The sequence below is a fragment of the Terriglobia bacterium genome (assembly GCA_020073205.1).
Classification (GTDB): Bacteria; Acidobacteriota; Polarisedimenticolia; order Polarisedimenticolales; family JAIQFR01; genus JAIQFR01.
Genome location: JAIQFR010000002.1, coordinates 1 through 55,653, shown reverse-complemented (window position 1 = coordinate 55,653; position 55,653 = coordinate 1). Strand labels below are relative to the sequence as shown.

At 70.6% G+C, this 55,653-nt stretch carries 59 protein-coding genes (1 of these 59 only partly in view); 51 read left to right on the top strand and 8 right to left on the bottom strand.

The features are described from left to right. On the bottom strand, positions 1-80 hold the 5' portion of the coding sequence (locus tag LAO51_00780; protein ID MBZ5637269.1) for a sigma-54 dependent transcriptional regulator. 1,348 nt of this gene lie to the left of the window's left edge; the window shows 80 of its 1,428 coding nt (coding positions 1-80); the start codon lies at positions 78-80; the stop codon falls past the left edge of the window. Positions 81-598: 518 nt separating this feature from the next. Between LAO51_00780 and LAO51_00775 the strand changes: the two genes are divergently transcribed. The 4 genes from LAO51_00775 to LAO51_00760 all read left to right on the top strand — a co-directional run bounded on the left by LAO51_00775 (position 599) and on the right by LAO51_00760 (position 4,837). Next, positions 599-1,189, top strand: a complete 591-nt coding sequence (locus LAO51_00775; GenBank protein ID MBZ5637268.1) for a hypothetical protein — start codon at positions 599-601, stop codon at positions 1,187-1,189. A 107-nt stretch (positions 1,190-1,296) separates the two neighbouring features. Then, a complete protein-coding gene (locus tag LAO51_00770) occupies positions 1,297-1,887 on the top strand; it encodes a hypothetical protein (GenBank protein MBZ5637267.1) in 591 nt (196 codons plus the stop codon). Beyond that, positions 1,854-2,705, top strand: coding sequence for a hypothetical protein (locus LAO51_00765; protein MBZ5637266.1), 852 nt, complete (start codon positions 1,854-1,856; stop codon positions 2,703-2,705). The genes LAO51_00770 and LAO51_00765 overlap by 34 nt, the downstream gene beginning before the upstream one ends. Further along, positions 2,681-4,837, top strand: coding sequence for a carboxypeptidase-like regulatory domain-containing protein (locus LAO51_00760; GenBank protein ID MBZ5637265.1), 2,157 nt, complete (start codon positions 2,681-2,683; stop codon positions 4,835-4,837). Before LAO51_00765 ends, LAO51_00760 begins: the two co-directional genes overlap by 25 nt. A 27-nt stretch (positions 4,838-4,864) precedes the next feature. Here the strand turns inward: LAO51_00760 and LAO51_00755 are convergent, their stop codons facing one another. Then, complete coding sequence (locus tag LAO51_00755) at positions 4,865-5,362, bottom strand: hypothetical protein (protein MBZ5637264.1); 498 nt, start codon at positions 5,360-5,362, stop codon at positions 4,865-4,867. Positions 5,363-5,648: 286 nt separating this feature from the next. Between LAO51_00755 and LAO51_00750 the strand changes: the two genes are divergently transcribed. The 11 genes from LAO51_00750 to LAO51_00700 all read left to right on the top strand — a co-directional run bounded on the left by LAO51_00750 (position 5,649) and on the right by LAO51_00700 (position 15,145). Further along, complete coding sequence (locus tag LAO51_00750) at positions 5,649-6,812, top strand: hypothetical protein (protein MBZ5637263.1); 1,164 nt, start codon at positions 5,649-5,651, stop codon at positions 6,810-6,812. After that, entirely contained in the window at positions 6,805-8,127 is a 1,323-nt protein-coding gene (locus LAO51_00745) for a sigma-54 dependent transcriptional regulator (protein MBZ5637262.1), read from the top strand. The genes LAO51_00750 and LAO51_00745 overlap by 8 nt, the downstream gene beginning before the upstream one ends. A 184-nt stretch (positions 8,128-8,311) precedes the next feature. Next, complete coding sequence (gene flgB, locus LAO51_00740) at positions 8,312-8,716, top strand: flagellar basal body rod protein FlgB (protein MBZ5637261.1); 405 nt, start codon at positions 8,312-8,314, stop codon at positions 8,714-8,716. Continuing rightward, positions 8,713-9,138, top strand: a complete 426-nt coding sequence (gene flgC / locus LAO51_00735; GenBank protein MBZ5637260.1) for a flagellar basal body rod protein FlgC — start codon at positions 8,713-8,715, stop codon at positions 9,136-9,138. Before flgB ends, flgC begins: the two co-directional genes overlap by 4 nt. Before the next feature lie 2 nt (positions 9,139-9,140). Continuing rightward, the gene (fliE, locus tag LAO51_00730; protein ID MBZ5637259.1) at positions 9,141-9,455 is read left to right on the top strand and encodes a flagellar hook-basal body complex protein FliE; all 315 of its coding nucleotides are present in this window, start codon (positions 9,141-9,143) and stop codon (positions 9,453-9,455) included. A 37-nt stretch (positions 9,456-9,492) separates the two neighbouring features. Then, complete coding sequence (gene fliF, locus LAO51_00725) at positions 9,493-11,082, top strand: flagellar M-ring protein FliF (protein ID MBZ5637258.1); 1,590 nt, start codon at positions 9,493-9,495, stop codon at positions 11,080-11,082. A 3-nt stretch (positions 11,083-11,085) separates the two neighbouring features. Beyond that, positions 11,086-12,120, top strand: a complete 1,035-nt coding sequence (locus LAO51_00720) for a hypothetical protein (GenBank protein ID MBZ5637257.1) — start codon at positions 11,086-11,088, stop codon at positions 12,118-12,120. After that, positions 12,113-12,709: a hypothetical protein gene (locus LAO51_00715; GenBank protein MBZ5637256.1), complete on the top strand. Its 597-nt coding sequence runs from the start codon at positions 12,113-12,115 to the stop codon at positions 12,707-12,709. Before LAO51_00720 ends, LAO51_00715 begins: the two co-directional genes overlap by 8 nt. Continuing rightward, positions 12,706-14,049, top strand: a complete 1,344-nt coding sequence (locus LAO51_00710; protein MBZ5637255.1) for a FliI/YscN family ATPase — start codon at positions 12,706-12,708, stop codon at positions 14,047-14,049. The genes LAO51_00715 and LAO51_00710 overlap by 4 nt, the downstream gene beginning before the upstream one ends. Continuing rightward, positions 14,046-14,507: a hypothetical protein gene (locus LAO51_00705; GenBank protein ID MBZ5637254.1), complete on the top strand. Its 462-nt coding sequence runs from the start codon at positions 14,046-14,048 to the stop codon at positions 14,505-14,507. Before LAO51_00710 ends, LAO51_00705 begins: the two co-directional genes overlap by 4 nt. Continuing rightward, complete coding sequence (locus tag LAO51_00700) at positions 14,504-15,145, top strand: hypothetical protein (GenBank protein ID MBZ5637253.1); 642 nt, start codon at positions 14,504-14,506, stop codon at positions 15,143-15,145. Before LAO51_00705 ends, LAO51_00700 begins: the two co-directional genes overlap by 4 nt. Before the next feature lie 417 nt (positions 15,146-15,562). Here LAO51_00700 and LAO51_00695 read toward each other — a convergent pair whose 3' ends face one another. Continuing rightward, complete coding sequence (locus LAO51_00695; protein MBZ5637252.1) at positions 15,563-15,937, bottom strand: hypothetical protein; 375 nt, start codon at positions 15,935-15,937, stop codon at positions 15,563-15,565. Between the two features lie 523 nt (positions 15,938-16,460). On the opposite strand from LAO51_00695, the gene LAO51_00690 reads away from it, so the two are divergent. The 4 genes from LAO51_00690 to LAO51_00675 all read left to right on the top strand — a co-directional run bounded on the left by LAO51_00690 (position 16,461) and on the right by LAO51_00675 (position 24,281). After that, on the top strand, positions 16,461-17,399 hold the full coding sequence (locus LAO51_00690) for a flagellar hook-length control protein FliK (GenBank protein ID MBZ5637251.1): 939 nt from the start codon (positions 16,461-16,463) through the stop codon (positions 17,397-17,399). Between the two features lie 154 nt (positions 17,400-17,553). Continuing rightward, the gene (locus LAO51_00685) at positions 17,554-18,246 is read left to right on the top strand and encodes a hypothetical protein (protein MBZ5637250.1); all 693 of its coding nucleotides are present in this window, start codon (positions 17,554-17,556) and stop codon (positions 18,244-18,246) included. 20 nt (positions 18,247-18,266) lie between these two features. Beyond that, a complete protein-coding gene (locus tag LAO51_00680; protein MBZ5637249.1) occupies positions 18,267-19,577 on the top strand; it encodes a flagellar hook protein FlgE in 1,311 nt (436 codons plus the stop codon). 489 nt (positions 19,578-20,066) lie between these two features. Next, positions 20,067-24,281, top strand: coding sequence for a carboxypeptidase regulatory-like domain-containing protein (locus LAO51_00675; protein MBZ5637248.1), 4,215 nt, complete (start codon positions 20,067-20,069; stop codon positions 24,279-24,281). 86 nt (positions 24,282-24,367) lie between these two features. Here the strand turns inward: LAO51_00675 and LAO51_00670 are convergent, their stop codons facing one another. Further along, positions 24,368-25,513, bottom strand: coding sequence for a hypothetical protein (locus LAO51_00670; GenBank protein ID MBZ5637247.1), 1,146 nt, complete (start codon positions 25,511-25,513; stop codon positions 24,368-24,370). Positions 25,514-26,100: 587 nt separating this feature from the next. On the opposite strand from LAO51_00670, the gene LAO51_00665 reads away from it, so the two are divergent. The 31 genes from LAO51_00665 to LAO51_00515 all read left to right on the top strand — a co-directional run bounded on the left by LAO51_00665 (position 26,101) and on the right by LAO51_00515 (position 48,856). Beyond that, positions 26,101-26,382, top strand: coding sequence for a FliM/FliN family flagellar motor C-terminal domain-containing protein (locus tag LAO51_00665; protein ID MBZ5637246.1), 282 nt, complete (start codon positions 26,101-26,103; stop codon positions 26,380-26,382). After that, a complete protein-coding gene (locus LAO51_00660) occupies positions 26,366-26,731 on the top strand; it encodes a flagellar biosynthetic protein FliO (protein ID MBZ5637245.1) in 366 nt (121 codons plus the stop codon). The genes LAO51_00665 and LAO51_00660 overlap by 17 nt, the downstream gene beginning before the upstream one ends. Further along, on the top strand, positions 26,728-27,432 hold the full coding sequence (gene fliP, locus LAO51_00655) for a flagellar type III secretion system pore protein FliP (GenBank protein MBZ5637244.1): 705 nt from the start codon (positions 26,728-26,730) through the stop codon (positions 27,430-27,432). The genes LAO51_00660 and fliP overlap by 4 nt, the downstream gene beginning before the upstream one ends. Before the next feature lie 4 nt (positions 27,433-27,436). Further along, complete coding sequence (fliQ, locus tag LAO51_00650; protein MBZ5637243.1) at positions 27,437-27,706, top strand: flagellar biosynthesis protein FliQ; 270 nt, start codon at positions 27,437-27,439, stop codon at positions 27,704-27,706. Next, positions 27,703-28,497, top strand: coding sequence for a flagellar biosynthetic protein FliR (locus tag LAO51_00645; GenBank protein MBZ5637242.1), 795 nt, complete (start codon positions 27,703-27,705; stop codon positions 28,495-28,497). The genes fliQ and LAO51_00645 overlap by 4 nt, the downstream gene beginning before the upstream one ends. Before the next feature lie 9 nt (positions 28,498-28,506). Then, a complete protein-coding gene (locus LAO51_00640; protein ID MBZ5637241.1) occupies positions 28,507-29,604 on the top strand; it encodes an EscU/YscU/HrcU family type III secretion system export apparatus switch protein in 1,098 nt (365 codons plus the stop codon). Further along, positions 29,601-31,664: a flagellar biosynthesis protein FlhA gene (gene flhA / locus LAO51_00635; protein MBZ5637240.1), complete on the top strand. Its 2,064-nt coding sequence runs from the start codon at positions 29,601-29,603 to the stop codon at positions 31,662-31,664. The genes LAO51_00640 and flhA overlap by 4 nt, the downstream gene beginning before the upstream one ends. A 12-nt stretch (positions 31,665-31,676) precedes the next feature. After that, the gene (locus LAO51_00630) at positions 31,677-32,810 is read left to right on the top strand and encodes a hypothetical protein (GenBank protein ID MBZ5637239.1); all 1,134 of its coding nucleotides are present in this window, start codon (positions 31,677-31,679) and stop codon (positions 32,808-32,810) included. Next, on the top strand, positions 32,807-33,652 hold the full coding sequence (locus LAO51_00625) for a MinD/ParA family protein (GenBank protein MBZ5637238.1): 846 nt from the start codon (positions 32,807-32,809) through the stop codon (positions 33,650-33,652). The genes LAO51_00630 and LAO51_00625 overlap by 4 nt, the downstream gene beginning before the upstream one ends. Before the next feature lie 8 nt (positions 33,653-33,660). Then, the gene (fliA, locus tag LAO51_00620) at positions 33,661-34,443 is read left to right on the top strand and encodes an RNA polymerase sigma factor FliA (GenBank protein MBZ5637237.1); all 783 of its coding nucleotides are present in this window, start codon (positions 33,661-33,663) and stop codon (positions 34,441-34,443) included. Continuing rightward, complete coding sequence (locus LAO51_00615) at positions 34,440-35,399, top strand: FliM/FliN family flagellar motor switch protein (protein ID MBZ5637236.1); 960 nt, start codon at positions 34,440-34,442, stop codon at positions 35,397-35,399. Before fliA ends, LAO51_00615 begins: the two co-directional genes overlap by 4 nt. Further along, positions 35,396-35,686 carry a FliM/FliN family flagellar motor switch protein gene (locus LAO51_00610; GenBank protein MBZ5637235.1) on the top strand — a complete coding sequence of 97 codons (291 nt, stop codon included), beginning with the start codon at positions 35,396-35,398 and terminating at the stop codon, positions 35,684-35,686. The genes LAO51_00615 and LAO51_00610 overlap by 4 nt, the downstream gene beginning before the upstream one ends. After that, positions 35,683-36,030, top strand: a complete 348-nt coding sequence (locus LAO51_00605) for a hypothetical protein (protein ID MBZ5637234.1) — start codon at positions 35,683-35,685, stop codon at positions 36,028-36,030. Before LAO51_00610 ends, LAO51_00605 begins: the two co-directional genes overlap by 4 nt. A gap of 103 nt (positions 36,031-36,133) precedes the next feature. Beyond that, positions 36,134-36,865 carry a flagellar hook basal-body protein gene (locus LAO51_00600; GenBank protein ID MBZ5637233.1) on the top strand — a complete coding sequence of 244 codons (732 nt, stop codon included), beginning with the start codon at positions 36,134-36,136 and terminating at the stop codon, positions 36,863-36,865. Between the two features lie 29 nt (positions 36,866-36,894). Next, on the top strand, positions 36,895-37,683 hold the full coding sequence (flgG, locus tag LAO51_00595; protein MBZ5637232.1) for a flagellar basal-body rod protein FlgG: 789 nt from the start codon (positions 36,895-36,897) through the stop codon (positions 37,681-37,683). A gap of 11 nt (positions 37,684-37,694) precedes the next feature. Next, positions 37,695-38,459 (top strand): flagellar basal body P-ring formation chaperone FlgA, encoded by a 765-nt coding sequence (flgA, locus tag LAO51_00590; protein ID MBZ5637231.1) that lies wholly within the window; start codon positions 37,695-37,697, stop codon positions 38,457-38,459. Further along, entirely contained in the window at positions 38,456-39,166 is a 711-nt protein-coding gene (locus LAO51_00585; GenBank protein MBZ5637230.1) for a flagellar basal body L-ring protein FlgH, read from the top strand. Before flgA ends, LAO51_00585 begins: the two co-directional genes overlap by 4 nt. Positions 39,167-39,181: 15 nt before the next feature. Next, positions 39,182-40,288, top strand: coding sequence for a flagellar basal body P-ring protein FlgI (locus tag LAO51_00580; protein MBZ5637229.1), 1,107 nt, complete (start codon positions 39,182-39,184; stop codon positions 40,286-40,288). After that, a complete protein-coding gene (locus LAO51_00575; protein MBZ5637228.1) occupies positions 40,285-41,169 on the top strand; it encodes a peptidoglycan DD-metalloendopeptidase family protein in 885 nt (294 codons plus the stop codon). Before LAO51_00580 ends, LAO51_00575 begins: the two co-directional genes overlap by 4 nt. A 57-nt stretch (positions 41,170-41,226) precedes the next feature. Further along, positions 41,227-41,526: a flagellar biosynthesis anti-sigma factor FlgM gene (gene flgM, locus LAO51_00570; GenBank protein MBZ5637227.1), complete on the top strand. Its 300-nt coding sequence runs from the start codon at positions 41,227-41,229 to the stop codon at positions 41,524-41,526. Beyond that, positions 41,504-41,959: a hypothetical protein gene (locus LAO51_00565; GenBank protein MBZ5637226.1), complete on the top strand. Its 456-nt coding sequence runs from the start codon at positions 41,504-41,506 to the stop codon at positions 41,957-41,959. Before flgM ends, LAO51_00565 begins: the two co-directional genes overlap by 23 nt. Beyond that, complete coding sequence (gene flgK / locus LAO51_00560) at positions 41,956-43,350, top strand: flagellar hook-associated protein FlgK (protein MBZ5637225.1); 1,395 nt, start codon at positions 41,956-41,958, stop codon at positions 43,348-43,350. Before LAO51_00565 ends, flgK begins: the two co-directional genes overlap by 4 nt. A 10-nt stretch (positions 43,351-43,360) precedes the next feature. Continuing rightward, positions 43,361-44,233: a hypothetical protein gene (locus LAO51_00555; protein MBZ5637224.1), complete on the top strand. Its 873-nt coding sequence runs from the start codon at positions 43,361-43,363 to the stop codon at positions 44,231-44,233. 5 nt (positions 44,234-44,238) lie between these two features. Beyond that, a complete protein-coding gene (locus tag LAO51_00550) occupies positions 44,239-44,643 on the top strand; it encodes a flagellar assembly protein FliW (GenBank protein MBZ5637223.1) in 405 nt (134 codons plus the stop codon). Between the two features lie 72 nt (positions 44,644-44,715). Further along, complete coding sequence (locus LAO51_00545; GenBank protein ID MBZ5637222.1) at positions 44,716-44,922, top strand: carbon storage regulator; 207 nt, start codon at positions 44,716-44,718, stop codon at positions 44,920-44,922. A gap of 65 nt (positions 44,923-44,987) precedes the next feature. Further along, positions 44,988-45,266 (top strand): hypothetical protein, encoded by a 279-nt coding sequence (locus LAO51_00540; GenBank protein ID MBZ5637221.1) that lies wholly within the window; start codon positions 44,988-44,990, stop codon positions 45,264-45,266. 71 nt (positions 45,267-45,337) lie between these two features. Further along, positions 45,338-46,012 (top strand): hypothetical protein, encoded by a 675-nt coding sequence (locus tag LAO51_00535; GenBank protein MBZ5637220.1) that lies wholly within the window; start codon positions 45,338-45,340, stop codon positions 46,010-46,012. Then, positions 46,009-47,526 (top strand): 4-alpha-glucanotransferase, encoded by a 1,518-nt coding sequence (malQ, locus tag LAO51_00530; GenBank protein ID MBZ5637219.1) that lies wholly within the window; start codon positions 46,009-46,011, stop codon positions 47,524-47,526. The genes LAO51_00535 and malQ overlap by 4 nt, the downstream gene beginning before the upstream one ends. 97 nt (positions 47,527-47,623) lie before the next feature. Continuing rightward, positions 47,624-47,851, top strand: a complete 228-nt coding sequence (locus LAO51_00525) for a hypothetical protein (protein ID MBZ5637218.1) — start codon at positions 47,624-47,626, stop codon at positions 47,849-47,851. A gap of 496 nt (positions 47,852-48,347) precedes the next feature. Further along, on the top strand, positions 48,348-48,608 hold the full coding sequence (locus LAO51_00520) for a DUF4258 domain-containing protein (GenBank protein MBZ5637217.1): 261 nt from the start codon (positions 48,348-48,350) through the stop codon (positions 48,606-48,608). Positions 48,609-48,613: 5 nt separating this feature from the next. Then, entirely contained in the window at positions 48,614-48,856 is a 243-nt protein-coding gene (locus tag LAO51_00515) for a type II toxin-antitoxin system MqsA family antitoxin (protein MBZ5637216.1), read from the top strand. Between the two features lie 187 nt (positions 48,857-49,043). On the opposite strand, the gene LAO51_00510 is transcribed toward LAO51_00515, so the two are convergent. Continuing rightward, positions 49,044-49,928 carry a hypothetical protein gene (locus LAO51_00510; GenBank protein MBZ5637215.1) on the bottom strand — a complete coding sequence of 295 codons (885 nt, stop codon included), beginning with the start codon at positions 49,926-49,928 and terminating at the stop codon, positions 49,044-49,046. Positions 49,929-49,992: 64 nt separating this feature from the next. Here LAO51_00510 and LAO51_00505 point away from each other — a divergent pair, with 64 nt between their 5' ends. Continuing rightward, positions 49,993-51,687 (top strand): alpha-amylase, encoded by a 1,695-nt coding sequence (locus LAO51_00505; GenBank protein MBZ5637214.1) that lies wholly within the window; start codon positions 49,993-49,995, stop codon positions 51,685-51,687. Between the two features lie 24 nt (positions 51,688-51,711). Here LAO51_00505 and LAO51_00500 read toward each other — a convergent pair whose 3' ends face one another. The 3 genes from LAO51_00500 to LAO51_00490 form a co-directional block, all read right to left on the bottom strand. Then, complete coding sequence (locus LAO51_00500) at positions 51,712-52,707, bottom strand: hypothetical protein (protein ID MBZ5637213.1); 996 nt, start codon at positions 52,705-52,707, stop codon at positions 51,712-51,714. Positions 52,708-52,781: 74 nt separating this feature from the next. Continuing rightward, positions 52,782-55,061 (bottom strand): hypothetical protein, encoded by a 2,280-nt coding sequence (locus LAO51_00495; GenBank protein MBZ5637212.1) that lies wholly within the window; start codon positions 55,059-55,061, stop codon positions 52,782-52,784. A 39-nt stretch (positions 55,062-55,100) separates the two neighbouring features. Further along, a partial coding sequence (locus LAO51_00490; GenBank protein MBZ5637211.1) for a hypothetical protein occupies positions 55,101-55,653 on the bottom strand: 553 nt, incomplete at its 5' end.

Here is a 55,653-nt window from a genome sequence, read left to right as displayed (position 1 = left end):
AGGAAACCGAGGGTCGTCACCGCGTCCGGGGCGCCCGGCGAGGCTGCGCGAACATTTTGAACTATGAGCGCCTTGCGCATCCCCTGGTCTCCAACTCGGCCTTTTTTCGGAGTCCCCCCAGTTCAAGATTCCCAATAATTCAGCGTTCTCGTTGATAACATATTCAAACTTTCGTGTTAAACAAGTTAAATTCGTATCTATATATATAAGTGTTTCCAGGAGCCGGCTTCCCTCGCGGGGAGCATGTCCCGAACAGGGGCGCAGGGCCAAATGGCCCTGCCTGTCAGCGATTTCGGCCGTTCCTCGCACGCCCGCTGCCTGGACAACGCACCTACCCGAATCAATATTGAGAAACGTCCGATTCGGGCGCGGGGCGGCTTGCTTCTCAACTCCAAAGCTCGAGCGAATCGCGACTCCGGGGCCTCGCGTCGAGGTCGCGGAACGGCGGAAAGGGTCGTGACCGGTGAGCTTCGATCTGTGGACACGTGGACCGTCGCGACCCGGCTTCGCCGAGCCCGTCGCCCACAGCCTCCCATCCTTCGATCGGCACGAGCGCCGGAAACTTGAGATCTCTTCGAAATTAATCTCGCGACGAGGCGTGAGGATCGCGCTCGGGCTCCCGGCGACCGCCCTCGCTCTCCTGATCCTCGTCCAGCCGATCGCCGCGAAAGGGCGGGACGCTCACGGGCGAGACGCCGAGGCGGCGCGACCGGGATCCCTCCGCCCGTCCGGGGAGGGGAGCCCTGCGTGGCAGATCGGCGGTGGACGGCGACCTTCCCCGGCGACCTCCCTGCCGTCGGGAGAGCAGGGCGACCACCGCTCATACGTTCTCGAGTCGGGTCCCGTTTCCTTCGGGGACGTCGTCCCCGGCGTCGCCAGCGAGCTGCCGGCCGCGATCAGGGTGCGGGTCTTCAGCGACCGCCGCTGGTCCCTCAATCTCGTTGCGGCATCGCCTCTCGTCCTTTCCGATCGGTCCGAGGCGGTGTCACCTGCGCGCCTCGCCTGGAGGACGCATCTGTCCGGTGGCTTCGTGAACCTGGCCGAGAACCGATCCGCGACGATCGCGAGGGGAGCTCGGACCGGAGGCGCGGGTGAGCTCGTTGTGGTCGACCTCAGGCTGCGTCTCGCGCCGGAGGACGAGATCGGCCGCTACAACTGCGAGGTCCGACTGTTCCTGGACGACCCATGACGGCTCCGAGACGTCCGGCGGGGTCCCCCGCCGGCGGTTCCCCGTGTCGGGGATGGCTTCGCGAACGGGGTTGATTCGCCGGTGTACGGCGAAAGGAGGAAAGCAGGATGAGAAGGGGATGGGTTCTCACGGCCTTCGCTGCGGTGGTGATCGTTGCGGCAACGAGCGGGGCGTCCGCGCAGTCGGCGGGCGACTCGGTCAACGTGACCGCGGCCAACAACGGCATCTTCCTGTTCAACATCGTGGGGACGTCGTTCGACTTCGGAAACGTCGACGCCGACGGTAACACCTCGTCCACCGGGGTTTCCGGCGCCCGGAACGGGTCCAACACGGGCGCGGTCTACACCGCGGCCGCCGCGACGACCTGGACCTGCAACAGCGCGCCGCAGCGCACGGTGAGGGTCTTCAACGCGTCGACCACCGCGACGGTCAACTGGGGCACGGCCGACCGGCTGAGCTTGCAGATCCCGGCCACCGGGCTCCCCGGGGGCTCGACATCGTGTGGCTACAAGACCTTCTCCACCGCCGGCGACGGCGGGGCCGGCAACTGCGGCGCCGGCAATCTCGTCCACGGCGTCGTCACGGGGAACGGGGCCAACTCGAGGACGGGGAATCTCGACTTCCGGCTCGATGTCCTGGACACCGACGCGACCGGAGCGAACTCGTGGACGGTCGTTCTGACGGCGAGCGGCGCCTAGTGCGCCGGTTCTTCTTCGGGAGCGGAGCCCCCCTCGGGGCTCTGCTCCTCCTTTCGCTGTCCCCTCGGGTCGCGGCGGCTCCCCCCGCGGTCTCGATCGGCATCGTCCCGCCGTACGTCGAGAAGGTCGTGGCGGGGGCCTCCAGCGTTTCCGACAGCATCGCGTTCCTCAACCGGGGCACCGATCCCGTGGTCGTGTCCGTGGACCTGGCCGACTTCGGGGTGGACCCGGCGGGAGCGGTCTCGGAGCAGCCTCCGGGGAGCCAGCCCGCGAGCCTCGTCCCGTACCTTCGGATCACGCCGGCGAGCGTCAGGGTTGCGCCCAGCCAGGAGGTGTTCTTCAGGTATGCCGTCGAGACTCCGCCGGCATTCAAGCAGCTGCGCGCGATGATCTACTTCTCATCCCGCCCGGAGGTCCCCGCGCGACCCAACCAGGTCGTGGTCGTGGCGCGCATGGGCGTGCCCATGTACGTCGAGAGCCGCGACGCCAAGCCTGCCTCTCTCCTCGTCGAGGACGTGAGGTGGGCACGGACCGGCGAGGCGGGGGACTCCTTGACGCTCGAGATGAGGGCGAGCAACGAAGGGGAGCGGAACATCCGCCCCACGGGATACGTGCTCGTGCGCTCCTCGGACGGGAAGTTCGATCGATCCTACGCCTTCAACGAGGGGAGGGAGCCGGTGCTACCCGGCCAGAAGCGGCAGTGGGGAATGAGCTTCGGGCCGGTGCCGGCGGGGGACGTCACGGTGCGATTGCGTTTCGCTACCTCGCCCCGCACCTCGTACGAGACGAAGACTTGGATCCCCGCAACTGGCGGTTGATCTGGGTCCTGCCGGCACTCGCGGTCGGAGGGGTCGTGGGCGCCGATGCCCGTCCCACGCCGTCGGCGGTCGATTCGACGCCCGGCTACTACGATCTCGGGGCATCCGCGAGAGCGTTCGACGCGCCCCTCTTCGGCAACGACTCGCTGACCACCTATCACCTCTTCGGCAACCAGCGCCTCCCCGGCGCGGGAACGTACTCCGTGTGGCTGATCGGAGGAATCCCGGGCTATACCCCGCAGTTCGGCATCGAAGGCGCCGAGATCCCGGTGGCCGGCCGCCTGGCGCGGATCAACGCCGGAGACTTCGCGCTCGGGCCCTTGCTGCCGGATGCGCTATCCGGGAGTGCCGACGCGCTTCCTCTCGACGGCGCGAGGGCCCGGCTCGACGGCGATCGCGCGAGCTTCAGCGTGTTCGGGGGGACCGCCAAGTACGATCTCGCATTGCCGGGCGAGCCCGGGAAGCGCCCTAGCCTCTATGGCGGCGAGGTCCTCGTCCGGCGCGACGGGGACTTCTACGGGGCGGGCTTGACGCTGGTGGAGCGACCGGTCTTCGGCGGCCCCGAGGCGGCCACGTCTCGTAGCGTCGTGCTGAGCGGGCGGTACGTCCGCGAGGTCTCGCCTTGGGCGTACCTGTTCAGCGAAGCGTCGTCCGCCGACGGCCGGGCTCTCGGCGTCAGGGCGGGAGTGCAGTGGAGGTTCGAGAGTGGGAGCCTGAGCACCTCCGTCTACTCCTTCGGATCGGGATTCCCCTACGTCTACCCGCTCTACCGGCCGGGCGAGCGCGGGCTCGACCTCAAAGGCCGGATCCGACCGACCGAGTTCTCCACTCTCTACGGCGACGTGGACTACGCTTCGGATCAGACGGTGCTTCACAGGTCGGACCTTCGAGGCAGCCTCGGCTACGCGCTGAGCTTCGGCAGCAACCGGCCCTCGTTGAGCCTGGACTACAGCCGCGAGGACCTCGCGTACGATTCCCTGGTGGCCCCGCGGAGCGGCCTCCTCGTGGACCGATTCGCGTTGGCGGTCAGCAAGGACTCCTCGTTCGGCTTCCTGCGCGCTTCCCTGGCGCACGACCGGAGCGCCCGCGGCGACGGCCTCGACAGGACCCAGGCCCTGCTCGCCTATCGGACCGTCCTGGGCTCGAGCTCGCTCCTGGACGGCTCGGCTGTGGTCCAGCGCGACGGTTCCGGGAATTTCGGCTTCACCGCCGAGTCCGCGGTGCAGCGGCCGCTCTCGAGCCGGCTGGATTACCTGGTGGGGGCCGGAGGCGACTACCTCGATCGGGGTAGGGCGAGGAGCGGGGAGGGGTTGGCCAGGGTCGGCCTCTCGCTGCGGGCGATCGGGAGCGGCTGGTACGTGCGGGCGGAGCTGCGTCTCCCGTTCGCCGTCGGTCTCGAGCGAAGCCGGCTCAATCGCAGGATCGTCTCGCTCGACCTCGGCAACCGCCTCGCTTGGAAACAAGGTCCGGCGGCGCGGCGGTCGTCGAGCTCCGCGACAGCCGCGATGGCGCCGGGCACCGTGGAGGGAGCCGTGCGGAGGAACGGGGACCCAGAGGGCGGCGTCGCCGTCGTGGTCGACGGGGAGCCCTTGGCGGTGACCCACGCGGACGGGTCGTACCGGCTGCGGCACCTACCCGCGGGCCGGCGGCAGGTGACCATCGATCTCCGCGGCCTCGACCCGCGATTCTCGGTGACGGGAGGCGCCTCGCGCGAGGTGGAGGTGCTCCCGAATCGGGTCACGCGTGCGGACTTCGAGATCGAGCCATTCGCCTCGCTCCAGGGCTTCCTCGTGGCCTGCGGCAGCGCCGGGCCGATCCCGATCGGGGGAGCGCGGCTGACGCTCTCGAACGGCGCCATTTCCCGGGCGGCCGAGACCTCGAACGTCGGAGGATTCCGGTTCGGCGAGGTCCCTCCCGGCCTCTACGAGATGGAAATCGATCCTGCCTCGGTCTCGCCGCGCGTGCCTCCCGACGAGTTGCCGCGGTTCCGCGTCGACCTGTCCGACGACTGTCTGGGTCAGGTCGTCAGGGTCCGATGCCCGGTCGAGCCGGAAGCCGCCGCCGATTCTCGCCGCGTGTGCGTTCGCCCTCCGGAAGGAGAGCGGTATCCGTCGCCGCCGGCGGCCCCGTGACGTCGTCGACCACGGACCGTCCCGGCGCTACCTCGTCGAGACCGTGAGCGAGACGGGCCACGGGTACACCCCGGGCTCGGCACGTTGGGAGAGCTCGAACCGGAATCCGAGATCGAGCCTCTCCACCAAGGGTCCACGGGTCGGCCGAATCACCCGCCCGTCGTCCGAGGCGACGAATGCGCCGCCGGGGAGGCCGAGAACCTGCGCACCCCGAATCATCTCGCTGGCGATCTCGACCTCGAGGAAGTAGCCGGTCGGGCTGTTCGTCTTCACGACCACGGAGGTCGCGTGCTCGATCTCGACATAGCCCCGGCCCACGTCTTCAGGGGTCAAGGTCAGCGCCCGCACGCTTCGCACCGTCTCGAGCCGGGCTGACGAAACAACACGGGCACCCACCGCGACGGCCGCGGAATCTCCGCCCGGCTTGCCGCCGACGTCCGAGGCCGCGGCCCCCCTCGGGGGGAGCGCGGCCCCCGCCGCCAGCAGGCAAGCGGCGCCGATCGTGGCGATCTTCGAACCCGCCATGAGACGACCCGTCGGACCCGGCTCTTCGCCGAGCCGGCCCTTCCCCCGCGCACGAAGACTCGATCTCTCATCGGCATTCTCCGACCAGGCCTTGAGCGGGGCCAATCCGCCGAGAGCGCCAGGGCCGTCGAGCGTCGAGATCCCGACCCCGGTCGCGGCAGAGGAGTGTCGGCGCCACGACGCCTTCGAGGTCCTCCGGCCAGCGCTCGCGATGCAATCCGATCATTCCACGCCACTTCGGCGTCGAGGGCATCGATGGAACGCCGGTTGCACAGGGCATCCCACGATGCAAACCATCCCGCGTGTCGGCGACCCTATTGCCGCGACCGGGTCTCTCCTGGCGGAGGCATTCCACCGATTCGAGCAGGTGGCGGTCGCGCTCGAAGACCGGCACGGTTTCCTGCAGCGAACGGTGGAGCGGCTGGAACGCGAGCTGCTCACCGCCCACCGCCGCCTCGAGGCGGTCCTCGACGCCTTGGACGGCGGCGTCGCGGTCGTTTCCGCCGAGGGCACGTTGCTTCGCACGAACCGGGCGTTCGAGCGGCTGGGATTGGGAGAGGCCGGGGGGCTCCTAAGGGATCCGGACCTCGCGCGTCTCGTGTCGGGGTGCACCGCCGGGAGAGCGGTGAGGCTGCGCCGCGGGACCGCGGAGGGGCCGCGCGACCTGGCCGTCACCGTGGTTCCGACCTCGGAGGACGAGCCGACGCGGGTCGTGACCGTGCAGGACGTGACCGAGATCCGTCTCGAGGAAGAGGAAGACGGCCGGCGGCGACATCTCGAGGCGCTGGGCCGCATGGCGGCCGAGATCGCCCACGAGGTGCGCAACCCGCTGGGGAGCATCCGCCTGTTCGCCAGCATGCTGCGTGACGATCTCGAGGGGGAGGACGCGCTCCGCGACATGAGCGACCAGATCCTCTCCGCCACCGCCGGTCTCGAGACGACCGTCTCGAACCTGTTGGCGTTCGCCTCGCCCTCCGGGGGCAAGAGGCGCTCGACTGATCTCGCCGCCCTGGCCGCCGATGCCTGCTCGCTGCTCGCCCCCGCCTGCTCGCTGCGCGGCGTGCGACTCCTTGGGCCGCCGGCGACGGCTTCCTGCACGGTGGCGGCCGATCCGGAAGGTCTGCGGCAGGTCCTCCTGAACCTGCTGGGCAACGCCCTCGCGGCGACGGAGCCCGGCGGGGTGATCGCGGTCGCCGCGCGCGTCGAGGGAGATCGTGGGGTGCTCGTCGTCGAGGACACGGGACGCGGCATCGCCCCGGAAGACCTGCCAAGGGTGTTCGACCCGTTCTTCACGCGGGCCGAGGGGGGAACCGGCCTCGGCCTGTCCATCGTTCATCGGATCGTGGAGAGACACGCGGGACGGATCGCTCTCGACAGCGCCCCGGGGAAGGGAACGCGAGCCCGAGTCGAGATCCCCGCCGGCGTCATCCCGGAGGGAGCCGATGCCTGAGCGGATTCTCGTGGTGGACGACGAGCCCCAGATGGCGCTGGCCATGGAGCGCGTGCTGAGCCGGCTCGGCCACGCCGTGGATCGCGCTCAAGGCGGCGACGAGGCGCTCCGCGCGCTGGCCCGCAGGCCCTATGGCGTGGTCGTCACCGACCTCCGCATGCCGGGTCTCGACGGCCACGAGCTGGTGCGTCGCGTGCGGGCGCTCAGCCCCTCGTCGAGGGTCGTGGTGGTCACCGCCTTCGCCACCGTGGAGTCGGCGGTCTCGTGCGTCCGGGACGGCGCAACGGACTACCTCATGAAGCCCTTCTCTCCCGAAGCCCTCGCCCGCGCCGTGGACGCGGCCCTGGAGCGGAACGTGCCGGGGCCCCAGGCGGGGAGCGACGATCTCGTCGCGGAGGACCCGGTGACGTTGCGCGCGGTGGAGCTCGCGCTGCGCGCCGCGCGCTCGGACGTCACGGTCCTGCTCGAGGCGGAATCGGGGGCCGGCAAGGAGGTCTTCGCTCGCCTGATCCACCGGGAGAGCCCGAGGGCGTCCGGGCCGTTCGTGGCGATCAACTGCGCGGCCCTCCCGCGGGATCTGTTGGAGGCGGAGCTGTTCGGCCATTGCAAGGGAGCGTTCACCGGGGCGCTCAAGGACCGCAAGGGGCACTTCGAGCTGGCCGACGGCGGAACGCTCCTCCTGGACGAGATCGGCGAGATGAGCGCCGATCTCCAGGCGAGACTGCTGCGCGTGCTGCAGGACCCCCTGATCCAACCCGTCGGCTCCGAGACGCCGGTGCGCGTGAACGTGCGCGTCGTGGCGGCCACGAACAAGAACCTGCGCGAGGAGGTCGGCGCCGGCCGCTTCCGCGAGGACCTGTACTACCGCCTGCGCGTGATGCCGATCTCCATCCCGCCGCTGAGGGAGCGCGAGGGGGATCTCGAGCCGCTCGCGCTGCGCTTTGTGCGGCTCTACGCCGGCCCCGAGGCGGCGCTGACGCCCGCCGCTCTCGCGAGGCTCAAGGCGCACCCGTGGCCCGGGAATGTCCGCGAGCTGCAGAACGCGCTCCACCGAGCTGCCATCCTCGCGGGCGGCGAGCCGATCGACGCGCGCCATCTCGACCTCGAGCCCGCGCTGCGGCCGAAAGAGCCGCGAGGGTCCGTGGCGCGGCCCCTCGAGGAGGCCGAGCGCGACGCGATCGGCAGAATCCTCCACGAAACCGGAGGGAACCGCACCGAGGCCGCCGCGGCGCTCGGCATCTCTCCCCGCACGCTGCGGCACAAGCTGAAGCAGTACCGGGACGCCGGCACGCCGCTCGCGGAGCCCGCGCGATGACTGAGGAGCGCCGCTTCGAGCCGACCCCGATGCGGCCGGCGACGGCCGCCCGGCGGCGGTCCCTTGCCGCCGCGGAGGCACAGAAGACGCATTCCGCCGCGAAACGGGCATCGGCCCGTCGGGGTGCGGAGGGCACGGTTGTTGCCCGGTTCCGACGCGAACGGGGCCGACGGGAGGGTGGGCTTTGACCGAACCGGTGCACGATGCGACCGTGTCCGCGCTCAGGAGCGTCCTCGACCGGGCGGCGAAGCGCTCCGCGATCGCCGCGTCGAATCTGGCCAACATCGACACGCCGGGCTACCGGTCGCTCGACGTCCGGTTCCAGGAGGCGCTCGAGATGGCCGGCAGCCTCGACGTGGAGCGGACCGACCCGCGCCATCTACCCTCCACGGGGGTTTCCGAGGATCCCGGCACCGTCCTCGAGGTCCCGGCGAACCGCATCCGCAACGACGGCAACACGGTGGACGTCGATCGGGAGATGACGCTCCTCGCGTCGCTTCAAGGTCGGTACCAGGGCGCGGCGGAGATGGTCCGCAAGCGCTTCGCCCTCCTGATCTACGCCGCCACCGACGGGAGGAACGGATCATGAGCCTGAGCCGCGCCCTCGCGATCTGCGCCGCCGGCCTGTCGGCGCAGCGAACGCGCATGGAGGTCGTCGCCTCCAACCTCGCCAACTCCCGGACGACCCGCACGCCCGAAGGCGGGCCCTACAAGCGGAAGGAGCCCGTGTTCACCGCCGACCCCGTCGAGGCGTCGTTCGGCGACGAGCTGGGGGTCGCGCTCCGCTCGGTCCGGGTCGAGAGGATCGTCGAGGACCCCGCGCCCCCCGTTCGGCGGTTCGAGCCGGGCCATCCTGACGCCGACAAGGACGGGTTCGTCGCCTACCCCAACGTCGATCCGGTGCAGGAGATGGTGGACATGCTCTCGGCCACGCGCTCCTACGAGGCCAACATCACCACCGTCCGCAGCGTTCGCGACATGCTCCGCTCCGCGCTCGGGATCGTGAGGTGAACATGGACCCGCTCGCGACGATTCCGAGGATCGGAAGCATCACGGGACCGGAAGGCGTCGAGCGCCCGACGCAGGTGGGGGGGGCGCGCAAGGCGGGGGCCGATTTCGGCGTCAGCCTGAAGGAAGCCATCGACTCGGTCGACCGCCTCCAGAAGGAGAGCGAGTCCGCTCAGGCCTCGTTCGCTCGAGGCGACGACGTCGATCTCCACGACGTGCTGATCAGGATCGAGGAAGCGGAGGTCGCGTTCAAGACCATGATGGAGGTCCGCAACAAGCTCGTGGACGCCTACCGGGAGGTCATGAGGATGGGCTCGTGACGATCCTCGGGGGCGGATCCCGCGACGGGGTGACGCGATGGCCGGCATGACGGACGACGTTCGAAGCGCGCTCGCGCGGCTGACGGTGCGGCAGAGGATCCAGATCGTGCTCGGCGTGGCCGCTCTCGCCGGGGTGGTCTGGGGGCTCAGCGTCTACGCCTCACGCATCCGCTACGGGGTCCTCTTCAGCAACCTCCGCGGCGAGGATGCGGGACCGGTGATCTCCGCGCTCAAGGAGAAGCAGATCCCCTACCGGCTCGGCCCGGGCGGTACGGTGATCGAGGTCCCCGTCGAGCGGGTGGACGAGGTCCGCCTCGAGCTGGCAGCCGACGGGCTTCCGCGCGGCGGCGGGGTGGGCTTCGAGATCTTCGACAAGCCATCGTTCGGACTTTCGGACTTCGTGCAGAACGTGAACTACCGCCGCGCGCTCGAGCGCGAGCTGGGCCGCACGATCCAGGGGATCGACGGGGTGGAGTCGGCACGGGTCCACCTCGCGCTCCCACCGGCCTCCGTCTTCGCCGACGAGCGCAAGGAGCCGAGCGCGTCCGTGGTCGTCCGGCTGAAACCGGGCCGGACGCCTTCGGGCAACCAGGTCCGGGCGATCGCGCACCTCGTCGCGAGCGGCGTCGAGGGGCTGGACCCGTCCCGGGTGAGCGTCATCGACGGCAACGGGCGGATGCTGTCCGGTGGCGGCGCCGAGGCGAGCGAGGCCATGTCGGCCTCGCAGCTCGAGGCCAAGCGCGCCCTCGAGACCGGCCTCGAGACCACGCTCGTGTCCATCCTCGAGCCGGTCGTCGGCACCGATCGGGTTCGCGCGCGCGCCACGGTCGAGCTGGACATGGCGCGCGTGCAGCGGGTCGAGGAGAAATACGACCCGGACGTCGCCGTCGTCCGAAGCGAGCAGAAGAGCAAGACCCGGCGCCAGGCCGGCTCCGGCGGCGGGATCCCCGGCACCGCCTCGAATCTTCCGGGAGGCACGCCCGTCCCCGCGGCGGGCTCCGCAGGGGGCGACGAGTCCCAGTCCAGCACCACGAACTTCGAGATCAACAAGACCGTCGCCATGATCGCCGAGCCGGTCGGCAAGCTCTCGCGCCAATCGGTCGCGGTGGTGGTGGACAACGCGATCGTCGAAGCGCCCGGCGCCGACGGCAAGACCGAACGCAAGTCCACGCCTCGGACCGAGCAGGAGATGAAGAAGATCACCGACCTGGTGCGGGCCGCCGTGGGGATCAACGAACCCCGGGGAGACGTCCTCATCGTGGAGAACATCCCGTTCGACGGCGGCGCCGGCGCGTCGGCCGACGCGAAGCAGGAGCGGGGAGACCGCTGGGGGATCGCCGTCCAGATCGTCCGCTACTCCGCGCTGCCCCTGGCGGTGCTGCTCGTCGTGCTGCTGGTGATCCGTCCGGCGATCGCCGTGCTGCGCGGCATGCGCGCCCCCGCCGGCGCCGGCGGGCACCCGCCGACCATCGCGGAGCTGCAGGCGAGCCTCGGCTCCGGCGCGCTCCCCGGGGCGGCCGGGGCGGGTGGCGAGCTCCGCCGCAAGCTCATCGAGGCCGCCGGCCAGCATCCCGAGGCCGCCGCGCTCGTCGTGCGCGGATGGCTCGGCGGACACCGCGGGGAGTAGGCCATGCCCGAGACGACTTCCGTCCTCGACCTGCCCGGCCCCCGCAAGGCCGCCATCCTGTTCGTGCTCCTGGGGGAGGAAACCGCGGGAAAGCTCCTGCGCCATCTCTCCCGCGACCAGATCGGCCGCGTCGCCCGGGAGGTCGCCGGGCTCGGGCCGATCGACCCCCGACTCGCGGAACGCGTGCTGGGCGACTACTTCGTGGACGCGGTCCGGCCCGAGACGGACCGCGGAGGTCCGGAGATCGCCCGCAGGATCCTCTCCCGCGCGGACCTCCCGCTGGAGCAGCTGGACGCGCTTCTGGGCCGCACCAAGGATCCCGCGTCGCGGATGCTGGGACCCGTGCTGGACGCCTCGCCGGAGATGCTGGCGCGCACGCTGGCGGACGAGCATCCGCAGACCACGGCACTGGTCCTGCTCCACCTTCCCCCGGCGAGAGCCGCGCGCGCGCTGGCGGCGCTCCCCGAGGCGGCGCGCTCCGGCACCGTGCTCCGAATGGCCACCATGCGGCGGGTGAGGGGCGACCTCCTCAGCGACGTGGCGGCCACGATCCAGGAGCGGCTGAGCGTGGCGCCCGCGGAGGAGGATCTCGAGGTCGCGGACGGGATCGAGCGAACGGCGGCCGTTCTCCTCAGCCTCGGCCGCTCCGCGACCCGGCGGCTGCTGGAGGAGATGGAGGCCCAGGAGCCGGAGCGGGCCGCGGAACTGAGGAGCCGGGTCTTCACGTTCGACACGCTGCTGCTGGCGGACGACAGGGGAATTCAGGAGCTCCTCCGTCAGGTGGAGACGAAGACCGTGGCGCTGGCGCTGCACGGCGAGCGGGAGGAGATGACGCAGAAGATCACGAAGAACCTCTCCGAGCGCGCGGCCGGGATCCTCAAGGACGAGATCGAGTTCCTCTCGAGCGTGCGCCCCGAGGAGAAGGCGACGGCGCAGAACGAGATCGTGGCCGCGGCGCTGAAGCTCGAAGAGGAAGGGCGCCTGAGCTTCAGGGAGCCCGACGGCGCGGGGGACGGAGCTGGAGGCGCCGATGCCTGAGCGCCGCCGGTCGCCGAGAGTCCTCGAGCGGGCGGAGACGGCGGGGCGCCCGTTCGCGGAAGTCCTTTCCGCCACCCTGGAGGACCCGATGGCGGCGGCCGCCGCGAGGGCGCGCGAGGAGGGGTGGGCGGAGGGGCACCGGCAAGCGCTCGCGGAGGTCGAGGAGGAGAGGGATCGATTCCGAGCCGAGGCCGCGGCGTCCCTCAAGCGCATCGCCGAGGCGGAGGGCTCCCTGACCCGGCAGCACGAGTCGATCCTGCTCGAGATCGCCCTCGAGGCCGGCTCGAGGATCGCGCGCGCCCGGATCGACCGGTCGGATCCGGTCGCCGCAAGGGTCGTCCGGGAGGCGCTCGAGGCGCTGCCGCCGTCCGCGTCCGCCAGGGCCCGCCTGCATCCGAGCGATCTCGAATCGGTAGGCCGCGAGCTCGCCGGGGAGGTCGAGCGCGGGCGGGTCCAGATCGTGGCCGACGAGGCCTTGACTCCCGGCGGATGCGTCGTGGAGAGCTCGGTGGGCACCGTCGACGCCACGGTCGAGACCGCCCGCGACGCGGTTCGCGACGCGGCCCTCGGCACGACGGCGGGCCGATGACGCGGCCGGCGGTAGACCTCGAGGGCGCGCCGGAGCGGATCCGACGCGCGCAGATGTTCCGCTCGGAGGGGGTGGTGCTGCGGGTCGTGGGGCTCGCGGTGGAATCCCAAGGTCCCGCCAGCGCGGTGGGGGAGGAGTGCCTTCTTCTCAGCCCCGAGGGGACGGCGGTGTCCCGTGCCCAGGTCGTGGGCTTCTCCGGCAACCGCGTCTTCACCATGCCCGTGGACCGGCTGCACGGGCTCACGGTGGGCGCCCGCGTCGTGGCCCTCGGGCGCAGGCCGACCGTCGGGGTCGGGCCCCACCTGCTCGGGCGCGTGCTCGACGCCGACGGGCACCCCCTCGACGAGCGGCCGCTTCCGCCGCCCGAGGCGCTCTACCCGCTCGAGACCCCGGCGCCGCCGGCCATGGAGCGGGAGCGGATACGAGAGCCGTTCGTGACCGGGATCCGCTCCATCGACGGCCTGGTGACCGTCGGGCGGGGACAGCGACTCGGCATCTTCGCCGGAAGCGGCGTCGGGAAGAGCGTGCTCCTCGGCATGATCGCACGCCACGCCCGCGCCGACGTCGCGGTGATCGCGCTCGTCGGCGAGCGCGGCCGCGAGGTGCGGGACTTCATCGAGGAGGACCTCGGCAACGAGGGGCTCGAGCACGCGGTGGTGTTCGTGGCCACGTCCGACGAGCCGCCCATGCGTCGGATCCGGGCCGCCCTGGCCGCGACCGCCGCCGCGGAGTACTTCCGCGACCGCGGGCGGCACGTGGTTCTCCTCATGGACTCGGTGACGCGCGTCGCCATGGCCCAGCGCGAGGTCGGGCTGTCCATGGGCGAGCCGCCGTCCACGAAGGGCTATCCCCCCTCGGTGTTCAGCCTGTTGCCGAGGATGCTCGAGCGGGCGGGCGCCGTGCGGGACGGCGGGAGCATCACCGGGCTCTACTCCGTGTACGTGGAGGGGGACGACCTGAACGACCCGGTGGCGGATGCCGCGCGCAGCCTCCTGGACGGGCACGTGATCCTGACGCGCGAGCTCGCCGGACGCGGGCATTTCCCGGCCGTCGACGTGCTGTCCAGCATCAGCCGGCTCATGCCCCAGGTGGCGACCCGAGACCACGTGGATCTGGCGCGGGCGCTGCGCGCGCGTCTGGCCGCCCTGAAGGACGCCGAGGACCTGGTGCTCCTGGGGGCTTACCGGAAGGGCGCCAGCGCGGAGGTCGACGCCGCGCTGAGGTCCCGCGACGAGACCCGGGCGTTCCTGGTCCAGCCGAAGGAGGAAGGATCCTCGCTGGCGGCGACGGTCGCCGATCTCAGGCGCGCCATCGACGCGGGCCAGGAGGTCGCGGCGTGAGACGCTTCGTCTTTCGTCTGGCGAGGGTCGAGCGGCTTCGGTCGGCGGAGCGACGTGAAGCCCACGCCGCTCTCTCGGTGGCGATCTCGGAAGCCCTCGATTGCCAGCGCCGGCGCGAGGCGCTGGAGCGGGCCCACGACGAGGCACAGGCCGCGACGCTTCCACCGGATCTCGCCTCGGATCCGCGCGAGCTCCGCGCGCTGGCCGCCTGGCGCGAGGGACGGCGCCGGGTCGCCTTCGAGGCCGCAGAGCGCGAGTCCGCCGCGTTCGAGAAGGCGCGGGAGGCCGAGCGGGTCCACGCCGCCGCCTCGCGGGCGCACCGCGTCCTGGAGAGAATCCGCGAGCGAAGGAGACAGAGCTGGTTCGAGGAGGCGTCGCGGGAGGAACAGAAGTACCTGGACGAGACCCACCTGCTGCGTGCGCGCCGCGGTGATTCGGACGAGGAGGCCCGAGGATGAGAAGCGTGTTGCGCTGGTTCGTCGTTCTGGTCCTGGCGGCGGATGCCGCCGTCGCCCTTCTCATCTTGGGGGGAGCGCTGTCCGAGACCTCCGCCAAGCCCGGCGCGGCGCCGCCGCCACGCGCAGCGGCACCCGCCGCGATCGCAGCGGAGCCCGGAGCGGCCGGACCGACGTCGGTCGCCACGTCGACCCCAGTCCCCGCCGCGCCTCAATCCGGTGACATCGCGCCTTCCGCGGGTGCGCCTTCGTCCCCTGCCGGGAGCACGATCCCGGGAGCGCTGGGGTCGGAGACCCCGTCCCCCGGGACCTCCACGGGCTCCGAGCCGTCACCCGTGCCCCCGCCCTTCTCCGCGAACTCGACGAAGGCAGCGCCGCCTCCCAGGATCGACGCGTTCCTTCGTCTTCAGCGCGCTTACGAGAACATGGAGCCCGAATCGGCGGCGAAGGCGCTGGCCGCCCTGGCCGCCCGGGACAAAGAGGCCGTGATCGAACTCCTGATGGGATGGAAGCCGAGGACCTCGGGGGCGATCCTGGACTCGCTGACCCAGAATAGCCCCGCGCTGGCGGCCGACCTCTCCTACGAGATCTGGAAGCGGAGCGGCAACGCGGCGGGCGCTACGGCCGAGACCGGCCGCTGAGCCAGGCTGATGGCGCGCTCCGTGCGCGCCGCGCGGCGGTTTCGCCCCTGGCACGCGCCCTGCTCTTCTCCGGCGCGGAGGCGCGGTGGAGATGGGCGCGAAATCCCTAGGAATGCCTTCGGCGGCGGGCCATGCACCCGTCGTGCGCGCGGGGGCGGTCGCCGGCCGAAGGCCCGGGACGGCGATCTCGGTGGCGTGGCGCTCGGTGCTCGAGGAGATACTCCTCCCCGCGGCGCGCGACATCGGGGGTGTCCCGGAGGATCTCTCGAAACCGGCCGTGACGACCGCCGCCAAACCGCAACCGTTCGTCGAAGGGAATCCTGCCGCTCCCGCCGTTCCCCGCGCGGAGCCGTCCGCGCGTCGCGAAGCCGCGATCCCGCCCGCGCCGCTCGGGCCGCCGGGGCCGTCCACCGAGGATCACCCGTCCGGCCGAATCGCGAGGAGGGAGCCCGTCCGGCCCTGCATTCGGAACATCGCGGACACGCCCCGGGCGGGTTCCGCGCCGAGTGCCGCCGACCCGCGCCCTTCCTCGACCGAGCACCGGACGTTGACCTCTCGCCTTTCTCCGGCATCGATTCCCCGTGTCGCGCGGGAGCCCGCGGCTTCCGCGCCGGCTCTCGCCACGGCGCCCGGCACCGCGTCGAAGGTCGCGCTGCTCGTGCCCATCGCGTCACGTGACGAGGCGACGCCGCAGACGAAGTCGGCGCGCCCCTCGGCGTCCGCCGTCCCGCGGTCCACCGCGGACCCGGAGACGCCGCAATCGAGCGCCGGGGATGCCGTCGAGCGCGACACCGCCTCGAGGCTCGAGCCCGCTCGAACGGCGGGACGAGATCCGGCACCCGCGCGCTCCTCGGGGGAGTCTGCCCTCCGGCCATCGGAAACCGGAGGTTCCCACGCCGTCGAGCGGAGCAACCCGTCTCGGCCGGTCCGTTCCACCACCGGACCGTCCGCTGTGGAGGCCCCCGCCGCACGCGAGAGCGCGAGGGAAACGCCGCTCGATGTCGTGCCGCCGAGGGCGAAGGACGCCGCCGAGAGAGGCGCCGATGCGATCCTCGAGCCCGCTCGAACGGCTGGACGAGCCCCGGTACCCTCGCGCACGTCGGGGGAGCCCGTCCCGCGGCCGACGGAGACCGGGAGCCCCCGAATCGTCGAGGCGGCGATATCCGGTTACACGGCGAGCGACCCCGCGCCGGCGCGACGAGCGGCCGCGGAGCGTCCTCCAACCGGCAGCACTCACGCCACCGAGCGGAGCAACCCGTCGCGGCCCGCCCCTACCGCCACGGGACCGTCCGCTACGGAGGCTCTCTCCGCCCGCGTGAGCGCGAAGGGAGCGCCGCTCGATGCCGCACCGCCGGGTGTGCGGGAACTCGCCGAGACGGCGCCGGCCATGACGGGCCGGTCTCTTCTCGGCCTCGCGGCGCAGGCGAAACCGCAGGACCCGCGCTCGTTGCAGGAAGATCCCGGAGGCGAAGAGGATCGGGGGCCGCTCCGCATCGCCGAGTCGGCGATTCGAGACCACGCAGCGGTCCGTGCCGCCATCGCGGGCGAGGTCGGCCGTGACCTGTCCGGCGGGCCGGCGGAACAGAGCGCCCACCGGCAACAGGCATCGCCACCCAGGGCGCCGGCTGCGGGAAACGTCGAGGCCTCCCCTCGATCGGAGGAAGCGGGATCGAGCACCGAGCGGAGCGTCCCGGGCGCACGGCAGGGGAGCCCGAGCACGACGAAGGCCGCCGTCCTGACCCAGCCGCCTTCGGCGACGGCGAGCCTTTCATCGGTCCAGGGTGCACGCCAAGCCGCCCCGGCCGTCCACGCCCCCGAGGTCGCGCCGGTATCCCACGAGGCTCTCGCCCAGGCGATCGTCGCCCGAGCACGCGAGATCCCGGGAGACGGGCGGCTCGAGGTCCGATTCGTCCTCGAGCCCGCCGATCTCGGGCTCGTCCGCGTTCGCATCGAGACTCGCGCCAAGCAGGTGTCGATCGAGATCCTGGCATCCTCTCGGTCGGCCGTGGACGCCCTCGCCCCTCGCCTCGCCCGCCTCTCCGCGGATCTCCTCGGAGCGGGCTTCAAGGAGCCCACTATCTCCCTCGACTTCGGCTCGTCCACCGACCCGAGCGCCCACGCTCGGCACCACGGGCAGGGGGGAGGCCGCGGGGCGTCGGGCTCGCCGCGAGCGCCTCGCGGTCCCCTCGGCGACCCGGTGGCCGCCGGCGCCGGTCCTCTAGCACCTTCCTCCCGACTCGATCGCACGGTCTGAAGCGTGGCCTCGGCCCGCCGCCGGGCGGCAGGTCGTTGCCGTCGCTCCCCGTCCTCGCCTCAAAAACCCGTGAATCCCTCGATATCGAGCCTGGCACGCCGCGTGCTCGGTAGACGTCTCTGCGGCTGAAACGACGCCGCGAGGAGATCGCGAGATGGACACGGCACCGATCACCGATCCCGTCCAGAGCGCCGCGAGCGCGGCTCAGGCCGCCGCGGCCGCGAGCAGCTCGAAGCCGCAAACCCTCGGCAAGGACCAGTTCCTCCAGCTGCTCATCGCCCAGCTCGAGAACCAGGACCCGATGTCGCCCACCGACGACAAGGAGTTCGTCGCGCAGATGGCGACCTTCTCGAGCCTCGAGCAGCTCATCGACGTCAACTCGAATCTCCAAGGGCTCGCCGCCGGCCAGGGCAACCTGATCAACGCGCAGGCGCTGGGGCTGATCGGCAAGCAGGCTCTCGTCACCGGCGGCGACCAGGTGCGGCTCAAGGCGGGGAAGCCCGACACCCTCGTGTACGCGCTGCCCGAGCCCGCGCGCGAGGCGACCCTGACGGTCTACGCCGCGGACGGCACGCCGGTCAAGGTGTTCAATCTCGACTGCAGCGCCAGCGGCCGGACCACGCTGGCCTGGGACGGGACGGACTCCGCCGGCAACAAGCTGGCCGACGGCAGCTACCGGATCGAGGCGCACGCCACCGACGTGAGCGGCCAGCCGATGAAGATCGCGCTCTTCCAGTCTCTCTCCATCGACGGGGTGAACTTCAGCGGAAGCAGCATCGCCCTCGTTTCGGGCGATCGCGAGATCCCGTTCGACTCCATCATCGAAATCCGCGCGGGCCAACCGTAGGCCGCGCCGGGAGGATCGCCATGGCATTCAGCTCGTTCTATGCCGGACTGTCGGGATTGCAGGCCAACGCGAACATGCTGACCGTGATCGGGAACAACCTCGCCAACGTCAACACCGTCGGGTTCAAGGCGAGCCGGGTCACCTTCCAGGACATCTTCAGCCAGGCGGGGGTCGGCGCCGGCGTCAACGGAGCCGGGAACCCGCAGCAGGTCGGCCTCGGCACCCAGATCGCCGGTATCGACCAGATCTTCGGCCAGGGATCGCTCCAGACCACAGGCCTCGTCTCCGACGTGGCGATCCAGGGGAACGGGTTCTTCGTGCTCGCCGACCGGAGCGGGGCCCGCTCGCTGACCCGCGCGGGGAACTTCACGTTCGACAAGGACGGCAACCTCGTGACCTCCAACGGGCAGTTCGTCCAGGGGTACACCCAGCGCGACGCGAACGATCACATCGTCACGTCGGGGAGCAGCGGGAACATCCAGATCCCCGTGGGTCTGACGGCGCCGCCGCAGGCGACGGGATACGTCTCCGCCGCGATCAACCTGAACGCGGACGCGAAGGTGGACGATCCCGCGACCGGGGCGGACGAAGCCGAGACGTTCTCGTCCACGCTCTCGGTCTACGACTCCCTCGGCGCCCGCCACAACCTGACCCTGACCTTCCGCCCGGTGGACACCAACGCCGACGGGCTCAGGGACCAGTGGACCTACACGGCGACCGTTCCCGGCGATGAGGTGGTGGGGGGCGTCGCCGGCACTCCGTTCCAGATCGCGACGGGCGCCGTGACGTTCGACGCGCAAGGCCACCTGACGGGTCCGGCGGCGAACGTGACGCTCACCACCCCGGCCTGGACGAACGGCGCCGCGGCGCAGCCGGTCGAGTGGAGGCTCTTCGATGCGAACAGCACGGCGTCCCTCACCGGCTTCTCCGGCCCGTCGGCCACCTCGTCCACGAACCAGGACGGGTACGCGGTGGGCCGCCTCCGGACCCTCACGATCGACCAGGACGGCCTGGTGTCCGGGATCTTCACCAACGGGGTCACGCTCGAGATGGCCAGCTTCGCCCTCGCCACGTTCAACAACCCCAACGGGCTGCTCAAGAACGGCCAGAACTCGTACATCGAGACGAACTCGTCGGGGCCCGCCACGATCGGCGGGGCCAACTCGGGCGGGCGAGGGATGGTGACGTCCAACAGCCTCGAGCTGTCCAACGTGGACATCACCCAGGAGTTCACCGATCTGATCGTCAGCGAGCGCGGCTACCAGGCCAACAGCCGGATCATCACCACGACCGACACGGTCATCCAGGAAGCGCTCAATCTGAAGCGGTAGGTCATCGATCTCCCACCGCTCCGGCCCGGGAACGGCGAGTCGTTCCCGGGCCGCTTTGCATGTGCGCCGGGCAGCGACTGGGAGGTGGATGGTCTCTCGAGGCCCAGGCGCAGGTGCTGCTTACTGAACAGCAACCGTGCGGCTTCGCGAGGCGTCGTGGGAAGGTAAGACAGCGTGATTCGTTCGTCAGTGCCATCGAACGAGCGCGATCCGCGGCGCCACCTCCGAGTTGGTCGGTCTCCGCAAGAAGCTTGCAGTCCAGCCACCTCGTAATGCCTTCCGTTGGCGGTTATGATTGATGCCGCATCATCTTCGTCGCGCAGGGTCACCGCCGTGACCAAAGCCGCCAGCAGGTTCTCCTCGGCTACGAAGCGCCTGATCGCGCAGCGTGCAGCTCACCGTTGCAGCATGCCTTCCTGTTCACGCGGCGTGCCAAGACGCGTCGCCAGCGGCATAGGCAATTGGCCGGATGCATAGGGAGGGTCGCTCATGGCGAGAAAACCGTCGCTCTCGATCGCCACGGCGGGCGCGCTGCTCATCGCCGCTCATCTGGCTCCCCCCGCCGCTGGTGAGCTCACGGGGCGCGTTCTCCTCGGCGATCGGCCCGCCGCCGGGGTGACCGCATCCGCCCTACCCTACGAGCCACCCTTCGAGGAGGCCAGGAGAGAGGCGCGCCGGCTGCCGCCGCCGCGACCGCTCGCCTCGACCACGACGAAGACCGACGGAGGGTTCGTCCTCGCCGTCCCCGCGGAAGCGGGCAAGGAAAAGCTCTTCACCGTCCGGCTCGAGGGTGGCGGCGGGGTTGCGGAGTGCGTTGCCGGGGTGTGGGACGCGTCCGAGACCGCGGACCTCGGAGATCTCGTGTTCGGCGCCGCCGCCAAGCTCGGGGGGAAGGTCGTCGACGCGAAGGGAGCCCCCGTCGCCGACGCGGAGGTGGTCCTGGTGGCACCGGGCAACCCTGCCGGCGATCTCGATCTCGAACCCTCCCCGCGACTCATGCGGACCGACGTCGCCGGCGCCTTTCGCTTCGACGACGCCAGCGAAACGGGCAACGTCGTGATGGTCGAGAAGCCGGGCTTCATCGCGGCACGGAGGACCGGGGTCAAGGCACGCGCGTCCATGCCGCCTATCGTTCTCGCGACAGGGGCGCCACTCGCCGGGGTCGTCCGCAAACCCGATCGCACCTCGCCAGCGGGAGGTGCCCTGGTCAGGATCGACGGACGCACGACCACGCAGTGGGTCGAGGCGGGTCCGGACGGCTCCTTCACGATCTCCGACGCGCCCTCCGGAGACGTCACCGCCGTCGCGGATGCCGGGGAAGCAGGATATGTCGAGCAGGGCCGGATCCGGCTGCCGCTCGCCCCGGGCACCGCCCTGACGCTCGTCCTGGAGCCTCCCTCCGCGCTCGCCGGGCGGACCGTGGAGGCAAAAACCCTCCGCCCCGTGCCGCGGGCGCGGATCGAGCTGCGCGGGGGCGGTGAGACCCGCACGGCACGCTCTGGCCCCGACGGGACCTTTCTCTTTCGACCCTTGCCGCTGCACTACTGGACGCTTCGAGCCGACGAGCCGCGCTACGTGAGGTGGACGCGCGAAGGCGTCACGGTGCACCCCGGCGAGACCAAGAGGCTCGACGTTCCTCTTGTTCTCGGGGCCTCGATCGCGGGCCGCGTGACCGATGAGAGCGGCCGACCCATCGGCGACGCCCGGGGTATTCTCTCTCCCTCCGGTCCTATGACCTCGAAGAGTTTCGGGCGCCGAGTTCGGGGCAGCGAGACCCCGACGTTCCGCACGCGTCCGGACGGCACGTTCAAGGCCACGCGCCTGACCCCCGGACCGAGCCAGATTCTCACGGTCTCTCACGCCGAGTGCGAGCGGGCGACTCTCGGAGGCATCAACCTGGCGCCCGGCGAGACGAAGACCGGCGTCGCGATGGTGATGAAGCGCGGCCTGGTCGTCACCGGGATCGTGAAGGACGGCGAGGGGCGGCCGGTCTCCGGCGCCTCGGCGAAGCTCGTGTGGACCCCCGGTTCCAGCGGCCCACGTAGGGTCCTCCAGTCCATCGCGAGCGGGGGGAGCGGCGGGATGGCCGACGACAGGAGCGCCACCACCGGCAATGAAGGGACTTTCGCTTTCCTGGGCGTCGCTCCCGGCGAGTACTACCTCGTCGTGGAGCACGCGGGGTACGCCACGCAACGGGTCGGGGGAGTGAAGATCGAGACGGCGGGGTCGCCGAAACCCGTCGAGGTGACCCTCGATCCGGGTGCCGTGATCTCCGGGAGGCTCGTGCGTCGCACCGGAGAAGGCGCCGAGGGGCTCCGCGTCCTCATGTCGACCCAGGGACGGGCCCGCGCCGCGGGAGGGAAGTTCTTTTTCTCGCCCAACGATCAGGTCACCGGGCCGGACGGCGCGTTCTTTATCGACGGCCTCAAGACGGGCAAGGGCTACGACCTCCAGATCGTGGGGCCATCGGGCCCCGTCGCCGAGAAAGAGGGAGTCACGGCACCGGCCTCCGGCCTCACGATCACGGTCGCGGGCACCGGGCGTATCACCGGCACGGCGATGGACGCGAGCGACGGCCACCCGCTCGAGGAATTCCAGGTCGCATACGAGCCCGATCGGGGGCGTGGACCCTTCCGCGGCGTTGCCCGCGGTGCCGCGGGCGGCCCCGGCCAGGCATGGGTCCGGAGCAGCCTCGACGGGGCGTTCGCGCTCGAGGACGTCCCCGCCGGCACCTGGAGCGTGGTCGTCACCGCGCCGGGGTATCAACCGGCCCGCGCGGGAGGCGTAACGGTGGAGGAAGGCTCGACCCGCTCCGGGATCGAGGTGCGAGCCATCAAGGGCGCCACGGTGAAGGGGCACGTCGCGGACGCGCAGACGGGTGCCTCGGTGGCCGACGCGTCGGTCTCGCTCTCGCAAGCGGGAGCGTCTCCGGGGCTCGGCGCGATGCTCGACGGGACGAGTGCCGAAGATGCATGGACGGACGCGGACGGCCGGTTCGAGATCGGCGGCGTCGCGCCCGGAAAGCAATCTATCCGCGTAACTCACCCCGACTACACCGAGACGACCACCACGGTGCAGGTTGCCGAGGACGGCGCCAGCGCGGAGATCCGGCTCGCCTCGGGAAGCGGGATCGTGGGGACGGTGGTGACGGACGCCGGGCCGGCGGTCGCCGGTGCGGACGTGACGCTCTCGGAGACGGGTGGCGGGCTCGGACCGCTCGCGGGCCTGAGCCTGACCGGGCGGACGAGCCTCACCGACGGCGCCGGGCAGTTCCGCTTCGACCATCTCGGCCCCGGGCGCTACACCGCGACGGCGTCTCTGGATCTGCGGGCTTCGGCGCCGGTCACCGTCGTGCTGCAGGCCGGCCAGGCGCAGGAGGGCCTCGTGCTGCGGCTGCAGACCGGCATCACCTTGCAGGGAACCGTGTCGGGGCTCTCCGACGACGTGATGAAGGGGGCATCGGTCACCGCCAACGGTGAGAACTCCTATTACCAGAGCACCGCCGTCGGCGCCGGAGGCACCTTCGAGCTCGACAACGTCCCGCCGGGTGTGGTCACCCTGCGCGGGAGCGCGACGGATACGTCCGGCTCGACTCGAGTTATCACGAAGCAGGTGACGGCGGCCGCGGACCAGCCGGTGCTCACGGTGGACCTCGTGTTCGAACCAGGCTACACGCTCTCGGGCCAGGTTTCCCGCGCGGGGCAGCCCGTCGCGAGCGCCACCGTGGTCGCCTGGCTTCAGGGACGCGGTGGCCGCCAGGTGTCCGCCGTAAGCGGACCGGACGGCAACTACCAGTTGACCGGGCTTCAGGAAGGCACCTACACGGTGAACGCAGCCTCCTCTGCGCTCTCGGAGGCCAGATCGTCGATGCGACAGACGGTTGCGATCGCCTCGGACCAGAAGCTGGATATCGTTTTCCCCACCTCGAGTGTGGCGGGGCAGGTGGTGGACGCCACGAGCAAGATGCCTCTTGCCGACGCGACGGTGGCGATCGCCGCGCGGGATCCGAGCACCCAGGGAGGCACGGGCCGGCTACCCGCCACCACGGACAGCAACGGGCGATTCTCGTTCTCGAGCCTCGACGAGGGAGCCTACACGCTGTCCACGAGCAGGCCCGATTTCGAGCTCGACCGGCGCGACGTGACGGCAAGCGAGCCGGCGGCCGGCGATCTCGTGATCGCGCTGAAGCGCGGGGCGGGGCTCGGTATCGGGGTGCGCGACGGGCTGTCGGGCGTGCCGCTACGCGGCGTGATGGTGCGCGTCCTCGGCGCGGGGGGCTCGCAGGTGCTCGGATCGACTTCGATCTCTCTTGACAGCGACGGGCAGGGAGAGATCCCCTCCCTGCCGCCGGGTGGCTATTCGGTCCTGGCCGCTGCTTCCGGATACGCACTCGTGCGCATCGACGGCGTCGCCGTGCCGTCGTCCGCCGTGATGCTCACGCTCACCCCAGGCGGCGACGTCGAGATCCACGCCGGTCCGGACACCGTCGCTTCGGGCACGCCCGCGTGCACGATCGCCACGGCGGCGGGCCAGCCCGCGCTGCTGTCGATCAGGAGTTCCGAGGGGGCCTTCACGATGTCCGCGCCGACCGTGGAGCTCCGCAACGTGCCGCCCGGGAGCTACGTGCTCTCGGTCCCCGCCGTCCCCGCGTCGGTGAAGTTCACCGTGAGCGAGGGTACGAAGACCGTCGTGGAGCTTCCCTGAGAGTGTCGAGGTGTTCTTCTCGGCAGCGACCCGGCGGTTGGACTTCCCGAGGGTGCCGGCGTCGATGAGGCGAAGGCGAACCACCCTCACTCGTCTCCCGCCGCCCGGCAGTCTCCGGAGCGAGGCTTTCTCGAGCCCCGCAGCGCGGGCCCATCACCATTTGTATAGGCGCCCCCGGGAGAGCACCGCATGAGGTAGAAGAAAGCTCGGCCCACGCCAGGCGCGTCTCCGTCATCGAAGACGTTCTCGACGGACGCGCACGCCACGGGGCGCGCGTTTCCGATGCCGTCCGCGCGCAGGGATTTCAGGTCTCCGCGGATGACATCGAGTACGCAGCAGTTTCCGGCTCCCGAGCATCCACCCTCGCTCTTCCACATCGTCAGGTGGCCGTCATCACACCGGAGACAAGTCGTGAATCGAGCATATTCCCACGTGTCGGCGAACCAGAGAACATGGGTTCCTCGACCCCCGAAGAGCACCACGCGCTTTCGCGCACTGTCGTAAGCCATCGCGTGCGATCCGCGGGCTGGCGGGATGGTGGCCGGCTTCTCCTCGATCCACGCGCTCCCGTCCCATTCCCACGTGTCGGCGACTAGGGCGGAGACTCCGCCGCCGAAGAGCACCGTGCGTCCGCGCGCGCTGTCGTAGGTCATCGCGTGCAACCAGCGGGCCGGCGGGCTCGCGGCGGGGGTCGTTTCGAGCCACGTATTCCCGTCCCACTCCCACGTGTCGGCGAGAGGGTCGGAGTTCCAGCCCCCAAATAGTACCACGCGTCCCCGCGCGCTGTCGTAGGCCATCGCGTGGTAGGAACGGGGCGGCGGGCTTGCGACCGCCCTCCTCTCCTCCCAGGTGCTCCCGTCCCACTCCCACGTGTCGGCGAGCATGGGATAACGATGACCACCGAAGAGCACGATTCGACCCCGCGCGCTGTCGTAGGCCATCGCGTGTCCGGACAGGGCCGGCGGGTTCGTGACCGGCCTCCTCTCCTCCCACGTTTTCCCGTCCCATTCCCACGTGTCGGCGAGAAAGCCGTTATGCCCAACGCCCCCGAAGAGCACCACGCGTCCTCGCGCGCTATCGTAGGCCATAGCGTGGTCGCGCCGGGCCGACGGGCTAATCGCAGGCGTCCGCTCGGCCCACACGTTCCCGTTCCACTCCCACGTGTCGGCGAGAGGGCCGGAGTTCCACCCTCCAAACAGCACCACGCGTTCTCGGGCACTGTCATAGACCATCGCGCAGCCGAACCGGGCAGGCAGGCCCGGCGATTCCGGGGCGGGAAGCCAGTCGGTCGCGTCGGATCCGCCGGCTGCAAGTTCCGAATCACCTTCGCGCGGGGCTACCGGGTCCACCTCAGAGCCATCCGGCGTTCGTGGAACCGGCGCGTTCTCCCGCTCAGTGGCCTCCTGTGAACAGGAGCGATCATCGAAGGCCAGGTCGCGGCTGTGGGAGAAGGCAGCCAACAATGCAAGTCCCACCAGGACCGATAGGCCCACCGGCCCTCTCACGCGGGAGATCCCGAATGCATCCACGCTCTTTGGTTACACGTCGGCGATGCGCCAGTCAAGCGAAAAGGCGTCGGCAGGTTGCCGTTCGTGGAGGAACGGGATAAGGCTTGTCCGGTGCTGGCGGCCACCGCCCGCCACCCCGGGAGCCCCCCCGTCGGGAATCCGATCGCGCGCCTCGGCGCCGGCGTCGACCGACCGTCGACCCTCCGGCTCTCCGCGCGCGCTCCATCCATCGGGTCGTTTGTTTTCAACAAATAGGCGGGCCGACCTCCATGGTACGGGCGTTGCTCTGCCCCACACCGGAGGTCCCATCGGTGAACACGAAGAATCCCGGGAACCCTGGCTCTCGTTTCGCGGGCTTCGAAGGAGTGCCTGTCGCGATCTCGGTGCGCGTGGGCCGGGCCCACTGCACGGTCGGACAACTGGCGTCGTCGCAACCGGGCGACGTGATCGTCCTCGACCGGCCCCTGGGCGCTCCGTTCGACCTGGTGGCCGGTGACGTCGAGCTGGGACAGGTCGAGCCCGTGGCGAGCGGCAAGGCGATCGCGCTCAAGCTCGTCGCGCTGCCGGAGGACGGGGATGACGCCGGCCGTTGAAGCGCTCGCCGCGGCCCCCGCCGCCGCTCCGTCCCTGCTCGGCGCCGCGCTCCGCATGGTCGGGGCGCTGGTCCTCCTCGGGGTCTCGGCCTGGGTCGTCCTGCGGTGGCAGCGAAACGTCCGAGGGGCGCGGCGGCAGATGGAGGTGCTCGACCGCGCCGTGCTCACCCGCGGGGCGAGCGTCGCGATCCTTCGCGTGGAAGGGCGCCGCCTCCTGCTCGGGGTGTCGGCCGACGGGGTGCGGCTCCTCGGCGACCTCGATTCCCCGTCGGACCTCCCATCGGGGACGAAGTTCAGGGCCACGCTCTCCGAAGCATCGGCGGCCGCGGCGACCGGGGCGGAGCCATGAGCGTCGCGCTGCTCGTGCCGGCCGCGTCCGTGCCGACGCTGTCCCTGAACCTGGGAGAGCTGGCCCAGCCCTCGGGAATCTCCACCGTGGTCAAGATCGCCCTGGTCATGACCGCGCTGGCGATCCTCCCGTCCGTGCTGATCCTGTTCACGTCGTTCGTCCGGCTGATCATCGTGTTCCACTTCCTGCGGCAGGCGCTCGGCACCCAGAGCGTGCCCCCGAACCAGGTCCTGGCCGGACTCGCGCTCCTGCTGACGTTCTTCGTCATGACGCCGGTCGGGCAGAAGGTCTACGACGACGCGGTCGCTCCGTACCAGGCGGGCCAGCTCGGCGGCGAGCAGGCCCTGAAGCTGGGGCTCGCCCCGATCAAGGACTGGATGCTCCGCAACACGCGGGAGAACGACCTTTTGCTGTTCGCCGGGCTCGCGAAGATCCCTCGCCCCGCGACGCGCGCGGACGTGCCGCTCAGGGTCGTGATGCCCGCGTTCCTGATCTCCGAGCTCAAGACCGGCTTCCAGATCGGCTTCCTCCTCTTCCTTCCGTTCCTGGTGATCGACCTCGTCGTCTCCTCGGTGCTGCTGTCGATGGGCATGATGATGCTGCCGCCGGTGATGATCTCGTTCCCCTTCAAGATCCTGCTCTTCGTCATGGTGGACGGCTGGCATCTCCTGGTCGGCTCCCTCGTCCAGAGCTTCCGGTGAACCCGTGAGCGAAACCTACGTCCTCGAGATCAGCCGCCAGGCGCTCCACGTCGCGCTGCTCGTCGCCGCCCCGATGCTGGCCGCGAGCCTCGTGGTGGGGATCCTGATCAGCCTGATCCAGGTGGCCACCTCCCTCCAGGACGCGACGCTGACTTTCGTCCCGAAGATCCTGTCGGTCGCCGCCGCGCTCCTCCTGGCGGGGAACTGGATCATCCACGTCCTGCTGGACTTCACGCGGCAGGTCTTCACGGCCCTGCCCGCGGTGCTGGGATGATCGAGGCGCTCGCCCGTCTGGACCTCGGCTCGGAGGTCTCGCGCTTCTTCCTGGTGCTGCTGCGCGCCGGCGGTCTCGTGGTGTTCTGCCCGATCCTCGGAGCCGACATCCTGCCCACGAGGATCCGCGTGGGGCTCGCGGCGTCGCTGGCGCTCGTGATGCTGCCGCTCGCGCCCTCCCTGTTCGCCCCGCCGTCGGACGTCGTGTCGTGGACGATCGTCGCGGTGCGCGAGATGGCGGTCGGGCTCGGCCTGGGGTTCGCGGCGCGGGCCCTCTTCGCGGGGATCGAGGGAGCGGCCGGCCTCGTCGCCGGCCACTCGGGGTTCGCCATCGCCTCCATGGTCGACCCGCTCACGGGCGACCAGGGGGCGGCGACCGTCCTCTTCCAGAACCTGATGGCGACCGCGCTGTTCCTCGCGGCCAACCTGCACCACGTGTTCCTCGCCGGGCTCAGGGACTCGTACCAGTGGCTTCCGCCCGCCCTGTCCCTTCCGAGCTTCGCGCACCTCGACCAGGCGGTGAGCCTGCTCGGCACGCGCCTGTTCACCGTGACGGTGGAGCTGGCCGCCCCGGCGCTCGTGGTCACCTTCGCGGTGGACCTGGTCCTCGTGCTGGTGGGGCGCGCGCTGCCCCAGATCCAGATCCTGACCGTCGGCTACCCGGCGAAGATGGCCGCAGGCATCGTGGCGCTCGCCCTCCTGGCCTCGGCCACCGGATCCGCCATCTCCTGGATCGGCCGGACATTCTCGTCCGACGGCGCGGCGCTCGTCGCCGCCCTCGCGGGCAGGTAGGCGCCGGCCATGCCGCTCGAGGACCGCTCGCAGAAGACCGAAAAACCGACGGCGCATCGCCTCCAGAAGGCGCGGGAGAAGGGACAGGTCGCGCGAAGCGCCGAGATCCCCGGCGTGCTGGTGCTCGCCGGGTTCCTGATCTTCTGCCGTGTCGCCGGGGCCGCCTGGCTCGACCGGATGGAAGCGCTCGTCGTGGGGTCGCTCGGCCGGCTCGTGGTGCCCGACCTCACCCCCTCGAGCCTGCTCGACATCTTCCGTGCGACCGCCTCGTCGGCGGGCAGCCTCCTCCTCCCGCCCCTCGGCGTGCTCGCCGCCGCCGGGATCGCGGGAAACGTGCTCCAGGGGCCTCCGCCCCTCACCCTGGAGCCGCTCAAGCCGAAATTCGGCCGGCTCGATCCGGTGAAGAACCTCGGACGGGTCTTCTCGATGCGGCAGTGGGTCGAGGTGGCGAAGGTCCTGGTGAAGACCGCCCTCTACGGCGCGGTGGCGTTCACCGCCGCGCGCGACGCGATCCTGTCGTCTCCGGAGGGCGCGCCGGGGGCCGAGGGAACGCTGCGCGTGCTGCTCCGGCTGGGAGGCACCGTCGTGTTCCGCGTGACGATCCTCGCCGCCGGCCTCGCGGTGCTGGACTGGCTGTTCCGCCGATACGACCACGTCCACTCGCTGATGATGAGCAAGAAGGAGATTCGGGACGAGTACAAGGAAATGGAGGGCGACCCGCTGATCCGCTCCCGGATGAGGTCGAAGCAACTGGCGCTCGCGCGCTCCCGGATGATGAGCGACGTGCCCAAGGCCACCGTGGTCGTCACGAACCCGACCCATTTCGCCGTCGCCCTTCGATACGAGCCCGGCGAGACCGAGGTGCCGAAGCTGCTGGCGAAGGGGCGCGCCAAGCTTGCGGAGCGCATCCGCGAGATCGCCGCCGCCCACGGCATTCCCATCGTCAGCGATCCGCCCCTGGCCCGTGCGATCTACAAGTCCGTCCCGCTGGGTGCTGAGATCCCCGTCGCCCTCTACCGCGCGGTGGCCGAGGTGCTCGCCCTGATCCTCCACCGCAAGGGCCGGAAGCGTAGCGGCGCGTCGGCGTCGGACGAGGCCCGGCGTTGAGCGCGCGGGGTGCCGAGGGCTCGGTCCTCGCGGGGACGCAGTTCATCCTGCCGGCGGCGATCGTCTGCCTGGTCGGCATCATGGTCGTGCCGCTGCCGCCGCTCCTGCTCGACCTGCTCATCAGCATGGACGTCGCGCTGAGCATGGTCGTGCTCCTCACCTCGGTCTACGTGAAGAGCCCGGTGAACTTCTCGGTGTTCCCGTCGGTGCTGCTCCTCCTCACCGTGTTCCGCCTCGGCCTCAACATCGCCTCGACCCGCCGAATCCTCCTGCACGGCTCGGAGGGAACGGTCGCCGCGGGGCACGTGATCCAGGCGTTCGGGCAGTTCGTGGTGGGCGGCAACCTCGTGGTCGGCCTCGTGGTGTTCCTGGTGATCCTCGCGGTGCAGTTCGTGGTGATCAACCACGGCGCCACGCGCATCAGCGAGGTCGCCGCGCGGTTCACCCTGGACGCGATGCCCGGCAAGCAGATGTCCGTCGACGCCGACCTCAACGCCGGCCTGATCGACGAGCACGAGGCGCGGGCGCGCCGCAAGTCGCTGGCGGACGAGGCGTCGTTCTACGGCTCCATGGACGGCGCCGTGCGGTTCACCCAGCGCGACGCGGTGGCCGCGCTGATCATCGTGGCGATCAACCTCATCGCCGGCCTCGCCATCGGGATCCTCCAGGCGGGCATGTCGGCGGTCGAGGCGCTCAAGACCTACTCCGTGCTGACCGTGGGGGACGGCCTGGTCACCGCGATCCCGGCGCTGCTCGTGTCGGTCGCCGGCGGCCTCGTGACCACCCGCGCGGACACGGGACGGGAGCTGAGCGCGGAGGTCGCCGGGCAGGTCCTCTCGAATCCCAAGCCCCTCGCGGTCGCCGCGGGGGCGCTCGCCGTGATGGCGATCATCCCGGGTCTGCCGACGGTGGCGTTCCTGACGATGGCGGCGCTCCTGGGGGCGCTGTCCTCGGCGCTGCGCCGGCAGGAAAAGGCGGCCTCCGCCGCCCAGGCCGCGGGCGAGGTCGCCGCCTTGCCTCCGCCGGAGGAGCCGGTCGAGCCGCTCCTGGCCGTGGACCCGCTCACCATCGAGGTCGGCTACGACCTGGTCGATCTCGCCGGGTCCGACGGCCCGGGCGGATTGCTCGATCGGATCCGCGGGATCCGCAGACAGATCGCCCTCGATCTCGGCCTCGTGGTGCCGCCGGTCCGCGTCCGCGACAACCTGCGACTCGGACCCGACGAATACCAGATCCTGCTGCGCAGCGCGGAGGTGGGCCGCGGCCGGCTCCCGCGGGGACGCGTGCTGGCCATCGATCCCGGCGACGTGCTCGAGACCGTGGACGGCGAGAAGACGATCGATCCGGCGTTCGGCATCGAGGCGATCTGGATCCGCGAGGCGCTCGCCGACCGTGCGCGGGCGTCGGGCTACACCGTCGTGGACCGCACGTCGGTGGTCGCGACCCACTTGGCGGAGACGATCCGGCGTCACGGGCCCGAGCTCCTCGGGCGGCAGGAGACGCACAAGCTGCTGGACACGCTGGGGAAGACCGCGCCCAAGCTCGTGGAGGAGCTGATTCCCGAACGGTTCTCGCTGGGCCAGGTCCAGAAGGTCCTCCAGGCCCTCCTGCGCGAGCGCGTCTCGATCCGCGACCTCCAGTCGATCGCGGAGGCGATGGCGGACTGCGCCGGCCAGAACCTGGACCTGCAGCTCGTGGTGGCCCAGGTCCGGCAGGCGCTCTCGCGGTCCCTCGTCCGGCCTCTGGTGGAACAGGGAGCGATCAAGGTCGTGACGCTGTCCGCCGAGGTGGAGCGGGACGTCCGCGAGCTGCTCGCTCCGGGACCCGAGGGGCGCCCGGTGCCGCCGGACCCGCGCGCGACGCAATCGCTGATCCACCGGGTGGCGAACGCGATCCGCGAGGTGCCCTCGGGCTCGCAGCCCGCGGTGCTCTGCGCCTCGACGGAAGTGCGCGCGGTGCTTCGGCGCATGACCGAGGGAGCGCTTCCGACCGTTCCGTTCCTGTCCATCCTCGAGATCCCCGACGGCGTGCGCGTGCAGGCGGTCGGGCAGGTTCGCTAGCGGGACGAAGACATGCTGCTCAAGACCTTCAAGGCTCCCGATCTCGCGACCGCGCTGGCCCAGGCCCGCGCCGAGCTGGGGCCGGACGCGCTGGTGCTGGCGACCCACGACGTCCCCGGGCGTCTCGGCCTCTCTGCGATCGAGGTGACCGTGGGGGCCTCGCGGCCCCCCGCAGGCGGCGCCGTGCCCGCCGACGAAGGATGGGTCCGCCACCTGGCCAGCGAGGTCGAGGGGCTGAGATCGAAGCTCGACCGACTCGCGCCGGCGACGAACGAAGAACTCCCGAGGGGCGCCTCCGGCCACCGCGCGGAGTCCTCCCGCTCGGCGGGCGTCACTCCCGTCCAAAGCCCGGCGCTCGGCGCCGCGGTGGCGGCCCTCGTGGCGTCCGGGCTGTCGGTCGACCTGGCGGAACGCTTCGCCCGGATCGCTTCGCGGGACCTTCCCCCGCGGAGCGACGCGAAGCAGCTGGCCGCCGCCGCCGAGAAGGGCATCGAAGCCCTGGTCCCGCTCGCTCCGCTCCCGACCGCCGCGCGATGCCTCTTCGTCGTGGGCCCGCCGGGATCGGGCAAGACGACGACCGTGGCGAAGCTCGTCGCGCGCCTCGCCGTGCCCGGGCAGCGGCCCGTGTTCTTCGGCGAGGCCGACGTGGATCGCGTGGGCGCCATCGAGCAGGCGGAGATCCTCTCGCGGCACATCGGCGCCCTGCTGGCCCGGGTCGACGAGCCCGAGGACCTCGTGTGCGCGCTTGAGGACGCCGGGGACGCGGGCGCCGTCATCGTGGACACGCCCGGCATCGGGCAGCGCGACGAGGAGCGGCTCCGGTTCGTCGGCGAATTGCGCCAGGCCGTCCCCGACGCGGCCGTCGCGCTGCTCCTCCCCGCCGGGCTCCACCGCGGCGAGGCGCAGCGGGTCCTCGATCGCTTCGCGCCGCTCGGGCCCACGTGCGCCGCCTTCTCGAGGGTCGACGACGGCGAGGGGCTGGGCGAGCTCGTGACGGCCCTCGCCGGCCGCGAGCTCCCGCTCTCCTTCGTCACCAACGGCCATCGGATCCCCGACGATCTCGAGCGCGTCTCCGCGAGGAGCCTCGCCGTGATGCTGCTCCGCGCGGGACGCACGCCCGCCGCGCGCCGGGAGGGCAGGCCATGATCGCGAACGCCTCGGCAGGTGCCGCCCTCCGCCGCCCTCTCGCCGTGGCCATCACCGGGAGCAAGGGGGGCGTCGGCAAGAGCAATCTCGCGATCAACCTCGCGGTCGCGCTGAAGCGGTGCGGCCGCCGCGTCCTCCTGGTGGACGGGGACCTGGGGCTCGCCAACGTGGACGTGCTCCTGGGACTCGTCCCGTCGCGCACCGTGGAGCACCTGCTCTCCGGGGCGGCCAGGCTCGAGGAGCTGCTCCTCACCGGTCCGGAGGGGATCCGCATCCTGCCAGCGGCGTCGGGCGTTCCCGAGCTCACCCGGCTCGCATCGCCCGCCAGGGCTCGCCTCGTCGAAGCGCTGGCCCGGGCCTCGGAATTCTCCGACGACGTGCTGGTGGACACCGGGGCCGGGCTCGGGGAAGCGACGCTCTCGCTGCAGCTGGCCGCGTCGCGCGTCGTCGTGGTGACCACCTCGGAGCCCACGTCGCTGGTGGACGCCTACGCCACGCTCAAGGTCCTGTGGTGCGCGGACCCTGAGAAGCCCGTCGACTTCGTGGTCAACGGGGTCCAGGACCAGGAAGAGGCGGAGGGGGCCTACCGGCAGATCGCGAAGGCCGCGCTGCACTTCCTCGGCCGCGAGCCCGGGTGGCTCGGTCCCGTGTTCCACGACCCGCGGGTGGCCAAGGCGGTGCGCCAGCAACGGGCGCTCCTCGATCTCTACCCCACGAGCCGCGCGGCTCGCTGCTACGAGCGGATCGCCCTCGCGCTCGCCTCGAGGGTCGACATGGCACAGGGGGGCGACGACTACTGGCAGCGCCTGCTCCACGGCGCCGCGTCGGAGCTCCCGCAATGAAGGGGCTCATGGAGCCCCGGCCGTGGTCCGATGCGGTGCGTACGGGCGAGTCCGCCGGGCGGCGTGTCTTTCTCGAATCGCACATGGACGTGGTGCGGTACATGGCGCTCAGGATCGCGGGGCGCCTGCCGGCCAGCGTCGAGATCGACGACCTGGTGCACGACGGCATCGTCGGACTGCTCGACGCGGCCGCCAAGTTCGACCCGTCCCGCGGCGTGCGGTTCCGGACCTACGCCGAGGCGAGGGTGCGCGGGGCGATCCTCGACGGGTTGCGACATCGCGACTGGAGGCCGAGGTCGGTTCGCCGCGGCCAGCGCGAGCTGGACGAGGCGGTCGGGCGGCTCACGACGGTCAACGGACGGGCGGCGAGCGAGGAGGAGATCGCGGACGCCATGGGGCTCGACCTCGAGACCTACCGCAGCCTGCTCCAGGACGTGAGCGCCGGGCCCCTTCTGTCCCTCGAGGACATGCCCCCGGGCTTCGACCCGGGCTCGAGCGGGGAAGGACCGCTCCCCGGCCACGCCCTCGAGCGGCGCGACCTGCTCTCGGCTCTGGCCGAGGAGCTCGAGCGGCTCCCGGAGCGGGAGCGGCGGGTGATGGAGCTGTACTACCACGAAGAGCTGAACATGAAGGAGGTGGGCGCGGTGCTCGGCGTCACCGAGTCGAGGGTGTGCCAGCTCCACGCCCAGGCCGCGTCGCGGCTCCGCGTCGCCCTCGAGGCACGGCTGCACTTCGCGCCGGTTGCCGAGGCCGTTCCGGCCATCGCCGGTCGTAGCAGGAGAACGCCATGAGCGAGGGACCGCTGTTGCGCCCCGAGGAGGTCGCCGGGGTGCTGTCCGGCATGGAAGTCGAGCGGGTCGAGGCGGTCTCCGCGGAAACGGGGCGAGGGCCGGTCCCTTACTCGTTGCGCGAGCCCATCGCCATCCCGCCGGGGACCGAGGCCGCGGCGAAGAAGCGGATCGAGTCGCTGGTGTCGGCGCTCCAGGATTCGCTGCGCCGCGAGCTGGGCGACGATCTGGCGCTCGAGGTGGACGCGCTCCAGCAGCTGGGAGTCTCGGCGGCCCTGTCCACCGTGCCTCCTCCCGCGTGGGTCCCCTCCTTCTCGCGGGCGGATGGTGGAGGCATCGCCCTCGTCCTCGCCCCGGGAACGGGCCTCGCCCTGGTGGAACGGGCGCTCGGTGGGCCCGGAGTGCCTTCCGAGAGCGGCCGAGAGCCGACCGGTGTCGAGCTTCGCGTGGTGGCGCGCCTCGCCGCAGCCGCCGCTGGACCGCTGGGTACGGCGTGTGGAACCCCGCTGAGCGCGGGAGACATCGGGGTCGGCAGCGTTCCGGCGGCCATCGCCGCGCCCGGCGAGACCGTGGGGGTCGGACTGCTGAGGGTGCGGCTCGGCGACGCGGAGCGGAGCGCGCTGTTGCTGGTGCCGGCGAGCCTGCTCCTGCCGTCGAGGACGGCGCAGGAGGCCGCGGGAAAGGTGCGGATCGGGTGCCTGGCCCCCGCTCTCGAACGGGTGCGGGTCGAGGCGCGACCGGTCTTGAGGGCCGGCCGGATCAGCTTCGGGGACCTCCTCGAGCTGGCGCAGGGCGCCGTGCTCCGTCTCGATGTTCCCGAAGGAGCCGCGCTCGATCTGCGGATCGGTGGGCAGGCGCTCTTCAGGGGGCGGATCGTTCGAACGAAGGACGGGTGCACGTTCGGTGTCGAGTGGCGACGAACGCGGCGGGAGCCCGCCGCGAGGAGGGTGGATTCATGAGCGACACGACGCCCGGCGGCGCTTTCCTCGAGCTGGAGTTTCCGGTCGAGGTCTGGCTCGCAGCGGAGACCGTCCCCCTCGAGCGGCTCCTCGATCTGGAGCCGGGCGGCCTTCTGCCGCTTTCGAAGGACCCGGATGGGCCGGTGGATCTCGTGGTGAATCGCGAGGTGGTCGCGTCCGGGGAACTGGTGATCGTGGACGGGAAGTTCGGGTTCCGCGTGACGACGACCGCGCTCCAGCGTCTCGCCCGGATCGAGCCCGATCCCGGTGGCAAGGTGCATCCATGAACGCATCGCTCGTCCCGTACATCGCGGCGATGGCCGCGCTGAACCTTCTCGCGCTGGCCGCTCTGGTCTGGGTCGGCCGCGACCGCCGAAGGGCGTCGTCGTCGCCGCGGCAAACCGTCGCGGCGGAGCCGCTCCTCGCGAGCGCCTCGGATCTCGAAGGGGATCCGCTCGAGTCCCTCGTGCGGGAGGTCGAAAAAGCGGAAACCTCGGCGAGGGGCGAGGCGAGGCTGGCCGAGGACATGGCGCGATGGCGCCGTCGTGCCGCGGGAGGCGACGCCTTGCCGCAGGCGGCGGTTTCCGGCCGCGTCGCGGCGGCCGAGCGTCGCGCGGGGCGAGTGGCGTGAGAGGGCGGGCCCGATTCTTCGCGGACTTTCGCGGCGTGGCACGTCTCTTGATTGATCGGGAAGAGGAGCTTCCGCGGCGACGCGGGGCGAGGAGGATCGCGGGATGAACAGCCAGCTCTACACCGCCGCGTCCGGTCTCCTGGCCGAGGAGCGGCGGCTCGAACTGATCTCGAACAACCTGGCGAACCTCTCGACCCCGGGGTATCGGGCCCAGCGGGCGTTTTCGACGGTGTACCAGAAGTTCGGCGCCGACGCCGGGGAGGGTGTCCGGGCGGCCAACGCCGGGGTCGCGCTGGCCGGGACCTACGAGGTGCCGGGGCCGGGACCGATGCGCGAGACCGGGCGCTCCCTCGACCTCGCGCTCGAGCCCGACCAGCTCCTCGTGGTGCGGACCGGCGCCGCGAAGAGATACACACGAGACGGCGCGCTCGAGATCACTTCCGCGGGCGCGCTGACCGACGCCGCGGGTCATCCCGTCGCCGGCTCCGACGGAAACCCGATCACGGGCCTGACCCCCGGCACGTCCGTGACCGTCGACGGGCGCCTCGTGGACGGTGAGACCGAGCTGGGACGCCTCCTGGTGGTGCGTGACGCGAAGCACGTGCTCCGGCAGGAGGGAAGCAACCTGCTCACCGCGGAGGGCGACGACGCCTCCCTCGAGACCGTGGCCGATCCTTCGGTGCGCCCCGGCTGGCTCGAGGGCTCCGGCACGAACGCCCTCGGAGAGCTGATCGAGCTGATCCAGTCCCAGCGCGCGTTCGAGACCTACCAGAAGCTGGTCGCGACGACGATGAACGAGGTGAACCAGAAGGCCGTCAACGACATCACCGGCTAGCGGTTCGTCGGGCGGCAGGGAGGACGACCATGCAGAGAGCCCTGTGGAGCGCCGCGTCGGGCATGGAGGCGCAGCAGCTCCAGATCGACACCATCGCGAACAACCTGGCCAACGTGAACACCAACGGGTTCAAGCGCAGCCGGGCGGAGTTTCAGGACCTGCTCTACCAGACGATCACCGCTCCGGGCGCTCCGTCGTCCTCGACCACGAAGAACCCCGCGGGGATCCAGCTCGGGCTCGGGACGAAGCCGGCCTCGGTCAAGAAGCTGTTCAGCCAGGGGGATTTCAAGAAGACCGACAACCCCTTGGACATCGTGATCCAGGGGCAGGGGTTCTTCAAGGTGCTGATGCCCGACGGAACCCTGGCGTACACGCGCGACGGCGCGTTCACCGCCAACCGGGACGGGCAGCTCGTCACCTCGCAGGGGTACCAGCTCGACCCGCCGATCACCCTGCCGCCGGACACGCTGTCCATCACGATCGGGGCGGACGGCACCGTGAGCGTCACGCAGCCCGGCCAGGCGACCGCCACCGAGATCGGCCAGGTCGAGCTGGCCACCTTCGTGAACCCGACCGGGCTCCAGAGCCTCGGCGGCAACCTCTTCCAGCCCACCGCGGCCTCCGGCGATGCGGTCGACGGGATGCCGGGGCTCGAGGGCCTGGGCACGGTCGCCCAGGGGTTCCTGGAGGTGTCGAACGTGAGCATCGTGAACGAGATGGTGGACATGATCGCGGCGCAGCGCGCCTACGAGCTGAATTCCAAGGCGATTCGCGCTTCCGACGAGATGATGCAGCAGGTCAACGCCCTGGTGCGCTGAGGAGCTCTCCCATGCCGCGTTCCGCGTGGGTCCTGTCGGCCTTGTTGGTCGCCGGCGTCGGCGCGCCCGCTGCGCGCGGGGAGCCGGGTCCCGGAACCGCCGAGACGATCGCGGGAGCGTCGGTCGCCGCGGAGATCGAGAAGGCCGCCGCGGAGGCCGTGCGGGCCCGGGTCCGGCCGCCCGACCGGATCGAGGTCGTCCTCAGCCGTTCGGACGGCGGGTCGTTCCCCGCCTCGGAGCCCTTGAGGCTCGAAATCCTCGACGTCGTCGGGCCGAACACTTCGGGATCGGCCCGGGTCCGCCTTCGCGTCCTGGCGGGGGACCGCCCCGTGGGGGAGGCGCGGGCGACGGTCCGCTGCGAGGTCCGTGGGCCGGCGCTGGTGGCGCGTCGCACGCTGGCTCGCGGCGCACCGATTCCGGCGGATGCGGTCGAGGTGGCCGATTGCAACTTGACGCGCATGACCGAGCCGCCGCTGCGCGAGCCGGGCCAGGTCCGAGGCCTCGCGCCCGTGAGGACGCTCGGGACGGGGCAGGTCCTCGCCGCATCCCTCGTCGGCGGGGCGCCGGTGGTGCACCGCGGCCAGCCGGTGAGCCTCAAGATCGAGACGGAGCGGATGTCCGTCATCGCCTCGGGCACCGCGCGGCGCGACGGCGCCGTGGGGGAGACGGTCACCGCCGAGAACGCCGCCACCGGCGCCGTGGTCACGGGCTCCGTGCAGCCCGACGGCTCGATCCTGGTGGTTCGAGGGAACCCCTCGAGGGGGAAGCGATCATGAGATGCTCTTCCGTGCTCGCGGCCGCGCTGCTGCTTCTGACCGGCTGCTCGGCCCTCCACAGGGGCCCGGCGCCCAGCCTGGAAGCGGACGTTCAACGTCTCGAATCCGATCTCGAGGTGCTGCCGCCGTTTCCGGTGCCCGCTCCCTCCACCGGCTCCCTCTGGACCGACAGCGGGCCGGGGGCCGCGCTGGTGCGCGACACACGAGCGTTTCGTGCGAACGACCTCCTGACGATCTCCGTGAAGGAGTCCTCCCTCGGCAGCAACCAGGCGGCGACCGACCTGAACCGGAAGGCGCAGGCCGATTTCGGCGCTCCGGTAGCGTTCGGCCTCGAGAACCCGAGCGCCGCCGCGGGAAAGTTCAACCTGGCGAGCGTGCTCAGCACCAACACCGACTCGAAGTTCGCGGGCGACGGGAAGACCAGCCGCAGCAGCCAGCTCGAGGGGTACATCACCACCCGGGTGATGCGGGTCCTCCCCAACGGCGATCTCGTCGTAGCGGGGCAGAAGAACGTCATGGTGAATCGCGACCGCCAGATCCTGACCCTGGTCGGCTCCGTCCGACCTGTGGACGTGCAGGCGAACAACCAGGTCGACTCCTCCGCGGTGGGCGAGCTGACCGTGAGGCTGTGGGGACGCGGAGAAGTGGACGATACCGTCCGCCAGGGCTGGTTCATGCGGATCATGAACAAGCTCTGGCCGTTCTGACGAAGAGGAGCGCCCATGCGTGGATGGTTCCCGCTCGCCGCGGCCGTGCTCCTGATCGCGGCCCCGCTCGGCGCCTCCCCCGAGGTGCGGGTCAAGGACCTCGTGACCGTGGAGGGAGTCCGCTCGAACCCGCTGATCGGCTACGGGCTCGTGGTCGGGCTCCAGGGGACCGGCGACGGCACCCAGGCCGCGTTCACGATCCAGAGCCTCGCCAACATGCTGCGGAGGAGCGGGGTCTCGGTCCCGCAGGCCGCGGTCCGCGTTCGCAACGTGGCTGCCGTGATGATCACCGCCGCGCTTCCGCCGTTCGCCCGATCGGGCCAGGTCCTCGACATCCAGGTGTCGTCCATCGGCGACGCGAAGAGCCTGCAGGGCGGCACTCTTCTCATGACCCCGCTCACGGGGCCCGACGGCGCGACGTACGCGGTGGCGCAGGGAGCGGTCTCCATCGGGGGCGCCTTCCTCGGCGGTGGCGGCGGCAACACGACCCAAAAGAACCACCCCACGGCGGGGCGGATCCCCGGGGGCGCGACGGTCGAGCGGGCGGTGCCGGTGGATCTCGCCGCGGCGACCTCTTTCCGCCTGCTCCTCGACGAGCCGGACTTCGCCACCGCGTCCCGTGTGGCCGAAGCGATCAATGCCGCGTTCGGCCAGCCGCTGGCCCGCGCGGAGGATCCGGTGGCCGTGCGCGTCAATCCGCCCGCGGACCTCGCCTCGGACCCGGTCGGCCTGCTGGCGAAGGTGGAAGCCGTCGAGGTGCGTCCCGACGCCGCGGCCCGCGTCGTGATCAACGAGAAGACGGGCACGGTGGTGATGGGGAGCGACGTGAGGGTGTCCAAGGTCGCGCTGGCCCACGGAAACCTGACCGTCGAGGTTCGCACGCACCTCGAGGCGTCGCAGCCGGCTCCGTTCGCCCCGAAGGGCGAGACCCTGGTGCTGCCGCAGAAGGAGGTGACGGTGGAGGAAGGACCGAGCCGCGTGATCACCCTCGAGGACGGCGTGAGCGTGGGCGAGATCGTACAGGCCCTGAACACGCTCGGGGTCTCCGCCCGCGACATGATCGCGATCTTCCAGGCCATGCACGCCGCCGGAGCGCTCCACGCGGAGCTGGTGATCCTGTGACGAAGGCTTCTCCCGTCTCGCTCGACCCGGCGGCCGTCAAGGCCGCCGGCGAGCGCGTCCGCCTCCGGCAAGCGGCGGAAGCGTTCGAAGCGCTGATGGTGAAGACGCTCCTCAAGAGCATGTCCAAGGCGCAGCTCGAGAACGGGTTCTTCGGCGATGGACCGGGCGCCTCCACCTACCAGGAGATCTTCGAGGAGCAGTTCGCGGAGCGCATCGCTGAGGGGTCTCCCTTCGGCATCGCTCGCATGCTCGAGGAACAGCTCGCCGAGCGCGTCGATCCCGCTCGAGAAGTGAGCGAGGCCCTCAACAAGGCCGCCGAGGCGCAGGCGAGGGAAGCCTACGGGGCTGCCGCGGAGGCGGGGGGCGGCCGGCTTCCATCCGCTCCGCCACGGCCGAAGGCTCCGTCCCCGGCCCCGAGTGCCCCCGTGCAGCCGAGCCACGATCGCTCGGGGAAGATGGACATTCGCCATACTTTTCCATCAGTGTCGAGTTCGTTTGGTTGGAGGCGGGATCCCTTCGACGGCTCGCCGCGATGGCACGAGGGCGTTGACCTCCCCGCACCGGTGGGCACTCCAGTCCTCGCCGTCGCGCCGGGGGAGGTCGTTTCGGTGACCCGCGGCGGAGGTTACGGTCTAGAGGTGGTCGTGCGGCACGACTTGGGCTGGACGACGCGCTACGCCCACCTTTCGGGGGCCGAGGTCCGGGAGGGCCAGAAAGTAGGTCGGGGAACGCTTCTGGGGGAGGTCGGCAGCACCGGACGCTCGACCGGCCCTCATCTGCATTTCGAGGCCGCCCGGGAGGGGCAGAAGGTGGACCCCGCCGTGGCGGCCCCGGGCTCTCTTCGCGCTCAAGTCCTGCGGGGGCAGGCCGATGAGAATTGAGGAAGCCGAAGAGAGCACGCGCTCGCGCTGGGGCGGGCGACGTGGCGCAGGACGACGATGAAGATCAACGGAGCGGACGGTTCGGGGGGAGCGCGGAGGCTGGAACGGCCCGTGGACTCGCACCGCGTCCGCAAACCGGAGGCGTCCAGGGCCGGGAACCAAGACCGGGTCGAGCTGTCCGCGGAGGCACGGCAAGTGGCCGCCCTCGCGGAGGCCTCGGGCGGTCTTCCCGCGGTTCGCCAGGACAAGGTCGACACGCTGCGCAGGGCTCTCGATGCGGGAACGTACCAAGTGGACCCGCGCCGGCTCGCCCGCGCCATCCTGGAGTTCGAGGATGGAATTCCCGACAAATCCTGACGACGCCGCGACGACGCGGGCGCGCCTCATCTCGGGGCTCGAAGAGCGCCTCCTCGAGGCCGACCGGCTGACGGAATCGGTCCGCGGCGCGCTGCTCCGCGGCGATGCGGAATCGATCGAGACCAGCCGGGCCCGGCTGGAAGCGCTTGCCGCGGAATTCAAGGTGCTCGTCGAGGAGCTGAGGCGGCACCAAGCGGCGGCCGACGGCGCTCCGGAGGACCCGCGCCTCACGGCGGCGCGCGGCGCGCTGAGGGCGACGGTGGCGCGTCTCGCTCGCTCGTCGGCGATATCGTGCGGGGTGCTCGAGAGGATGGTCACGCTGAGGCGGTGCCTCCTGTCCCTCGCTTCCGCCGCAGCGGGGGAGAGCTACCTCCCGACGGGCCGCGCAAAGGAATTCGCGCCGCAGGGCATGCGGCTGAGGCAACGCGCATGAACCTCTTCAGCTACTTCGACATCGGCCGGCGCCTGATGAACGCGTCCCGCCTCGGTCTGCAGGTCGCGGGGGACAACATCGCGAACGCATCGACCCCCGGCTACGCGAGGCGGCGGCTCGAGCTCAGCCCCGGCATGCCGGTGGAGGTTCCGGGAGGATGGCTCGACCAGGGCGTCGACGTCGCCCGGATCAGCCGGATGCAGGACCAGTTCGTGGCGTTCAGCCTGGAGCGAGAGCAGGGGGGGCTCGGGGAGTCCGACGAGCAGCTGCGCGGCCTCCAGGACATCCAATCGGTCTTCGGGACGCTGGACGGCGATGGGGTCGCATCGGCCCTGTCGGCCTTCTCGAGCGAATTCACCCAGCTCGCGGCCCAGCCCGAGGACGCGGGGGCCCGGCGCGGCGCGGTCTCGGCGGCCGACATGCTGGCCCGGTCGATCGGCGACGCGTACGGCAGGCTCGAGGCCCAGCGCCGTCAGGAGGACACGGCGACCGACGAGATGGTGAAGCAGGTCAACACGCTCGCTTCGGAGCTCGCCTCGCTGAATCGGCAGATCGTCGAGGACGAGGGCGGGGGGAGCGTCGCGTCGACGCCTCGCGACCAGCGGACGCTGGTCCTGCAGAAGCTCTCCGAGCTGACGGGGGGCGTCTCCGTCACGGGGACGGACGGCCGGGTGAGCTTCGAGCTGCCGGCCGGGGTGACCCTGGTGACGGGCGACAACGCGCTCCCGCTCGAGACCACGCGGCGCGCCGACGGGATGCTGGCCGTGGCCGCGGGCGGCGATGGCAGCGACGTCACGTCGCGGCTCCGCGGCGGGAGGCTCGGCGCCCTCCTGAGCCTCCGCGACGATTCGATCACGAGAAGCGAAGGCATGTTGAACGACCTCGCCACCGACTTGACGCAGCGAGCCAACGCGCTCACGTCGGGGGCCAGGGACGGGAGCGGAAACCCCGGCGGGCCGCTGTTCGTTCCGAATCCACCGGCCGCGGCGGGAGCCGCGGGGTTCATCGCGGTGAACCCGAACCTCCTGCAGAATCCCTCGCTGCTCGCGGTGTCCGCGTCGGGTGCTCCCGGAGACGGCTCCGTGGCGGCATCGATCGCCGGGCTTCCCGACCAGGCCTCGGCGACGCTCGGGGGGAAGAGCCCGGCGGAATTCCTGGCCGACTCCCTCACGCGCCTCGGCGACGACATCAGCCAGACGGACGTCTCGCACGGCGTGTCCCAGAGCCTCGTGGACGGTCTCACCCAGCAGCAGGACAGCGTATCGGGGGTGTCGCTCGACGAGGAGGCGACGAACCTGATACAGAACCAGCGCTCGTTCGAAGCGGCGGCGAAGTTCATCGAGATCATCGACTTGGTGACCCAGACCGCCCTCAGCCTCGTGCAGCCGTAGGAGGCGTGCCATGCGGGTCGGCGACCAGAGCTTCTACCAGCGTTTTCTCATCGGGCTCGAGGCCGCGCGCGAGTCGACGTCGCACTCCCTCGACCAGATGTCCGACGGCAAGCGGGTGCGCAACGCCTCGGACGATCCCGCCGGCGCCCATACTTCCCTCCTCCTTCGGGGGCGCGTGGTGCAGATCCAGGGGTTCGACCGCTCGGCTCAGGCCGCGCGGACCGACCTCACGGCGGTCGACTCCGCCCTCGGCGAGGTCGTCTCGGTCCTCTCGTCGGCCCGGGCCGAGGCGATGGCCGGGGCGTCGGGGGTGAGCCAGGGGGGGAACGACGCCCGAGCGACGAAGATCGACGGCCTACGAGCGGAGCTGCTGTCCCTGGCCAACACCAACCAGGGCGGGAGGTACCTGTTCGCGGGCACCTCGACCCTCACCCTGCCTTTCGCCCAGGACGGGACCTACTCCGGAGACGACGCCGAGGTCCAGGCCCCCCTCGACACGAACGAGCAGGTCGGCGCGACGGTCGCCGGCCGCCAGCTGTTCCTCGCCGGCGGCGACATGTTCGCCCACCTCGCCGATCTCGCCCAGGCCCTGCGCGACGGGCGCACCCAGGACGCCGCGGCGTCCGTCGCGACCCTCCGCGACGACATCAGCCGCGTCACGAGCGTGGAAGGGGAGGTCGGGATGCGGCTCGAGCGGATCGACTCCGTGATCAGCCGCCACGGGGACGAGTCCACCCGCCTCCTCGAGCGCATCGGCGAGATCGAGGACGCGGACCTGGCCACGGTCGCGGTGAGCCTGCAGGCGGCCGATACCAACCGGTCGGCGCTGTCCGCCGCCGCCGGGCGCGTGCTCGGGGTGTCCCTCTTCGACTACCTGGGGTGACGACGATGAGCGAGTCCACGGTCTTCGGCACCGCCGACGCCACGATCTGCTTCGAGGAGGGGATCATCGGCGTCCCCCGCGCCCGCCGCTTCGAGCTCCTCGAGAGGAACGGGTCGACGGTGAGGATCCTGCGCTGCCTCGACATCGAGGGGTTCGCGCTCCCCGTCACCGACCCGCGTCTCGCGGACGAGAACTACCGGCCGGAGCTGGGCGGGCGGGTGCAGGAGGCGCTGGACCTCTCGACCGGCGATCCGGTTCTGCTGCTGGCGGTGACGACCCTCGAGCCCGGAGGCCCCGTGGCGAACCTCCGCGCCCCGCTGGTGGTCAACGTGCGACGACAGCGTGCGATGCAGGTGATCCTGGACGACAAGTCCTATCCGCTGCGCGCTCCCGTTGGCAGGAGCGCGTAACTTCTCGGATCCCCGCCGCGGAGCGGCGGGAAGAGGGATCCCGGAGCGGGGTCCCGGGGACAGGAGGTCCCGATGCTCGTTCTCACCCGGAAGATCGGAGCGAGTGTCGTCCTCGGCAACACGATCCGCATCACCGTGCTCGAGCTGTCGCACGGCGTCGTCCGATTGGGATTCGAGGCCCCGCCCGACGTGTCGATCTACCGCGATGAGATCCACCGGGAGATCGCGCGGAGCAATCAGGCGGCGATGGAGAACGCGACCTCGGAAGGGAATCGGTAGCGCGCTCCTCTCCGGCGCTCAAGTCCCCCTCGATCCTGCCGATGCTTGAGGTCGGGAGGTGGCGCGTGGACATCCGGGTGGGAAGCACGCCCCCGGTCGGCTCGCCGGCGGCCAAGGTGGCCGTGGCCGCGGGCTCGATCGAGGCGCGGGTGCTCGGCGTGAGGGCCCCACGCCGGCGGGGCGGGGATCGACCCGGCTCCCAGCCCGAGCGACGCCACGGGGAGACGGCTCCCGATCCCCCCTCAGGCCGCGTGCTGATCCTGCTGATCCCCGACGGCCAGCAACTTCCCGAAGGGCTCGATGGCGGAAGCTGGCGTGTCTTCCTGAGATTCGCTCGCCGCTAGCCTCGGGGTCGCGGCCATCGTGGGTGCAGCCGGCGGCCGAATTGCTCTATGCTTTGCGGCCGGAGACCCGCATGGGCCCCAAGCTCTGCCCCAAGATCATCCTGGAAGGCACCCGCCTCACCCTGAAGACGGAGATCGCGTTCGCCCTCAACGAGCACCCGAGGATCGTCGGGCCCCGTAAGTACCGCTACCATTCGCCCCTCGTCTCCGCGGAGTGGTGCGCGTTCACGAACTTCCCGTGGGGCCGGGGCCTGGTCAACTTCGAGCCGCACGAAGAGGCGATGGCCCTCGAAACCTACCGGACCTGGGCGCGGCTGTTCGAGCTGCAGCGCTACTACTCCTGGATCGTGGACCGGTTCCACCTTTCGACGCGCGCCCACCAGCTCATGGCCCGCGGGAAGGGCTACGATTTCCGGTGGCTCGAGGATCGCCTGATACCCCTCGGGTTCCGCCTGGTCCTCTGCACGCGCTCTCCCGCCTCCTTCGAAGCGGCCCGCGCGGCGCGGCTCGAGGTCTCCGGAAACCCGGCGCAGTACGCCGACCTCGGCCGGTTCCTCGAGGAGCAGGAGCTGTTTCGCCGCCTCGCCGACGAGTCCGCGCTGCCGCGCTTGGATCTGGACGTCTCCGATTCCGACGTTCCCGGTGCGGCGACGCGCGTCGCCGACTGGATGGAATCGACGGGAGGTCTGTGGGCGGAGGCGCCCGGGGAGGCGAGCCGGCCGTCGGCCGCCAAAGCGCCGCGATGACCGGCGCCACGCGCCGGGCCGGCGTCCTCCTTCACCCGACCTCCCTCCCGGGAAGGTGGGGGGTCGGAGACCTGGGTCCTGGGGCCGACGCGTTCCTGTCCTGGATCTCGGCCGCGGGGCAATCGGTCTGGCAAGTGCTCCCGCTCTGCGCCATCGGGCCGTCGCACTCGCCGTACGTGGGGCTCTCGACGTTCGCGGGCAATCCGTGGCTCGTCTCCCCGGAGCGGCTGGTGGACGAGGGACTCCTCGATCCCGCCGCGCTCGAGAGCGCTCCGGGGTTTCCGGACGGGCACACGGCATTCGTTCGGGCGCTGCCTTACAAGGCGTCGCTGCTGAAGGGCGCGTGGCGCCAATTCCGGCGGCGGGGGTCGGCGGAGCTCCGGCGGGACCTCGAGGCGTTTCGCGGCAGCCCCGACCAGGCGGGATGGCTCGAGGACTGGGCGTTGTTCATGGCGCTCCGAATGCGGCACCGGGGCCGGCCGTGGACCGAGTGGCCGTACGACCTGAGGAAGCGCTCCGCCGGCGCGCTGCGGCGCGCGCGCTGCGATCTCGCGGACGAGATCGCGTACCAGGAGTTCCTCCAGTTCCTGTTCTTCCGGCAATGGCACCGGATCAAGTCGGAGGCCAACCGGCGCGGCATCCAGGTCATGGGCGACCTCCCGATCTACGTCGCCCACGACAGCGCCGACGTCTGGGCGAACCCGAGGTTCTTCGACCTCGGGCCGGACGGGCTGCCGGTCTCCGTCGCCGGTGTTCCGCCGGACTACTTCAGCGAGACCGGGCAGCTGTGGGGGAACCCGCTGTACCGCTGGGACCGCCTGGCGGAGGACGGCTACGCGTGGTGGGTCGAAAGGATGCGCTCCAACTTGCGCCTCGCCGACCTGATCCGCCTCGACCACTTCCGAGCGTTCGCGGCTTACTGGGCGATCCCCGCCGAGGAGCCGACGGCGGTCAAGGGGAGGTGGATCCCCGGTCCGGGCCGCGCGCTGTTCGACGCGATCGGGTCGGCGCTCGGCAAGCTTCCGATGGTCGCCGAGGACCTGGGGCTCATCACTCCGGACGTGCACGAGCTGCGCCTGGCGCTGGGTCTGCCCGGGATGAGGGTGCTCCAGTTCGCTTTCGACGGCTCGGACAACGAACACCTGCCGGCCAGGAATCCCGAGGACTCCGTGGTGTACACCGGCACCCACGACAACGACACCACGAGAGGGTGGTTCGACAGCCTCGACGAGGGGCTGCGGCGCGTCGTCGTGGAATGCGTCGGCACGCGCGAGGGGAGCATCGAGTGGGACATGATCCGCGCCGCCTACGGATCGGCGGCCCGCCTCGCGGTGATCCCGATGCAGGACGTGCTGGGGCTCGGGACCGAGGCGAGGATGAACACGCCGGGCCGTCCCGAGGACAACTGGACGTGGCGCGCCGCGGCCGGCTCGTTCGAGGAGGCGCCGGCGGAGCGGCTCGCGCGACTCGCGGGGGAGTACGGCCGACGGCCGGGCGGGAAGCTGGCCGATTAGTGGCTGAGCGCCTGTCGATGGTGCGTGGCGACAGGCGCTTCGAGAAGACCTGGCGTCGGCTGAAATCGCCATAAATAGCGGGCAGTGGAAAGCAGGAATGGTGTTGTCGGGCAGCCTCATGGAAGCTCTTCTCTTGAACCAACTGCGAAGGTTCAAGACGACCGCCATCGCTGCCGCCGTGGCGGAATTGGTCAACGAAGGCGCGATGCGGAAACCTTCAGTCGACCTTAATGACTGGCACCTGCCGGCCTATGCGAATGTCGGGGGCAGGCTCGGTCTAATACGTGAAGGGACGTTGGCGCAGGTCCTTGCCTTAGATGTTTAGTTAAACTCGCCGCGCCTCGCTGCTCCGCGGGACACATGCTGGCGTTGGAAGTGGCGGCCCACAGCGAGTGGGGAGGCCCCATGACAGGGAGGCCCCATGGCAGCCGATCCCGGAAGCACGCCTCGATCGATCGCGAGTCGAGCAGAGGCTGAACAGATCGCTCGCGAATACCTCAGGGCGAAAGGTCGGTTTCTTTCTAATCTGACCTTCACGGTGCGCACCGTGGCGGAAGTGGGGGGTCCGCCAGCTCTCTACGGATTCGACGATGCGGAAAGACGACTGACGAACTCGTGGCTCGTGTATGTTACCGGTGCGCACCCCATGACGTTGGAAAGCTCCTTGCTCGTCGTAATCTCCAGGACTGACGGAGCCGTCCTGTACGCTGGTTCAGCGAATGACGAGGGGTAGCGAGAGCCGAATTAACACCGAGCAGTCTGCCGGATAGGCTGTCGGACCGGTGTAAGATGCGGCGGTGTTCGAACGGGTACTGAACGATATGCGCGAGAAGCTGCGCTCCCGGCAATACGTGATGACCGTTCATGCCGAGGAGGAGATGGACGCCGACGGTCTCTCGATCTTCGATATCGAGAACGCGGTGCTCACCGGCCGCATCGTCGAGCGACAGGTGGACAGGGCGAAGGGGGAGAGGAAGTACGTGATCCGGGGACGCGCCTTGGAAGGCGATGACACGGTGGTTGTCGTGGCGAAAACGGGGCCGACGGGCAAGGTCGTGGTCCTGACCGTATACTCGGAGTGAGCGAGATGAAGAAGACGAGTAGCCGGTGCGACGTATGCGGGAAGGCGGGGGTCTTGCGCCGCCGCCTGCCCAGGACTTACGGGAGAGGTCCGACCCTCCTGGTCGTCGAGGACGTGCCCGTGATGGTCTGCCCGAATTGCGGGGAGAGCTACCTGACGGCCGAGACCCTGCAGGAAATCGAGCGGATCAAGCTGCTCCGGCGGAGCCTCGCGAAGTCACGGTCCGTGGCGGTCGCCAACTTCGGTTGAACCCGGTTGCCGGTTCCCCGCGACGTTTTGTTGTGGTTTGAGATGCGTCTGGGGTATACCGCGCCAGCGAATGTTCGGGGCAGAGACCGACTTCGGGAAGGCGGAGCAGAGGTCAACAAAACACTGCGAAAAGCGGGATCGGCATTCTCAGGAATGCGGCGTACACGAGTTGAGGCGCCATTCCCCGCTAGACGTCCCTTCCCCTCACGATCCGCCTCCACCACGATCGCAGCCGACCCTTCCCGCCAGCCGGTGAGCGACCGAACCACCGGAAGTGCCGGACGGCGGCCTCCCTCTCGACGGCGCGGGCCGCGTACCGCTCCCGGAGGTGGTGGAGGTGGTCCATGGTGAACAGATAGAGGTCGGTCTCGGTGCAGCCGGGGAATTCCGCCAGGACCCCGCTCTCCCGGATCGTCGCGACCATCGGGCGGTAGACGCCGAGCCTCCATGACCGGACCGCCTCGTCCCACGGGCACTCGCGCCGATCGTCGATCCCACGGAAATACCGATGGACGCCGACGTGCTCGAGCAGCCGCTCGTAACCGTTCGGCACCGTGGTCCGGAACTCGTCGGGCTCCTCCGGGGCGAGGCGCGTGGCCTCGAGGAAGTCGACGAGCCCGCTCTTCAAGACCACGTCTTCGATCGACGCGCCGGCGTCGAGCGGGACCGGCGTCTCGAATTCCTTGACGTGGGCCTCGATCGCCGGCGCCTCGAGCGATCGCGCCACCGAGACCCGGTGGTGCCCGTCCACGACGAAGTAGGCTTCGCCGACCTTGTACAGCTCGACGGACGGGAATCCCGCCGGCCCCTCGGCCAGCCCTTCGACCTCTTCCCACCGGGCCCGAAGCGACTCCCCCCGCGGGAGGAACGTGCGATTGAAGTCCTTCTCCCGGCCCACCGTGCCCACGATCCGGTCGAGTGGGACCTCGAGCACGCCGCGATCCACCAGGTGGCTCAGCTTCAGGTGCTCCCGGACCCGGTCGAACGCGAGGAGGTTCGCCGGCCGCCCGGTGAGGTGCGCGAGGAGGTCCCCCATCAGGGCCGCTCGGCGGGCTTCGTCGAAATGGGCCATCCGGTCGGCTCCGGCGGTACAATCCGCCCGATCATAGGTGAAACCGCCGCCAGGAGGTACTCCCATGAAGCTGCCGCGTCTCGCAATCTTCGTCGCGCTGGTCGTCGTCGCGCTCCCGCTGCCCGGCTGCTCGAAGCGACCGGGCGCCGATGGCGGGGCCGAAACGGTGGCCTCCCGAACCACGTCCTCGAATCCGGCGACCCCGTCCGCGGGGCGGGCTGCGGTCTGGAACCACGAGTGGATCCGCGGCGCGGTGTTCTACGAGGTGTTCGTCCGGAGCTTCGAGGACTCGAACGGCGACGGGATCGGCGACCTTCCCGGGCTGATCTCGAAGCTCGACTACCTGAACGACGGGGATCCCGCGACCGCGTCCGATCTCGGCGTCGACGCCCTGTGGCTCATGCCGGTGTTCGCGTCCCCGAGCTACCACGGCTACGACGTCACCGACTACGAGACGATCAATCCGGAGTACGGGACCAACCAGGACTTCGCTCGCCTCGTCGAGGAGGCCCACCGCCGGGGGATCAAGGTCATTCTGGACCTCGTGATCAACCATACCAGCGCGCAGCACCCGTGGTTCGTCGCGTCGGCGTCCTCCCCGCGGAGCCCGAAGCGCGACTGGTACGTCTGGAGGGCGGACGACCCGGGTTGGACCCAGCCCTGGGGTGGGAGCAACCGCACCTGGCACGAGCGGAACGGGGCGTTCTACTACGGGATCTTCTGGGGAGGGATGCCCGACCTCAACTTCCGGAACCCCGAGGTCCGCGCCGAGGCGGAGCGGATCGCGAAGCTGTGGCTCGACCGCGGCGTCGACGGGTTCCGCCTCGACGCGGCCCGCCACATGGTCGAAGGCGGTCCCGGCGCGGCCCAGAACGACACCCCGGAAACCCACGCGTTCTGGAAGGAGTTCTCGGCGTACGTTCGGAGTGTGAAGCCCGAGGCGGTGCTGGTCGGCGAGAACTGGTCCGAGACCGCGGTGATCGCGACCTACTTCGGCTCGACGGCGGCGGTCCCGGGCGGGGACGAGCTCCCGATGAACTTCGACTTCCCGCTGGCGGACGCGATCGTGCAGGACGTGAACGCGGGGGACGGGGCGCGGATCGCCGCCAAGATCGCGGAGGTCGAGGCGGACTACCCGCCCGGGGTCGAGGACGCGACGTTCCTGACGAACCACGACATGGTCCGCCTGGCGACGCAGCTCGGGAACGACCCCGGGAAGCTCCGGAGCGCGGCCGCGGTGCTGCTCACCCTCCCGGGCTCGCCGTTCGTTTATTACGGCGAGGAAGTCGGCCTCGGGAACGGGCCGACCCGCGACGACGAGTCGAAGCGAACCCCGATGCCGTGGAACGCTTCGTCCGGGGGAGGCTTCACGACGGGGAAGCCCTGGTTCTCGTTCGCTCCGGGGCAGGAGGCCGCGAACGTCGCCGCGGAGACAGGGGATCGAGGCTCGCTCCTGTCCAGCTACCGGTCGCTCGTCCGGGCGAGGAGGGACTCTGCGGCGCTCCGCCTCGGAGCGATCGAGCTGCTCTCGCGTGGCGGCCCCGTGCTCGCGTACGTCCGTGCGGCAGCCGGCGAGCGGGTCCTCGTCGTCCACAACCTGGGCGCGGGGGCCGTGCGCGCGGGACCTTTCGCCGTCGCCGCGAGCGCCACGGAGCCTCTCCTGATCGATTCCGGGGTGCCCGAGCATCCGGCCGGAGCGTCCGGCGCCTTCACCATGGAGCTTCCGCCTCACGCCAGCGGAATCTGGCGGCTGCGCTGAGCGTGCTCCGGAGCCTGCGGCTCCCTACTTTCCCTTGACGTCGGCGGGCACGACGCCGGGCAGGCGAACGGGCCGGTGGGCGTCGGGGTCGTAGTCCATCAAAACGTCTTCCTGGATCTTGCCAGGCGGGACGATGACGTCCAGGAGAGGGGGCTGGTACCCCTCCTGGTCTTCCCGCGCGCCGCCGAACGCGTCCTGGGAGCGCCCGGACACGACGCGGAGGATCATGAGCCCCTCGCCGCTGGGCGTGGCGCCCGTCAACGCCGCCGGCACGTCGAACTTCTGCAGGACGTCGGCCCCCGACACGGCGACCACGTAGCTCCACGTGTCCTTCGCGGGGCCGCCGAGGAAGGCGTCGGGAACGAAGAAGCTGATCTTGGGCCCCGTCACGCGGATGCGCGTCGGAAAGAAGACGCGGGAGGCGATGTCCGCCTCGGCTTCCGAGCGAAGGCGCTTCAGGTCGTCCTCGCTCAGCTTCTTCTTCTTCTCGGCCTTGGTATCGCGCTTCACCGCGCTGACCATCAGGCGCCTCAACGCTTCCTGGGCCTCGTAAGGACGCGGCGTCAGGCACACCGCCCGCTCCCAGGCGTTCTCGGGTGCGATCTCCGCCACGCGGCCGGGGAGCATGTTGGTGCTTCCCGAGCCCGCGACCCGGTCCATGTCGATGTAGACGTCGAGGTTGAACGTGTAGAAGCCGAAGCGTGCGACGTCGTTCAGGTTGCCCCCGCCGATGTCGATCGTCCGCCCTCCCGGAGATCGGACCGGCCGCGCGAACGTCGCCTCGAACGTCGTCCCTCCGTCCTCGGCGCGGGCGCTGAACGAGAGGAGGTCGAGGTCCCCGGGCTGGAAATCGTCCCTCAGCGGATAGACCAGCGAGCCGTCGCCGTGGTCGTCCCCCCGCGGATCCTCGAGCTTGAAGATGACCGATTTCCCGCGGGCCTCCGCCGCCGGCACGAGGGCGGCGGCGGCGAGCGGCAGGAGCAGGACGGCGAGGACCGGAACGAGCCGACGGGGTCGCATGGTGTCTCCTGGGAGCGGTGGAGGGAGGCCCGGCGATACGGGCCGCCGGGCCTCCCTCCCGAAACGGACGGGTCCTAGAACTGGACCTTCATGAACGCCTTGATGTGGCTCTGCCTGAACTCGCGCTTCTCGAGGCTGTTCCAGCCTCCGAAGTGCCCGCTGAAGCCGAGGGAGCCGACCGGGACGTTGTGGGCGGCTGCGATGTCCGCGTCAGCGACCTGCGGCACGAAGCCGCCGCCGAAGTCCGGCTCGAACGTGCCGAACGCGTACTGGTACTCGAGCCCGAACTCGGCCCCCGCCAGGATGTAGCGGAACTTCGCCGAGATCCGGTTCTTGGTGTGCTTGCCCGACGCCATCTCGTGGACCCGGTACGCCTGGAACGCGGTGTTGCCGTCCTTGAGGTCCACGTCGTAGTACTCGTACGTGAGCGACCCGTACAGGTCGTTGGTGAGCTGGTAGCCCGCGCCGATCTGGTAGAGCCAGTACTTCTCGTCGCGATCGTCGTCGGAGAGGCTGTCGAACGGCTTCCACTGGTAGCCGACCACCCCGCCGGCTCCGGTGATCACCGGCGGGTTGCCGTACAGGGCCGCCGAGGAGAAGCGCGGGCCGTCGTCGCCCGCGTCGAAGTAGTAGTTCTGGACGCCGAGGCAACCTCCGTCCACGTCGAGCGTCGGCGTGGCCGGGCAGTCTCCCGCGGCATACGGCAGGTACTTCGCGTTGTTCATCCGGTTGTCGGTCTCTTTGATGTACTTCACCTTGCCGAAGAGGTCGATTCCCTTTCCGGCCTCGATGACGTACTTGAAGCCGACGAGCGCGATGTCCGTCTTCTTGTCGGAGAACGGCGCGAAGGCGGAACGGAAGTTGTGGCCGACGCCGGTGTCCAGCTCCATGGCCGGGTAGGGGCTGTTCTCGATGTCGTGGGAGGGGTCGCCCCAGGCCTGCCAGTTGGTGTTGTAGCCGATGTGCGTGACCTCGCCGCGGATCTCGAGCGCCCCCTTGGTCCAGGTGGGAACGAGGGTCACGCCTTTCCAACCGATGCAGGTCTCGGCCATCGGCTCGTCGAAGTCGGTGAACTCGTTGTCCACGTTGATGGTCGGCACCTGCATGGCGTTGCCGTCCCAGCCCGCGTACCCGATCACGGAGCGGTTGAACCCGTCGGAGTTCGGGTCGTTGACCGAGCGGCTGCCGAACACGCCGTACTTGGCGTTGTTCGGGCCCGGATACGCCCACGTCGAGTCGTGCCCCTCGGTGAGCAGGACGTCGGCCTCGCGCCGCGACGCCATCATCGACGTGTACTGGGCGCCGATGTCGAACGCCTGGAGCGCGAACGACAGGCCGACGCCGAACGGATCGCTGGCGGTGAAGTCGACCTTGAAGGAGGAGTCGTCGTGCTTGCCGGCGATCACGGGGGAGAAGCCGCCGCCGATGTTGAAGCTGGACGGGGCCCCGAACGTCGGGTTCGAGTCGTGGGAGGAGTAGTAGTAGGCGCCGAGGATGTCGTAGTTCGAGCTCGGGTGCACGCCGAACTTGATCCCTCCCACGCTGTTACGGAACCGAGTCTTGATGCTCACCCCGTTGTCGAGGTTGAGGTCGAGGGAGTTGAGCTCCTGGTCGCGCACGTACTCCGCGATCCCGCCGATGTCGAACACCGAGCTGGCCGCGACCTTGAACTGGAGGCCGTACGCGGCGTCCGCCGCAGTGTACGTGCCGGTGCCGTAGTTGGGCCCCGCCCACAGGCGCGGCAGGGAGATGCGCGTGAAGTCCCACGTGAACTTGCGGTGGGCGGCCGAGCCCTGGAACAGGAGGCCCGACGCGTTGTCCCGGTCGATGTACCGGATCCGGCCGATGACGAACGGGTCGAACTGACCGAAGTCGTTCGCGCCGATGGTGGCCGAGTCGATCCACTTGTAGCCGGGGGTCAGGACCACGGCCACGCCGCGGAGCTTGACGTACTGGTTGGACCTCGGGTCCCATTCGCCGCAGTCGCCGCTGACGCACGGCCCCAGCGAGCCGGCCCCGCTTCCCGGGTTCCGGCCGCCGAACCCGCCGAAGTTCGTCCACTCGTTCTGGTTGAACCGGCTGTGGAGGCGCGCCTTCACCTCCACCGCCTTGGAGAGCTTCGCGTCGAGGAGCAGCTCCACCTCGGAGCCCTGGCCGTTGTCCCCGAAGCCCTCCCCCGGGACCGTGGTGAAGTTGTACATCGATCCGCCGTAGCGCTGGTTCCCCCACAGCCACTTCGTGTAGGTGGTCCCGCCGATGACCAGCTTCGGCTTGTCGTCGGCGTAGACCAGCCCCGCCATCGCGATGGCGGCGGCCGCGAGCAGCGCGATTCCGATCGTTCTTCTAAGGCTCATGTGTGAAGCCCCCAGGCTCCGCCCGAGCGCGGAGCTGCACTACTTCCCGTGGACCATGGTAAGCGTCGCCATCTTCTTCGACGTGCCGTCGGGGTTGCACTCGTAGGCGAGCATCTTGTGCTGGAGGTCGGCCTCGGAGGCGTCCCCCTTGCCGCTGCCCGCCAGGATGTCCACCGCGTGAGGATCGCAGTCGCCGTCGTTCCCCCCGCCGAAACGGTGCTGCCCCTCGTACTCGTTGACCTTGCGGGTCAGGAGGTCGCTGCTCGCCGGGAACCCCTCGTTGGACTGCATGACCACCTGGTAGCCCCACGTGGCCGGGTCGCCGCTTCCCAGGCTCTTGAGGTCCACCGTCGCGGAGATCGTCCTGCCGGACCCCTTCACCCGGGTCGGGACGACGATCGCGTCCTTCATCGCCGCCGCCTTCGTGTCGACCTCGGCCTTGACTCGCGAGGAGCCCTGCGGCGACAGGATCACGCACCGGTCCCAGGCCGAGTCGGGCGCGAACTGGATGTTGAGCCCGGGGAGCCCTTGCGTGAACGTCTTGGCGTCCTTGCCGCCGGTCGCGATGAAGATGAACACCATCTGGACCGAG

Coding starts and splice junctions, on each gene's coding strand:
- LAO51_00770 (MBZ5637267.1), top strand. CDS start 1,297: ATGAGAAGGGGATGGGTTCTCACGGCCTTCGCTGCGGTGGTGATCGTT.
- LAO51_00755 (MBZ5637264.1), bottom strand. CDS start 5,362: ATGGCGGGTTCGAAGATCGCCACGATCGGCGCCGCTTGCCTGCTGGCG.
- LAO51_00750 (MBZ5637263.1), top strand. CDS start 5,649: ATGCAAACCATCCCGCGTGTCGGCGACCCTATTGCCGCGACCGGGTCT.
- LAO51_00745 (MBZ5637262.1), top strand. CDS start 6,805: ATGCCTGAGCGGATTCTCGTGGTGGACGACGAGCCCCAGATGGCGCTG.
- flgC (MBZ5637260.1), top strand. CDS start 8,713: ATGAGCCTGAGCCGCGCCCTCGCGATCTGCGCCGCCGGCCTGTCGGCG.
- fliE (MBZ5637259.1), top strand. CDS start 9,141: ATGGACCCGCTCGCGACGATTCCGAGGATCGGAAGCATCACGGGACCG.
- fliF (MBZ5637258.1), top strand. CDS start 9,493: ATGGCCGGCATGACGGACGACGTTCGAAGCGCGCTCGCGCGGCTGACG.
- LAO51_00720 (MBZ5637257.1), top strand. CDS start 11,086: ATGCCCGAGACGACTTCCGTCCTCGACCTGCCCGGCCCCCGCAAGGCC.
- LAO51_00715 (MBZ5637256.1), top strand. CDS start 12,113: ATGCCTGAGCGCCGCCGGTCGCCGAGAGTCCTCGAGCGGGCGGAGACG.
- LAO51_00710 (MBZ5637255.1), top strand. CDS start 12,706: ATGACGCGGCCGGCGGTAGACCTCGAGGGCGCGCCGGAGCGGATCCGA.
- LAO51_00700 (MBZ5637253.1), top strand. CDS start 14,504: ATGAGAAGCGTGTTGCGCTGGTTCGTCGTTCTGGTCCTGGCGGCGGAT.
- LAO51_00685 (MBZ5637250.1), top strand. CDS start 17,554: ATGGACACGGCACCGATCACCGATCCCGTCCAGAGCGCCGCGAGCGCG.
- LAO51_00680 (MBZ5637249.1), top strand. CDS start 18,267: ATGGCATTCAGCTCGTTCTATGCCGGACTGTCGGGATTGCAGGCCAAC.
- LAO51_00675 (MBZ5637248.1), top strand. CDS start 20,067: ATGGCGAGAAAACCGTCGCTCTCGATCGCCACGGCGGGCGCGCTGCTC.
- LAO51_00670 (MBZ5637247.1), bottom strand. CDS start 25,513: ATGGTCTATGACAGTGCCCGAGAACGCGTGGTGCTGTTTGGAGGGTGG.
- LAO51_00660 (MBZ5637245.1), top strand. CDS start 26,366: ATGACGCCGGCCGTTGAAGCGCTCGCCGCGGCCCCCGCCGCCGCTCCG.
- fliP (MBZ5637244.1), top strand. CDS start 26,728: ATGAGCGTCGCGCTGCTCGTGCCGGCCGCGTCCGTGCCGACGCTGTCC.
- LAO51_00645 (MBZ5637242.1), top strand. CDS start 27,703: ATGATCGAGGCGCTCGCCCGTCTGGACCTCGGCTCGGAGGTCTCGCGC.
- LAO51_00640 (MBZ5637241.1), top strand. CDS start 28,507: ATGCCGCTCGAGGACCGCTCGCAGAAGACCGAAAAACCGACGGCGCAT.
- LAO51_00630 (MBZ5637239.1), top strand. CDS start 31,677: ATGCTGCTCAAGACCTTCAAGGCTCCCGATCTCGCGACCGCGCTGGCC.
- LAO51_00625 (MBZ5637238.1), top strand. CDS start 32,807: ATGATCGCGAACGCCTCGGCAGGTGCCGCCCTCCGCCGCCCTCTCGCC.
- fliA (MBZ5637237.1), top strand. CDS start 33,661: ATGGAGCCCCGGCCGTGGTCCGATGCGGTGCGTACGGGCGAGTCCGCC.
- LAO51_00615 (MBZ5637236.1), top strand. CDS start 34,440: ATGAGCGAGGGACCGCTGTTGCGCCCCGAGGAGGTCGCCGGGGTGCTG.
- LAO51_00610 (MBZ5637235.1), top strand. CDS start 35,396: ATGAGCGACACGACGCCCGGCGGCGCTTTCCTCGAGCTGGAGTTTCCG.
- LAO51_00605 (MBZ5637234.1), top strand. CDS start 35,683: ATGAACGCATCGCTCGTCCCGTACATCGCGGCGATGGCCGCGCTGAAC.
- LAO51_00600 (MBZ5637233.1), top strand. CDS start 36,134: ATGAACAGCCAGCTCTACACCGCCGCGTCCGGTCTCCTGGCCGAGGAG.
- flgG (MBZ5637232.1), top strand. CDS start 36,895: ATGCAGAGAGCCCTGTGGAGCGCCGCGTCGGGCATGGAGGCGCAGCAG.
- flgA (MBZ5637231.1), top strand. CDS start 37,695: ATGCCGCGTTCCGCGTGGGTCCTGTCGGCCTTGTTGGTCGCCGGCGTC.
- LAO51_00585 (MBZ5637230.1), top strand. CDS start 38,456: ATGAGATGCTCTTCCGTGCTCGCGGCCGCGCTGCTGCTTCTGACCGGC.
- LAO51_00580 (MBZ5637229.1), top strand. CDS start 39,182: ATGCGTGGATGGTTCCCGCTCGCCGCGGCCGTGCTCCTGATCGCGGCC.
- flgM (MBZ5637227.1), top strand. CDS start 41,227: ATGAAGATCAACGGAGCGGACGGTTCGGGGGGAGCGCGGAGGCTGGAA.
- LAO51_00565 (MBZ5637226.1), top strand. CDS start 41,504: ATGGAATTCCCGACAAATCCTGACGACGCCGCGACGACGCGGGCGCGC.
- flgK (MBZ5637225.1), top strand. CDS start 41,956: ATGAACCTCTTCAGCTACTTCGACATCGGCCGGCGCCTGATGAACGCG.
- LAO51_00555 (MBZ5637224.1), top strand. CDS start 43,361: ATGCGGGTCGGCGACCAGAGCTTCTACCAGCGTTTTCTCATCGGGCTC.
- LAO51_00550 (MBZ5637223.1), top strand. CDS start 44,239: ATGAGCGAGTCCACGGTCTTCGGCACCGCCGACGCCACGATCTGCTTC.
- LAO51_00545 (MBZ5637222.1), top strand. CDS start 44,716: ATGCTCGTTCTCACCCGGAAGATCGGAGCGAGTGTCGTCCTCGGCAAC.
- LAO51_00535 (MBZ5637220.1), top strand. CDS start 45,338: ATGGGCCCCAAGCTCTGCCCCAAGATCATCCTGGAAGGCACCCGCCTC.
- malQ (MBZ5637219.1), top strand. CDS start 46,009: ATGACCGGCGCCACGCGCCGGGCCGGCGTCCTCCTTCACCCGACCTCC.
- LAO51_00525 (MBZ5637218.1), top strand. CDS start 47,624: ATGGTGTTGTCGGGCAGCCTCATGGAAGCTCTTCTCTTGAACCAACTG.
- LAO51_00520 (MBZ5637217.1), top strand. CDS start 48,348: ATGCGCGAGAAGCTGCGCTCCCGGCAATACGTGATGACCGTTCATGCC.
- LAO51_00515 (MBZ5637216.1), top strand. CDS start 48,614: ATGAAGAAGACGAGTAGCCGGTGCGACGTATGCGGGAAGGCGGGGGTC.
- LAO51_00510 (MBZ5637215.1), bottom strand. CDS start 49,928: ATGGCCCATTTCGACGAAGCCCGCCGAGCGGCCCTGATGGGGGACCTC.
- LAO51_00505 (MBZ5637214.1), top strand. CDS start 49,993: ATGAAGCTGCCGCGTCTCGCAATCTTCGTCGCGCTGGTCGTCGTCGCG.
- LAO51_00500 (MBZ5637213.1), bottom strand. CDS start 52,707: ATGCGACCCCGTCGGCTCGTTCCGGTCCTCGCCGTCCTGCTCCTGCCG.
- LAO51_00495 (MBZ5637212.1), bottom strand. CDS start 55,061: ATGAGCCTTAGAAGAACGATCGGAATCGCGCTGCTCGCGGCCGCCGCC.